This is a genomic window from Aquimarina mycalae (assembly GCF_029906345.1).
Classification (GTDB): Bacteria; Bacteroidota; Bacteroidia; order Flavobacteriales; family Flavobacteriaceae; genus Aquimarina.
This window is the reverse complement of record NZ_JARYGY010000001.1, coordinates 790,009-847,679: the sequence shown is the minus strand read 5'-3', so window position 1 is coordinate 847,679 and position 57,671 is coordinate 790,009. Positions and strand designations below refer to the sequence as shown.

At 32.0% G+C, this 57,671-nt stretch carries 58 protein-coding genes (2 of these 58 only partly in view); 21 read left to right on the top strand and 37 right to left on the bottom strand.

Translation table 11 applies throughout. The annotated features are described in order from the left end of the window. Together msrA and rho are read right to left on the bottom strand one after the other, a co-directional pair. Positions 1–235, bottom strand: the 5' end (the start) of a protein-coding gene (msrA, locus tag QBK95_RS03740; RefSeq protein ID WP_280930692.1) for a peptide-methionine (S)-S-oxide reductase MsrA. Its footprint begins 437 nt before the window's first position; 235 of the gene's 672 nt are visible here — the first part of the coding sequence; the start codon lies at positions 233–235; the stop codon falls past the left edge of the window. A 174-nt stretch (positions 236–409) separates the two neighbouring features. Further along, complete coding sequence (rho, locus tag QBK95_RS03735; protein WP_280930690.1) at positions 410–2,059, bottom strand: transcription termination factor Rho; 1,650 nt, start codon at positions 2,057–2,059, stop codon at positions 410–412. 200 nt (positions 2,060–2,259) lie between these two features. Here rho and QBK95_RS03730 point away from each other — a divergent pair, with 200 nt between their 5' ends. Continuing rightward, on the top strand, positions 2,260–2,670 hold the full coding sequence (locus QBK95_RS03730) for a DUF4293 domain-containing protein (protein ID WP_280930688.1): 411 nt from the start codon (positions 2,260–2,262) through the stop codon (positions 2,668–2,670). A gap of 57 nt (positions 2,671–2,727) precedes the next feature. Here QBK95_RS03730 and QBK95_RS03725 read toward each other — a convergent pair whose 3' ends face one another. Beyond that, complete coding sequence (locus QBK95_RS03725; protein ID WP_280930686.1) at positions 2,728–3,222, bottom strand: metallophosphoesterase family protein; 495 nt, start codon at positions 3,220–3,222, stop codon at positions 2,728–2,730. Positions 3,223–3,341: 119 nt separating this feature from the next. Here QBK95_RS03725 and truA point away from each other — a divergent pair, with 119 nt between their 5' ends. Together truA and QBK95_RS03715 are read left to right on the top strand one after the other, a co-directional pair. Then, a complete protein-coding gene (gene truA, locus QBK95_RS03720) occupies positions 3,342–4,088 on the top strand; it encodes a tRNA pseudouridine(38-40) synthase TruA (RefSeq protein ID WP_280930684.1) in 747 nt (248 codons plus the stop codon). A gap of 2 nt (positions 4,089–4,090) precedes the next feature. After that, entirely contained in the window at positions 4,091–5,857 is a 1,767-nt protein-coding gene (locus QBK95_RS03715; protein WP_280930682.1) for an ABC transporter ATP-binding protein, read from the top strand. On the opposite strand, the gene QBK95_RS03710 is transcribed toward QBK95_RS03715, so the two are convergent. From QBK95_RS03710 to folP, 4 genes are all read right to left on the bottom strand, one after another. Beyond that, entirely contained in the window at positions 5,854–6,633 is a 780-nt protein-coding gene (locus QBK95_RS03710; protein ID WP_280930680.1) for a DUF3667 domain-containing protein, read from the bottom strand. The two genes, QBK95_RS03715 and QBK95_RS03710, sit on opposite strands and share 4 nt — an antisense overlap. Before the next feature lie 72 nt (positions 6,634–6,705). Continuing rightward, positions 6,706–7,485: a DUF3667 domain-containing protein gene (locus QBK95_RS03705; RefSeq protein WP_280930677.1), complete on the bottom strand. Its 780-nt coding sequence runs from the start codon at positions 7,483–7,485 to the stop codon at positions 6,706–6,708. Further along, the gene (locus tag QBK95_RS03700; protein WP_280930675.1) at positions 7,485–8,261 is read right to left on the bottom strand and encodes a diadenylate cyclase; all 777 of its coding nucleotides are present in this window, start codon (positions 8,259–8,261) and stop codon (positions 7,485–7,487) included. Before QBK95_RS03700 ends, QBK95_RS03705 begins: the two co-directional genes overlap by 1 nt. Before the next feature lie 128 nt (positions 8,262–8,389). Beyond that, on the bottom strand, positions 8,390–9,217 hold the full coding sequence (gene folP, locus QBK95_RS03695; RefSeq protein WP_280930673.1) for a dihydropteroate synthase: 828 nt from the start codon (positions 9,215–9,217) through the stop codon (positions 8,390–8,392). An 82-nt stretch (positions 9,218–9,299) separates the two neighbouring features. Here folP and QBK95_RS03690 point away from each other — a divergent pair, with 82 nt between their 5' ends. The 11 genes from QBK95_RS03690 to QBK95_RS03640 all read left to right on the top strand — a co-directional run bounded on the left by QBK95_RS03690 (position 9,300) and on the right by QBK95_RS03640 (position 20,607). Next, complete coding sequence (locus tag QBK95_RS03690) at positions 9,300–9,842, top strand: DUF1599 domain-containing protein (RefSeq protein WP_280930671.1); 543 nt, start codon at positions 9,300–9,302, stop codon at positions 9,840–9,842. 91 nt (positions 9,843–9,933) lie between these two features. Further along, on the top strand, positions 9,934–11,670 hold the full coding sequence (locus QBK95_RS03685) for a BT_3928 family protein (RefSeq protein WP_280930669.1): 1,737 nt from the start codon (positions 9,934–9,936) through the stop codon (positions 11,668–11,670). A gap of 2 nt (positions 11,671–11,672) precedes the next feature. Beyond that, positions 11,673–12,746: an ABC transporter permease gene (locus tag QBK95_RS03680; protein WP_280930667.1), complete on the top strand. Its 1,074-nt coding sequence runs from the start codon at positions 11,673–11,675 to the stop codon at positions 12,744–12,746. Between the two features lie 52 nt (positions 12,747–12,798). Continuing rightward, on the top strand, positions 12,799–13,551 hold the full coding sequence (gene tpiA / locus QBK95_RS03675) for a triose-phosphate isomerase (RefSeq protein WP_280930665.1): 753 nt from the start codon (positions 12,799–12,801) through the stop codon (positions 13,549–13,551). Between the two features lie 109 nt (positions 13,552–13,660). Next, the gene (gene prmA, locus QBK95_RS03670) at positions 13,661–14,500 is read left to right on the top strand and encodes a 50S ribosomal protein L11 methyltransferase (RefSeq protein ID WP_280930663.1); all 840 of its coding nucleotides are present in this window, start codon (positions 13,661–13,663) and stop codon (positions 14,498–14,500) included. Positions 14,501–14,557: 57 nt separating this feature from the next. Further along, entirely contained in the window at positions 14,558–14,833 is a 276-nt protein-coding gene (locus QBK95_RS03665; protein WP_027392496.1) for an ATP-dependent Clp protease adaptor ClpS, read from the top strand. 348 nt (positions 14,834–15,181) lie between these two features. After that, on the top strand, positions 15,182–16,030 hold the full coding sequence (locus QBK95_RS03660) for a M57 family metalloprotease (protein ID WP_280930660.1): 849 nt from the start codon (positions 15,182–15,184) through the stop codon (positions 16,028–16,030). A gap of 575 nt (positions 16,031–16,605) precedes the next feature. Then, positions 16,606–17,463, top strand: a complete 858-nt coding sequence (locus QBK95_RS03655) for a M57 family metalloprotease (RefSeq protein ID WP_280930658.1) — start codon at positions 16,606–16,608, stop codon at positions 17,461–17,463. A gap of 361 nt (positions 17,464–17,824) precedes the next feature. Then, positions 17,825–18,682: a M57 family metalloprotease gene (locus tag QBK95_RS03650; protein ID WP_280930656.1), complete on the top strand. Its 858-nt coding sequence runs from the start codon at positions 17,825–17,827 to the stop codon at positions 18,680–18,682. Between the two features lie 785 nt (positions 18,683–19,467). Further along, complete coding sequence (locus QBK95_RS03645; RefSeq protein WP_280930654.1) at positions 19,468–19,914, top strand: helix-turn-helix domain-containing protein; 447 nt, start codon at positions 19,468–19,470, stop codon at positions 19,912–19,914. 93 nt (positions 19,915–20,007) lie between these two features. Next, positions 20,008–20,607 (top strand): YceI family protein, encoded by a 600-nt coding sequence (locus QBK95_RS03640; protein ID WP_280930652.1) that lies wholly within the window; start codon positions 20,008–20,010, stop codon positions 20,605–20,607. Positions 20,608–20,621: 14 nt separating this feature from the next. Here the strand turns inward: QBK95_RS03640 and QBK95_RS03635 are convergent, their stop codons facing one another. The 3 genes from QBK95_RS03635 to QBK95_RS03625 all read right to left on the bottom strand — a co-directional run bounded on the left by QBK95_RS03635 (position 20,622) and on the right by QBK95_RS03625 (position 24,715). Then, on the bottom strand, positions 20,622–23,228 hold the full coding sequence (locus tag QBK95_RS03635) for a TonB-dependent receptor domain-containing protein (protein WP_280930651.1): 2,607 nt from the start codon (positions 23,226–23,228) through the stop codon (positions 20,622–20,624). After that, on the bottom strand, positions 23,229–24,137 hold the full coding sequence (locus QBK95_RS03630) for a FecR family protein (RefSeq protein WP_280930649.1): 909 nt from the start codon (positions 24,135–24,137) through the stop codon (positions 23,229–23,231). Between the two features lie 68 nt (positions 24,138–24,205). Next, the gene (locus QBK95_RS03625) at positions 24,206–24,715 is read right to left on the bottom strand and encodes an RNA polymerase sigma factor (RefSeq protein WP_280930647.1); all 510 of its coding nucleotides are present in this window, start codon (positions 24,713–24,715) and stop codon (positions 24,206–24,208) included. A 329-nt stretch (positions 24,716–25,044) separates the two neighbouring features. On the opposite strand from QBK95_RS03625, the gene QBK95_RS03620 reads away from it, so the two are divergent. After that, positions 25,045–28,410, top strand: coding sequence for a T9SS type A sorting domain-containing protein (locus tag QBK95_RS03620; RefSeq protein WP_280930644.1), 3,366 nt, complete (start codon positions 25,045–25,047; stop codon positions 28,408–28,410). Between the two features lie 225 nt (positions 28,411–28,635). Here the strand turns inward: QBK95_RS03620 and QBK95_RS03615 are convergent, their stop codons facing one another. The 4 genes from QBK95_RS03615 to QBK95_RS03600 form a co-directional block, all read right to left on the bottom strand. Beyond that, the gene (locus QBK95_RS03615; protein WP_280930642.1) at positions 28,636–29,034 is read right to left on the bottom strand and encodes a hypothetical protein; all 399 of its coding nucleotides are present in this window, start codon (positions 29,032–29,034) and stop codon (positions 28,636–28,638) included. Positions 29,035–29,036: 2 nt separating this feature from the next. Then, positions 29,037–29,540 carry an SGBP N-terminal domain-containing protein gene (locus QBK95_RS03610; RefSeq protein ID WP_280930640.1) on the bottom strand — a complete coding sequence of 168 codons (504 nt, stop codon included), beginning with the start codon at positions 29,538–29,540 and terminating at the stop codon, positions 29,037–29,039. Positions 29,541–29,661: 121 nt separating this feature from the next. Beyond that, on the bottom strand, positions 29,662–31,599 hold the full coding sequence (locus QBK95_RS03605) for a COR domain-containing protein (protein ID WP_280930638.1): 1,938 nt from the start codon (positions 31,597–31,599) through the stop codon (positions 29,662–29,664). A gap of 88 nt (positions 31,600–31,687) precedes the next feature. Then, positions 31,688–31,906, bottom strand: coding sequence for a helix-turn-helix domain-containing protein (locus tag QBK95_RS03600; protein WP_280930636.1), 219 nt, complete (start codon positions 31,904–31,906; stop codon positions 31,688–31,690). Between the two features lie 163 nt (positions 31,907–32,069). Here QBK95_RS03600 and QBK95_RS03595 point away from each other — a divergent pair, with 163 nt between their 5' ends. From QBK95_RS03595 to QBK95_RS03585, 3 genes are all read left to right on the top strand, one after another. Further along, positions 32,070–32,477: a lipocalin-like domain-containing protein gene (locus tag QBK95_RS03595; RefSeq protein WP_280930634.1), complete on the top strand. Its 408-nt coding sequence runs from the start codon at positions 32,070–32,072 to the stop codon at positions 32,475–32,477. A gap of 303 nt (positions 32,478–32,780) precedes the next feature. Next, positions 32,781–33,134 (top strand): Bor/Iss family lipoprotein, encoded by a 354-nt coding sequence (locus QBK95_RS03590; RefSeq protein ID WP_280930632.1) that lies wholly within the window; start codon positions 32,781–32,783, stop codon positions 33,132–33,134. A 12-nt stretch (positions 33,135–33,146) separates the two neighbouring features. After that, positions 33,147–34,727, top strand: coding sequence for an FAD-binding protein (locus QBK95_RS03585; RefSeq protein ID WP_280930629.1), 1,581 nt, complete (start codon positions 33,147–33,149; stop codon positions 34,725–34,727). A 688-nt stretch (positions 34,728–35,415) separates the two neighbouring features. Here QBK95_RS03585 and QBK95_RS03580 read toward each other — a convergent pair. The 22 genes from QBK95_RS03580 to QBK95_RS03475 form a co-directional block, all read right to left on the bottom strand. Further along, positions 35,416–35,772, bottom strand: a complete 357-nt coding sequence (locus tag QBK95_RS03580; RefSeq protein WP_280930627.1) for a hypothetical protein — start codon at positions 35,770–35,772, stop codon at positions 35,416–35,418. Beyond that, the gene (locus QBK95_RS03575; protein ID WP_280930626.1) at positions 35,769–36,194 is read right to left on the bottom strand and encodes a TIGR02594 family protein; all 426 of its coding nucleotides are present in this window, start codon (positions 36,192–36,194) and stop codon (positions 35,769–35,771) included. The genes QBK95_RS03580 and QBK95_RS03575 overlap by 4 nt, the downstream gene beginning before the upstream one ends. Before the next feature lie 159 nt (positions 36,195–36,353). Then, a complete protein-coding gene (locus tag QBK95_RS03570; protein ID WP_280930624.1) occupies positions 36,354–36,608 on the bottom strand; it encodes a hypothetical protein in 255 nt (84 codons plus the stop codon). A 6-nt stretch (positions 36,609–36,614) separates the two neighbouring features. Beyond that, positions 36,615–40,853, bottom strand: a complete 4,239-nt coding sequence (locus tag QBK95_RS03565; RefSeq protein ID WP_280930622.1) for a hypothetical protein — start codon at positions 40,851–40,853, stop codon at positions 36,615–36,617. A 3-nt stretch (positions 40,854–40,856) separates the two neighbouring features. Continuing rightward, positions 40,857–41,132 (bottom strand): hypothetical protein, encoded by a 276-nt coding sequence (locus tag QBK95_RS03560; RefSeq protein ID WP_280930620.1) that lies wholly within the window; start codon positions 41,130–41,132, stop codon positions 40,857–40,859. After that, positions 41,129–41,458, bottom strand: a complete 330-nt coding sequence (locus tag QBK95_RS03555; RefSeq protein WP_280930618.1) for a hypothetical protein — start codon at positions 41,456–41,458, stop codon at positions 41,129–41,131. The genes QBK95_RS03560 and QBK95_RS03555 overlap by 4 nt, the downstream gene beginning before the upstream one ends. A 32-nt stretch (positions 41,459–41,490) precedes the next feature. Then, positions 41,491–42,372, bottom strand: coding sequence for a hypothetical protein (locus tag QBK95_RS03550; RefSeq protein ID WP_280930616.1), 882 nt, complete (start codon positions 42,370–42,372; stop codon positions 41,491–41,493). A gap of 2 nt (positions 42,373–42,374) precedes the next feature. Next, the gene (locus QBK95_RS03545; protein ID WP_280930614.1) at positions 42,375–42,689 is read right to left on the bottom strand and encodes a hypothetical protein; all 315 of its coding nucleotides are present in this window, start codon (positions 42,687–42,689) and stop codon (positions 42,375–42,377) included. A 2-nt stretch (positions 42,690–42,691) separates the two neighbouring features. Then, complete coding sequence (locus QBK95_RS03540; protein ID WP_280930612.1) at positions 42,692–42,850, bottom strand: hypothetical protein; 159 nt, start codon at positions 42,848–42,850, stop codon at positions 42,692–42,694. Between the two features lie 9 nt (positions 42,851–42,859). Continuing rightward, positions 42,860–45,706 (bottom strand): hypothetical protein, encoded by a 2,847-nt coding sequence (locus QBK95_RS03535; protein WP_280930610.1) that lies wholly within the window; start codon positions 45,704–45,706, stop codon positions 42,860–42,862. Next, positions 45,706–47,850 (bottom strand): phage tail length tape measure family protein, encoded by a 2,145-nt coding sequence (locus QBK95_RS03530; protein ID WP_280930608.1) that lies wholly within the window; start codon positions 47,848–47,850, stop codon positions 45,706–45,708. The genes QBK95_RS03535 and QBK95_RS03530 overlap by 1 nt, the downstream gene beginning before the upstream one ends. Next, positions 47,831–48,010: a hypothetical protein gene (locus QBK95_RS03525; RefSeq protein WP_280930607.1), complete on the bottom strand. Its 180-nt coding sequence runs from the start codon at positions 48,008–48,010 to the stop codon at positions 47,831–47,833. Before QBK95_RS03525 ends, QBK95_RS03530 begins: the two co-directional genes overlap by 20 nt. A 173-nt stretch (positions 48,011–48,183) precedes the next feature. Continuing rightward, positions 48,184–48,561, bottom strand: a complete 378-nt coding sequence (locus tag QBK95_RS03520; protein ID WP_280930605.1) for a hypothetical protein — start codon at positions 48,559–48,561, stop codon at positions 48,184–48,186. Positions 48,562–48,572: 11 nt separating this feature from the next. Continuing rightward, positions 48,573–48,995, bottom strand: coding sequence for a phage tail protein (locus tag QBK95_RS03515; RefSeq protein WP_280930603.1), 423 nt, complete (start codon positions 48,993–48,995; stop codon positions 48,573–48,575). An 11-nt stretch (positions 48,996–49,006) separates the two neighbouring features. Next, the gene (locus QBK95_RS03510; protein WP_280930600.1) at positions 49,007–49,366 is read right to left on the bottom strand and encodes a hypothetical protein; all 360 of its coding nucleotides are present in this window, start codon (positions 49,364–49,366) and stop codon (positions 49,007–49,009) included. Continuing rightward, positions 49,363–49,878, bottom strand: a complete 516-nt coding sequence (locus QBK95_RS03505; protein WP_280930598.1) for an HK97 gp10 family phage protein — start codon at positions 49,876–49,878, stop codon at positions 49,363–49,365. Before QBK95_RS03505 ends, QBK95_RS03510 begins: the two co-directional genes overlap by 4 nt. Continuing rightward, the gene (locus tag QBK95_RS03500) at positions 49,871–50,206 is read right to left on the bottom strand and encodes a phage head completion protein (protein ID WP_280930596.1); all 336 of its coding nucleotides are present in this window, start codon (positions 50,204–50,206) and stop codon (positions 49,871–49,873) included. Before QBK95_RS03500 ends, QBK95_RS03505 begins: the two co-directional genes overlap by 8 nt. Next, on the bottom strand, positions 50,206–50,766 hold the full coding sequence (locus tag QBK95_RS03495) for a head-tail connector protein (RefSeq protein WP_280930594.1): 561 nt from the start codon (positions 50,764–50,766) through the stop codon (positions 50,206–50,208). The genes QBK95_RS03500 and QBK95_RS03495 overlap by 1 nt, the downstream gene beginning before the upstream one ends. After that, the gene (locus tag QBK95_RS03490) at positions 50,767–50,973 is read right to left on the bottom strand and encodes a hypothetical protein (protein WP_280930592.1); all 207 of its coding nucleotides are present in this window, start codon (positions 50,971–50,973) and stop codon (positions 50,767–50,769) included. Between the two features lie 61 nt (positions 50,974–51,034). Continuing rightward, on the bottom strand, positions 51,035–52,339 hold the full coding sequence (locus QBK95_RS03485; protein WP_280930590.1) for a phage major capsid protein: 1,305 nt from the start codon (positions 52,337–52,339) through the stop codon (positions 51,035–51,037). Beyond that, positions 52,326–52,985, bottom strand: coding sequence for an HK97 family phage prohead protease (locus tag QBK95_RS03480; RefSeq protein WP_280930588.1), 660 nt, complete (start codon positions 52,983–52,985; stop codon positions 52,326–52,328). Before QBK95_RS03480 ends, QBK95_RS03485 begins: the two co-directional genes overlap by 14 nt. Then, a complete protein-coding gene (locus tag QBK95_RS03475; protein WP_280930586.1) occupies positions 52,975–54,204 on the bottom strand; it encodes a phage portal protein in 1,230 nt (409 codons plus the stop codon). The genes QBK95_RS03480 and QBK95_RS03475 overlap by 11 nt, the downstream gene beginning before the upstream one ends. Positions 54,205–54,325: 121 nt before the next feature. On the opposite strand from QBK95_RS03475, the gene QBK95_RS03470 reads away from it, so the two are divergent. After that, a complete protein-coding gene (locus QBK95_RS03470) occupies positions 54,326–54,799 on the top strand; it encodes a hypothetical protein (RefSeq protein WP_280930583.1) in 474 nt (157 codons plus the stop codon). Between the two features lie 109 nt (positions 54,800–54,908). Here the strand turns inward: QBK95_RS03470 and QBK95_RS03465 are convergent, their stop codons facing one another. Further along, positions 54,909–55,679: an SOS response-associated peptidase gene (locus QBK95_RS03465; protein ID WP_280930581.1), complete on the bottom strand. Its 771-nt coding sequence runs from the start codon at positions 55,677–55,679 to the stop codon at positions 54,909–54,911. 92 nt (positions 55,680–55,771) lie between these two features. Between QBK95_RS03465 and QBK95_RS03460 the strand changes: the two genes are divergently transcribed. Together QBK95_RS03460 and QBK95_RS03455 are read left to right on the top strand one after the other, a co-directional pair. Then, positions 55,772–56,059: a hypothetical protein gene (locus QBK95_RS03460; protein WP_280930579.1), complete on the top strand. Its 288-nt coding sequence runs from the start codon at positions 55,772–55,774 to the stop codon at positions 56,057–56,059. 254 nt (positions 56,060–56,313) lie between these two features. Beyond that, positions 56,314–57,671 carry the 5' portion of a hypothetical protein gene (locus QBK95_RS03455; protein ID WP_280930577.1) on the top strand. The gene runs 49 nt beyond the window's last position, so only the first 1,358 of its 1,407 coding nucleotides appear in the window; the start codon lies at positions 56,314–56,316; the stop codon falls past the right edge of the window.

Below are 57,671 nucleotides of genomic sequence, written 5' to 3'. Positions count from 1 at the left end.
AATATCCTGAGGTTACTTCTTTTACTCCTTTTACACTTTCATATATGGCTTCAACACACCAAAAACAGCCACTAGCAAAATATGCTCGGTCTAATCCATTAATTGATTCAGTTTGAACTGGTTTTATGTTTTTTTGCTGTGATGTGGAATTCTCTTTAGTATGAGTTTGACTATTGCCTTGGCAACTAGTTAATAAAAATGAAATACTAAATATGCAATATAATATGGTCTTCATAATGAATTGTTTTTTTGTAGATCAATAGTCTTGATTTGGGTACAAACCTTTCAACTTAAAAAGTTTTTTGAATCTAAAATTACTAATATATAGGTGTTAGATCTGTGTTAATTGGTAAAAAAAAACGGCTACCAAAATATGGCAGCCGTTACCTATATATTATATGGTATGTATTTATCCGTTCATTGAAATAAGAAACTCGTCATTATTTCTTGTTTGTTTAAAACGATCGTTAATGAATTCCATAGCTTCTACAGGGTTCATGTCTGCAAGATATTTACGCATTACCCACATTCTTTGAATAGTGGTTTCATCTAGCAAAATATCATCACGTCTTGTACTTGAAGATGTAAGGTCAATGGCAGGGAATATTCTACGATTAGAAATTTTACGATCTAATTGTAATTCCATATTACCTGTTCCTTTGAATTCCTCAAAAATAACTTCATCCATTTTAGAGCCTGTTTCTGTTAATGCAGTTGCAATAATAGTTAACGAACCTCCATTTTCAATATTACGTGCGGCACCAAAGAAACGTTTCGGTTTGTGTAGTGCGTTAGCATCTACACCACCACTAAGAATCTTACCAGAAGCAGGTTGTACGGTATTGTATGCTCTTGCTAAACGTGTAATAGAATCTAATAGAATCACTACATCATGACCACACTCTACCAATCGCTTTGCTTTTTCTAATACAATATTTGCTATTTTAACGTGCTCATGAGCTTCTTTGTCAAAAGTTGATGCTATAACTTCTCCACGCACATTACGTTGCATATCTGTAACCTCTTCTGGGCGTTCATCAATAAGTAAAATCATTTGATAAACTTCTGGATGGTTCGCGGCGATAGCATTTGCTACGTCTTTAAGTAGCATAGTTTTACCAGTCTTAGGTTGTGATACAATCATACCACGTTGTCCTTTACCTATTGGAGAAAACAAGTCCATTATTCTTGTAGAGATGGTGCTTTGTCTCTCTGCTAATTTGAATTTTTCCTGAGGGAAAAGTGGAGTAAGATGCTCAAAAGAAACTCTATCTCTCACTACTTGTGGGTCAAGTCCGTTAATTTTATTTACCTTAATTAATGGGAAATACTTTTCACCTTCTTTAGGAGGTCTTACTTGTCCAAGTACTGTGTCACCCGTCTTAAGTCCAAAAAGTCTAATTTGCGATTGAGATACATATATGTCATCTGGTGAAGAAAGATAGTTATAGTCACTAGATCTTAAAAAACCATATCCATCTTGCATAATGTCTAATACTCCTTCACTTTGGATAATAGCATCGAATTCGTAATCAGGTTCTTTATATCTATTTCTGTTGTCTCTATTTCCGTTATCCCTATTTCCGTTATTTTCTTTTTTATTGTTACGGTTTTTGTTTTGGGATTTATCGTTATTCCTGTTACGATTGTCTTTTCTTTCTTCCTTTTTTTCCTCTTGTTTTTTCTGAGGCTTTTTGTTTTCGTTAGTTCCTTCAGTTTTAGCTGGTTTAGCTTCTCTGGGTTCTTGTTTGGAAGGGGTGTTTTTTTCTACAGGTGCTTTTGCCTCGTTTTTATGAGTGGGGTTTGACGGGTTTTGTGTTTTTTTCGTTCGAGGTCTCTTTTGACGAGGGTTTGGTTTTTGCGGAGCAGTTTCGGCTTTCGCAGATGATTCCTCGGTAATAACCTCTTTTACTTTACTAGGGTTTGCTGCTTGGTAATCAAGTATTTGATAGACCAAGTCTAATTTTTTCATGGTGCGAAATTTAGGTACATTTAAATTTTTCGCAATTTCCTGTAGCTCAGGAAGCTTTTTCGCTTTTAATTCAGAAATCTCTAACATTTAAATTTGTTATATAATTTAAGTTCTGGTATTAAATTTTCTAAAGAAGAATTCTAGGAAAATTTTATTTTGAAGGTAAGTAACCTAAATAGAATGGGTTACATCATTTGTGATGCAAGTATACGACTTTATTTTTGATTTTTTACACATAATTATAAAAAGAAACTCTTATTTTTGCTTTTCCAAAAGAAGTAGGGGCAATGATACAAAGAATCCAAACAATTTATCTGTTTTTAGTAATGGCACTTTCGGGTGGCGTTTCTACCATATTACCATATGGACTTGATCAAAATGGAGAAACTTTGTTACCCCAAAACAATTTTTTGGTATTAGGAATGTTTGCTGGGTCTGCTGTATTGGCTTTGGCAAGTATTTTTTTGTTTAAAAATAGAAAGCTTCAATTTGTATTGGGGCGTATCAATATCTTATTAAACTTTATTTTACTAGGAGTATTTGTTTATTGGTCACTAACATTATCTGGAGAGACTGAAGTTTCGGAGAAAGGTATTGGGATGTTGATTCCTGTTATTTCTATCGTTTTATTAGTGATGGCCAACAAGGCTATTAGAAAGGATGAAAATCTCGTAAAATCTGTAGATCGATTACGATAAACCTAAAATCTTAGTAGTATTAGTGCGTTAAGACTCGAAGTATGCCAACTTCGAGTCTTATTTTTTTCCTAACTCAATAACTTCTAGGTTTTCAATGTTGCCTTTGTCTAATGTAAATCTTAGCATGGTTCTTACTTTATGAAATCCGTGCTTTCCTGCAGCTCCAGGATTCATATGTAGTAATCCGTTCTTATTGTCTGGTATTACTTTTAAAATATGAGAGTGTCCACAGATAAATAATTTAGGAGGATTTTTTCTGATTTCATCTCTAGTATTTACATTATATTTAGGAGGGTATCCTCCAATATGTGTAATCCATACAGAAACACCTTCACAGGTAAATCTTTGATGTAAAGGAAAACTAACTCTTGCCTTGTCATTATCAATGTTTCCATAAACACAGCGTAGTGGTTTTAATGCTTCTATAGCATCCGTAACTTTTAAGTCTCCTATATCTCCTGCATGCCAAACTTCGTCAGCTTCTTTTACATAATGTAATATTCGATCGTCAATATAGCTATGTGTGTCACTTAGGAGCAGTATTTTTTTCAAAACTGGTAGATAAGAATGATTTATGATATTATAAGCAAACCGAAATTAAACAATACTATACATATATATTATATGAAGTATATTTGCGCTCAGATTTTGAACAAAAATAGGATAAAGCGTTGAGATATTTTTTAGAACTTTCATATAATGGTACTCCATATCATGGATGGCAACGCCAACCCAATGCTATCACGGTGCAAGAGGTTTTAGAAAAATCTTTGTCCATTTTGTTAAGGGTCAAAACAGATGTGGTTGGAGCAGGAAGAACAGATACAGGAGTTCATGCAAAGCAAATTATGGCTCATTTTGATAGTGAGGAAGTTTTGGATGTTGTTCAGTTTAAATATAAACTTAATTCAATTCTTCCTTCAGAAATTGCTATTCAAAAAATTGATAAGGTGCAAGAAGATGCGCATGCTCGTTTTGATGCCATAAGTAGGTCTTATGAATATATAATTACCCTATCCAAGAATCCTTTTAAAATCCATAACGCCTATTTTGTAAAGAAAGAATTGGATGTGGATCTGATGAATGAAGCTGCTAAAATACTGTTAAACTATACCAGTTTTAAATGTTTTAGTAAGTCTAAAACCGATGTAAAAACGTATAATTGTAATATCACAGAAGCTATTTGGGAAATGAATGGTGATGTGTTGGTTTTTAGGATTTCTGCAAATCGCTTTCTTAGAAATATGGTGAGAGCTATTGTTGGCACGCTACTAGAAATCGGCGAGCATAAACTAAATCTTAATGACTTAATAGATATAATTCATAGCGAAGATCGTAGTAAAGCGGGATATTCTGTGCCAGCACATGGTTTATATTTAACAGAAGTCCAGTATCCAAAGACAATTTATCTTACTTAAATATGGCAGAAAAAAGCGGTAAAGCATTTGATTTTAAATTGTTTCGTAGGTTGATTGGTTATACTAATCCTTATCGAATTACCTTTTATTTTGTGAGCTTGTCTGCAATATTATTATCTGCCCTTGCTATATTAAGACCTCTTTTATTACAGCAAGCCATTGATAAAAGCTTTATTCCTAAAGATGGAGAACTGATTGTATATTATATCAGTTTGATGCTTGGAGTACTGGTTTTGGAGGTGATTTTTCAATTCTTATTTATATATTTTGCGAATTGGTTAGGTCAGGAAGTGATTAGGGATCTTAGGGTAGATCTCTTTGATCATATGTTAGGTTTTAAGAAACAATACTATGATAAATCAGCCGTAGGAAGGCTGGTTACACGAGCGGTTAGTGATATAGAAACTATTGCTAGTATTTTTAGTCAGGGACTTTTTGTGATTATAAGTGACTTATTAAAAATGTTCGTTATCCTGTGTTTTATGTTGTATTACAGCTGGCAACTTACTTTGATTGTATTGGCTGTGTTACCCTTTATAATATTTGCAACCAGGGTTTTTCAGAAAAAAATGAAAACGGCCTTCGAAGAGGTTAGAACTCAGGTTTCTAATTTGAATTCTTTTGTACAAGAACGAATTACTGGAATGAAAATCGTTCAGTTGTTTACAAGAGAAGAGGCTGAGTATTCAAGTTTTGAAGAAATCAATGAGAAACATAAAAAGGGTTGGATTAAAACAGTATGGTATAATTCTATATTTTTTCCAATTGCAGAAATGTCTACATCCATAACTATTGGACTTATTGTTTGGTTTGGAGGATTGAGAGCAGCGCAAGGCGATGTTATCACTCTTGGCGAAGTAATTGCATTTATAGAATTATCGCAAATGCTTTTTAGGCCTTTACGTCAGATTGCAGATAAATTTAATACGTTGCAAATGGGTATGGTTGCGGCTAATAGAGTATTTGCTGTTTTGGATACAGATTCAAGGATTGATAATAGTGGTGTTTTAGAACTTACAACTGCCAAGGGTGATATTGATTTTGAGACAGTAAGATTTAGTTATGTAGAGGGAGAAGAAGTCTTAAAAGGAGTTTCGTTTTCTGTAAAGGCGGGAGAAACAATTGCACTAGTTGGAGCTACAGGTGCTGGTAAATCTACAATAATTAACTTATTAAATAGATTTTATGAAATTGATAGCGGTGCTATTCTTATTGATGGCGAAACTATCAACAAAATAAACCTTACTTCATTAAGAAGTCATATAGCAGTGGTGTTGCAAGATGTGTTTTTGTTTGCAGATACGATTCTTAATAATATTACTCTTAATAATGAGAATATTACAGAAGAACAGGTTCATAAAGCTGCTAAAGAAATTGGGATTCACGATTTTATTTCAAGTCTTCCAGATGGGTATCATTACAATGTAAAAGAGCGAGGAGTCATGCTTTCTTCAGGGCAACGTCAATTAATATCTTTTTTGCGAGCTTACGTAACTAATCCAGAAATCTTAGTTTTGGATGAGGCTACCTCTTCAATTGATTCACATAGTGAACAGTTGATACAGGATGCTACCGATAAAATTACAGAAGGAAGAACTTCGATTGTTATCGCCCATAGATTAGCGACCATTAAAAATGCAGATAAGATTATTGTAATGGACAATGGTATGGTCGTAGAACAAGGTAACCATAATGAATTATTAGAAATTCAGGATGGGTTCTATAAAAACTTATATGACGTTCAGTTTAGTGAACTAAAAGGAGTTTAATTTAAGAAACCATTTTCTTTTAAGAATTTTGATGATAAAGCATAAATTATTGCTATTCCGATCATAATCAATATAACTAACATCCATCCGAATATTCCTTTAATTATTACTTTTCTATAACTAATTAAGTATAAATTCTTAAATAAGAAAATCGCATAGATTAGTTGAATTAGTAGGAAAACAATGCTGCTTTCTTCTATATAATCTCCAAAACTAAAACTAATTATATAAGGTATAAAGGTTAATATTGTCAGGTGAGAAGTGAGATAGGAGTTGATGACAATATGTTCTGTAAAATTATATTTTTTGTATTTTCTAAATATAAATCGGGATATGATTGCATAGAAAGGAATTAAAACAAAATACCCCAAAGTGGGGAACTTTTCTGTGACTTCAATAAATAACTGAATAATCTTTGAGGATTCATCATGTTTTTCAGGTTCTGACGCGATATCAAAACCTCTTTCTTTTATAAAAGCCAGTATTGCTGATAATGTAACAGATAGTAAAAAGTAGGATGCTACGTTTAAGTATTTCTTTCTTAAACCATTAATATATCCATCGATTACCGTATGAGGTTTTATCGTTAAATCTTTAACCGTTTTAACAAAGGTGTTATCTACATTAAGATATACTTCGCTTATTTCAGCAATTAGGTTTTTAAAAGTAATACGTTTAGTAATTTTTTTTGCTCCACAATTAGAACAAAAATTCACATCTTTTATATTGTATCCGCAATTTTTACAATTACTAACTACAATTATTTTTTTTATCATATTACCGTATTAGATATTTTTTTTAATCCTGTTTTTAAGAATTATCATTTGGAAGGCGGTATTGCAGAATAATTACTTGTTTGGTATAAGGCCCATTTTTGCCATAATAATGCCAGTAACAATTGAGAAAATAATAAACAAAATACTCATGATTAATAAGAATAATAATGTTTTTAATAAGATTTTTTTTAAACTAATATTATAAAGACTTGAAAGAACGTAAGCGATGTAAATTATAGAAACAGGAAATTGAATCCAAAGAATCAAGAATATATTTTTTACAATCAAAAGTAATGGTAAAGTAATAAAACTTATAACCATAGTGATATGTGAATACGCATATAAATGGATGACAAAATGTTCCGTTAGATTATATTTTTTATAATTTAAGAATACGAGTCTCGATATTAAAGCCAAAAGCGGAATCGTTAAAAATGAGATCAGAGATTGATATTCAAAAGATATATCTGAAGCTATTTTGGAGACTTCAATTTGATTAACATTAGTAAAAACATTTGAGAAAATTACGTCTTTGTATTTCCCTAATACGAAGCTATATAAACTGGCAATTGTCAAAGAGATAGCAAAGTAACTGAATACATTTATGTATCTTTTTCTGAGGCCATTAATAAATCCATCAATCACTTCTTTTGGTTTTGTGAATAAATGGATAAATGTTCTAATGAATGAATTGTCAAGATTAAGAAAGCGATCACTAAATTCTTGAGTCAAGTTTTTGAAAGTTATTCGATTAGTGATTTTTTTTGCGCCACAATCGGGACAAAAACTGTAATAATCAATTTGATAACCACAATTTTTACAAAAATTGGTTTTTGTCAGGTTATTACTCATTATATGAGATCTCTTTTTATCCTTTCTATTAACTCTTCAGGCGTTTTAAATATAACAAACTCTCCATTTTTTATATAAGACATCTGACCAGTTTCTTCACTTACAATAAGCGCCAAAGCATCTGTTTTTTCTGTAATACCAATAGCGGCTCGATGTCGTAAGCCAAAACGCAAAGGAATATCTCGGTCATTGCTTACTGGAAGAATCACACGTGTGGCTACAATTCTATTATCTTCTATAATCATGGCACCATCATGTAATGGACTGTTTTTATAAAAAATACTTTCTATAATTGGGGTTTTGACCAAAATATCAAGCTCATCTCCAGAAGTTTTTACGAAGTCTAAAGAAGTATTTCTTTTGATCACAATTAATGCTCCAGTAAAAGTGTCTCCCATTTTTTCACAGGCCTTAACAATAGCATGGATATCTGTTAGACTGTCTTCTGGAGTATCTCTGATAAACTTTAATTGTCTTAAGAATTTGCGTCTTCTTCCAAAATTAGTGGAACCAATCATTAATAGAAATTTCCGTATTTCTTGTTGGAAAACAACAATTAGCGCAAACATTCCTACTCCTATAAATTCACCCAGTACACTACTAAGCATTTCCATGGCAAGGAATTGTGTTAGTTTCCAAACCAAATAAATCATTACAATACCAATGAAAATATTGATAGCCGCTGTCCCTTTTACTAACTTATAGATATAGTAGAGTAAGAGGGCTACTAATACAATATCCAGTACGTCTAATATTCTGAGGTTGATTAAATCCAAATGCGGTCTTTTTGTAAAAATAGAAAAATTAGTGAAACTCTGATTTGAAAAGCATTAAAAAGCATATTCTAATTACGTAGATTAAACAGTGATATTGTGTTTTAAAACATAATATTTTAGAGATGCTGTCAAGCTTCAGTATACTTTTGTATAAGTGTAATGCACTCTACGGCTTCTTTTACATCATGTACTCTTAGTATAGAAGCTCCTTTTATCAAAGCAATCGTGTTCAGAGCAGTAGTCCCGTTAAGGGATTCAGATGGCGTATTATTAAGAGATTTGTATATCATGGATTTTCTCGAAATTCCTGCCAATATTGGTAAGCCTTGCAATTTTAATGTATCCAGTTTTTTAAGAAGTTCGAAGTTTTGATTTACGTTTTTTGCAAAACCAAAACCAGGATCAATAACAATGTCATTGACACCTTTTTTTCGAGCTTCTGCAATTTTTTCTGAGAAATAAATTTGGATTTCATGAATTAGATTAACATATTGATCCAACGTTTTCATGGTTTGTGGCGTTCCCTTCATGTGCATCATGATATAAGGAACTTTAAGCATTCCAATAGTAGTAATCATATCTTTGTCTAAACTGCCTGCAGATATGTCATTAATTATTGCGGCTCCTGCTTGGATACAGTTTTTGGCAATTTCACTTCTAAAAGTATCTATGGATAATATGGTGTTTGGAAACTTAGAAAGCACTAATTCGATAATGGGTAGAATCCTGTTTTTTTCTTCATCTTCCGAAATATGATTAGCTCCTGGTCTTGAAGAATAAGCTCCAAGATCTATAAAAGTAGCCCCTTCAATAAGCATTTTTTCTACCTGCTCCAAGATTTGTATTTCACTTTTATACTTTCCTCCGTCATAAAACGAATCTGGCGTAAGATTTAGAATTCCCATTACTTTTGGAGAGGATAAATCGATCAAAGAACCTTTGCAATTGATAGTCATATAAGGGATTGTTCTATTTTTTGATGTTTATTTGGTATAATTGCCATATTAAAGCGAAATTTACGCAAAATTCAACAGTTATATGCAAGATACATCTATACAATATGACGCGGTAATTAATAAATGTCGTGATTTGTTTGTCAAAAAGATGAAGGATTATGGAAGTGCATGGAGAATCCTGCGATTACCATCATTAACAGATCAAATTTTTATCAAAGCACAACGTATTCGAGGTTTACAAGAAAACGCAGTAAGAAAAGTAGATGAAGGTGAGGTTTCTGAGTTTATCGGGATTATAAATTATAGCCTTATGGCGTTAATCCAACTAGAAAAAGGAATTGCAGAACAACCAGATTTGTCTACAGAAGTGGCAACTAAGTTATATGATGAGCATATAAATATCACCAAAACTTTAATGATGAATAAAAATCATGATTATGGTGAGGCTTGGCGTGATATGAGAGTTAGTTCATTGACTGATTTAATTATCCAGAAGTTATTACGCGTAAAGCAAATTGAAGATAATAAAGGAAAAACATTGGTTAGTGAGGGAATTGATGCTAATTATCAGGATATGATTAATTATGCAGTTTTTGCTATGATTCATTTAGGGGAAGCTAATTGATGTGAGGATTTTATAAAATACTGTTAAACTAAAAGTAACAAGATGTAAACCTATTATCTTGTTCAAAATAAATTAATATTACCATTTAAAGATGAAAATACTTGTTGGTTTTTCCAGAATATTTGTAGCAGCTCTTTTTTTGTTTTCGGGATTTATAAAGCTTAATGATCCATTGGGATTCTCGTATAAGCTTCAAGAATATTTTAGTGAAGGAGTGCTAAATATGGAGTTCTTAATTCCGTTTGCATTGTTGATTGCTGTTTTTTTAGTGATTTTTGAGATCATTGTAGGAGTAACACTTTTATTAGGGTATTTACCCAAATTTACAGTGTGGTCTTTATTAGGAATGATCGTGTTTTTTACATTCCTCACCTTTTACTCAGCATATTTTAATAAAGTTACGGATTGTGGTTGTTTTGGTGATGCGTTGCCGTTAACACCTTGGGAATCGTTTACAAAAGATGTAATTTTATTAGTTCTGATATTAGTGTTGTTCTTCGGAAGAAAATATATAACACCTATTTTACCTGCAACATCTCATAAATGGATTGTTTTTATTTGCTTTACGGCCTGTTTAGGATTTGCATATCATGTATTAATGCATTTACCGACTTTTGATTTTAGAGCCTATAAAATAGGAACCAATATAGAAGAAGGAATGTCGGTTCCAGAAGGTGCTCCTGAAGCTGAATTTGAATATTTTTGGAAATTCGAAGTAGATGGTCAAGAAGAAATAATCAAAACTAGTGGAGATTATCCAAAGGTTGATGGTAAGTATATTGGTGTAGAAACTAAAATGATTAATGAAGGTTATATTCCACCAATCCATGATTTTGCAATAGAAAAAGACGGTCAGGATTTTACGGCAGAATATTTAGAAAAAGAAAACCTAGTCCTTATCGTTATGTATAATTTGTCCAAAAGTGAAGGAGAAGGGATGAGTGCAATTAAAGGATTAACAGATAAAGCGCTATCACAAGGATATGATGTAATAGGTCTTACAGCTTCTTCTCCCAAAGATATTTCTCAGAAAAAAGAACAATTTAATCTGAATTTTGAATTTTATAGTACAGATGAAACCGCATTAAAAACAATACTGAGATCTAATCCTGGAATTGTAACATTAAATAAAGGTACTATTACCGAAAAACTACACTGGAATGATGCTGATAAGTTGGTTTTAGAAAAAGTAGAAAGATCAGAACCGAAGATTAACGAAAAACTAAAGGCTCAGTTAGATAGTGTTGCTAAATTGGATCAGAAGTTTAGGCGTTTAATGATGGTAAAATCGGAGACAGAACGTGATAGTATTGCGGCATTAGTAGGTGCAACAAAAGAAGAAGCTTCTGGAGATTTATGGAAACAGCAAAGTATTATTGATTCTACTAACACAGTGTTTATAGAGCAAGTGTTCAAGAAATATGGATACCCTGGTAAATCACTCGTAGGAGAACCTACAAATACTGCAGCTTGGTATGTAATACAGCATTCTGATAAAATTGATCAATATCTTCCAATAATTAAAGAAGCAGGAAAAAAAGATGAAATTCCTTTTAGATTAGTGGCTATGATGGAAGATCGATATCTAATGCATAATGGTAAAGAGCAAATTTATGGTACTCAGGGAACCACATTGAATTACAATTCTGATAACCCAATACAGATAATTTGGCCAATAAAAGATGAAGAAACTGTAAATCAACGACGAACAGATGCAGGATATGATGATACCGTTGAAGAGTATGCTAAAAGATTATATGGAGATGATTTTGAATATAAGGCATATACGTTGGAAGAAGTAGAAAAACTGAAGGAAAAATCAAATTAAAGATGATTAAATACTTCTATAAATTTGGGTATGCATTACTTACTTTATTAGGAGTGATTACAGTGATATTTTTATTGTTTACGATACTTCCAGGAGATCCTGCGCAAATGATGATGGGACAGAATGAGAATAAAGAACAATTAGATATCATCAATAAAAAATATGGTTTTGATTTACCACTAAGAACACAATACAGTTATTATCTTAACGACCTTTCTCCAATTTCTTTTCATAGTACAATAGAAGAAGATTTCTCATATTTTGATGCCGAAAAATATACTGGAGTATCATTATTCGTTATTGGTAATACCAAAACGGTACTTAAATACCCTTATTTAAGAGAATCTTTTCAGAAAAATGGTAAAAAAGTAAGTCAGGTAATAAAAGAAACGTTGCCCAATACAGCCGTCCTTGCTGTATCGGCAATACTCATTGCTATATTTTTAGGAATTTCAATGGGTATCATTAGTGCGTTAAACAAGGATCAATGGCCAGACAGATTGATTCAATTCGTTAGTACCATAGGTATGAGTGTACCTTCTTTCTTTAGTGCAATAATTTTTGCCTGGCTGTTTGGATATGTACTTCATGAATATACAAACCTTAATATGACAGGAAGTTTATATGAAGTCGATGATTTTGGAGAAGGAACATACGTTAAATGGAAGAATCTAATATTACCAGCCATTGTTTTAGGAGTAAGACCCTTAGCAGTAGTTACTCAGTTAATGCGTAATTCTTTGTTAGAAGTGATGAGTCAGGATTATATCAGAACTGCGAAGGCAAAAGGGTTATCCTTGTTTCAGGTAATCAGGAGACACGCATTAAAGAATTCTTTGAATCCCGTAGTAACAGCTATTTCTGGATGGTTTGCATCGATGCTAGCAGGAGCTGTATTTGTAGAGTATATTTTTGGATGGAATGGTTTAGGGAAGGAGATTGTGGATGCATTAAACACATCAGATCTACCAATTATTATGGGAGCTGTAATAGTGATTTCTTCGGTATTCATTCTAATCAATATATTTGTAGACATTATCTACCGATGGCTCGATCCTAGAATTAGAGCTTTATAACTTATTTTAAAATTGTAACCAAACTTTTAACCACACACATAAATTTAAATTAATGAGAAAAAAGATTGTAGCAGGAAACTGGAAAATGAATAAAAATCTAGAAGAAACGGGAGTTTTACTTTCTGGATTGAATACGAAGCTTAAGGAATCGTCTACTGCAGAAATTATTGTAGCACCAACGTTTACGAACTTATCTTATGCTTGTAAAGAACTTGAAAAATCTAATATTGCTGTAGCAGCACAGAATATGCACCAAGCTAAAAACGGAGCATTTACAGGAGAGATTTCTGCAGATATGTTAAAAAGTATTGGGATAGAAATAGTGATATTGGGGCATAGTGAGCGTAGAGCTTATTTTGGAGAAACAGACGAATTGTTAGCGCAGAAAGTAAAGACAGCGTTAGAACACGATATGACAATTATCTTTTGTTTTGGAGAAGAATTAGAGGATCGTAAAACCGATAACCATTTCAAAGTGGTAGAAAGTCAACTAAAAAATGCATTATTTGATTTAGATGATAAATCCTGGAAAAGTATTGTGTTGGCTTATGAGCCAGTTTGGGCAATAGGTACTGGTGAGACTGCAAGTCCAGAACAAGCACAAGAAATGCATGCTTTTATTAGAAATACTATAGCAAAAGCTTTTAATAATGATGTTGCTGAAGAAGTTTCAATTCTATATGGAGGAAGCGTAAAACCTGCAAATGCAAAAGAGATATTTGCTAAACCAGATGTAGATGGCGGATTGATCGGAGGAGCTGCATTAGATCCAGAAAGTTTTGCTGCTATTGCAAGTTCATTCTAGGATTTTATAAAAACATAATAATAATAATAATAATAATAAGCATTCGTATCTACGGATGCTTTTTTTGTTGTTCAAAAGAGTAACTTTGCAATCTAATTTTTAAAATAAAATGACAACTCCTATTTATATTGGTTATTACTTTAATATAACACCATTACAACCCGCAACAGAAATTTTAATAGCAGAACTTGGATATGCAGGTTTCGAGAGTTTTGTAGAAACGGAAAGTGGAGTAGAAGCTTTTATTCAAAAAGAGGAGTGGAACAAAAATATATTAGATGATATTCATATCCTTACTTCAGAAGAATTCAAAATCACATATACCTCTAAAGAAATAGAACAAGTAAATTGGAACAGTGAATGGGAGAAAAACTTTAAACCTATTATGGTAGATGATAGTTGTAGTGTAAGAGCTCCTTTTCATGAAAAACCAATAGTGCAATATGATATTGTAATAGAACCTAAAATGTCGTTTGGAACAGGACATCACGAGACAACTCATATGATGATTCAACATTTATTGAAGAATAATTTAGAAGGAAAAAAAACCTTAGATATGGGGTGTGGAACAGGTGTTTTGGCAATTTTGGCAGAAATGAAAGGAGCAAAACCGATTGATGCCATTGATATTGATAATTGGTGTTATCTAAATACTATAGAAAATATAGAAAGAAATAATTGTAGTCATATAACCGCTTATGAAGGAGAGGTATCTTTATTGAAAGATAAGAGATATGATGTGGTGATAGCGAATATAAATAGGAATATACTATTAAACGATATTGCGTCATATACCGAAACACTTAATGCTGGAGGAAATTTATTTCTTAGTGGGTTTTATAGAGAAGATTTAGATTTGATAACAAAAGAGTGTAATGCTAACGGTTTAGATTTTGTGGAGTATATTGAAAGAAATAATTGGATAGCAGCCTGTTACAAGTTAAATTAATGCAATAGAAGATTATTTTTTCTACCCTAAATAGTATATTTGTATAAAATTGATGAGATGAGCACTCAAGAAAAAGTTTTAGAAGAAGTTTTAGAAAAAACTGTAGAACAAAATAATAATGAAATTGTTTTGTATAACGATGATGTTAATACATTTGATCATGTGATCGAAACTTTGATATACACTTGTGAACATACGCCAGTGCAAGCAGAGCAATGCGCAATGCTTGTTCATTATAAAGGTAAATGCACCGTAAAAACAGGGGTTTATGAAGAATTAGTGCCTAGATGTTCTAAATTACTTCAGGCAGGTTTAAGTGCAGAAATTGTTTGAAAAAATAAAAATGTAGGAATAATCGCTCAATAATTTTATTTGTTGAGCGATTTTTTTTACAAAAAACTACAAATTACGGTTTTAACTTAGAAATAGTGTGGGTTTTTATATCCTGCAAATTATGTCATTCATCGAAAAAACACTTTTTTAATAAGGAATATTTAATAAAAATTCAATTTCTTAAAGGATAGTTTAATTAATTAACTTTTTTAATTAAAAAATTATCATACCTTTGAAATGGAAAAATTGTACGCCCCAAAACTTTCTTATTGATTTTAAGCTAGCGCGATTCGTTGGTTTTGAATGTACTTCCCAAAATAATTTATACAAACTCAACACATTTTTACAATGAAAAGATTTATAATCTTAGCACTATGTGCTATCGTAGCAGGTTTTATTACATCTTGCGAAAAGAAAGACGTTTCAACCGAAATCGAAACGGTTACTCAAGAAATTTCTAAAGAAATAAAATTACAACTAGAAGCAATCGGCGTAAATGCAAAAGATGCTAAAATCCAGACAAGAACGTTATTGGATGGTTCCAAAGTTACAGGTGTAAGATCGGGAGATTACTTCTCTACAATTAAAGATTTGATGGATACTCCTGTTTTAGGAGTAGCAGAGGGTAATACGAAACAGTATAGAACTAATAATTTGGTGTCAGGTTCTTATAGAACAATTGATATTATTGGTTATACTGGTGGTGGCGGTTTTGGACTTAATAGTAAAGAAAGAACAGGATTGCAATGGGCGGTTAATAACTATAACAGACTAAATCTTGCTATTTCTTTCAGATTAACTTTTGGAACAGATTATCAATCCAAAGATATGGTGGTATATCATGACCCTAATGAAGAAGCAGCAGGAGAACAAGGTGGAGTAGCAGGGTTTCCAGATGCACAAGGTAGACCTAATTTTGGAATTGCTATTTATGGATTATCTGCATACTCTAATAATGTGAATGAACATGTGATTACCCATGAGATTGGTCACTCCATTGGTTTTCGTCACACAGATTGGTTTAGTCGTCAGAGTTGTGGGCAATCAGGAGAAAGCGCAGGATCTGATGGAGCTATCTTAATTCCTGGAACTCCGTCAGGATATGATGCTACTTCTATTATGTTAGCATGTTTTAGTACAGCTGCAACTGGAGAATTTAATAGTAATGATACTACTGCCTTGAATTACTTATATTAATATAGTTACATTAATTATGTTATAGATAGATCAAAAACCCAACTTAAGTTGGGTTTTTTTATGTCGTTTATTGCACCATTTTTTCTTTTTTCTTTAAAGTTTGTAATCTTATTGATAGAGGCTATTTGATCACTTTTTAATGTTAAAACGTAACGTTAGTATTTTTTTAACGTTTTAGAATCAATATTTTATGATAAGTAGGAAAAAACCTTCATTTGATGTTTTTTCCTACAATCTTAAGAATTCTTTAACATGATTGAATACACTATGTTTTATTGTAAAATGCCTTAAATATTTGAGAATTAGGAATATGCATTTGATCGACTTTATCGTGTAATTTAAGGATGTGATTTTAATAACTTTTATCTTCTTTTTTTGAATTTTATGTAGGTATTGTTCTTAATCACAGAGAATTGCATAAATAATTAACTGATATTTTAAAAAAATTATCATATATTCAACCCGCTTAAATTTTAAAAAGGTTCAAAGCTTTACTAAAATAATCGCAAGCAAAATAAATACTGTAGTGAATTTATTTTGTTTAATAGTAACTACACAAACTCAACTTTTTAAAAATGAAAAAAATCAAAGTATTGGCGCTTTGCGCTATCGTGGCTGGTGTTGTAACATCTTGCCAAAAAGACGAAATCTCTAACGAAACACAACCAGAAGCATTAGAATTAAGTAAAGAATTACAAGATAAACTTCTGGATGCAGGTGTAAATCCACTTAACGCTTACGAAACGACTATCAAACATTTTGATGGTGCATCATATGATGTTGTTAGAGCTGGTGATATAAATTTACGTACAGCTGAACTTTTAGATGGTGTATTCGATTTAGCTCCTGATGGTGATTTAAACAAGCAGTACAGAACTAATAACCTAGTTTCTAGTGGTAATAGAACTATCGATATTCTAGGATATACAGGTTCTTGTTGTGCACTATCTGGTAACATGAGAACAGGTTTACAGTGGGCTGTTAACAATTACAACAGAATTAATACTACTTTAAATTTCAGATTAACTTTTGGAACTAACTTCCAAGCTGCTGATATGGTAGTATATAATAATGGAGGAGCTGGAGCTGGTGGACAGGCTGAATTCCCAAGTGGAGGAAGACCAGGAAAGTTTATCCAGATATTAAACGGTACTGGAAACTCAAACAACAATGTTAATGAGCACGTAATTGGTCACGAAATAGGTCATGCACTTGGTTTCAGACATACTGATTACGCTCGTAGAAGATGTGATGGTAGTAATGAAGGAACTGCTGGTAGTATTGGTGCAATCAATATCCCAGGAACTCCAACAGCTAACAGATGGGGTCAAGCTGGTCTTGATTCTAATTCTTTAATGATCTCTTGTTTCGACGGGAGTGAAGATGGAGAATTTAGTAGCATTGATATTGTTGCTTTAGAATTTTTATACTAAAACTAAGTATATCTAAATTATAATATATAATCTTTGAACTTTTTTATAAACCATCTCGATACATTTCGAGATGGTTTTTTGTTGCAAATAAACTATGCTAAATGGTTTGTTATGAATTGGTTATAAAGAATGATGAAACTGCAATTTCTATATCGTTTTAAGGTGTTTCGTTGAATTAAATGTACGGTTATGCCGTATTTTTAATAAATAATTCAAAGTTTTTGTAATTACATTGAAAAAAAAACATATATTCGTTCGGCAAAATTTTTAAAAAAGTTCAAAGCTTTGATAAAACATTTGCGTACGATACGGATTTAAAAAATCCATATTGTAAAATAAATACACAAACTCAACAATTTAAATGAAAAAATTAAAATTTTTAGCGCTTTGCGCTATGGTGGCTGGTGTTGTAACATCTTGCCAAAAAGACGAAATCTCTAACGAAACACAACCAGAAGCATTAGAATTAAGTAAAGAATTACAAGATAAACTTCTGGATGCAGGTGTAAATCCACTTAACGCTTACGAAACGACTATCAAACATTTTGATGGTGCATCATATGATGTTGTTAGAGCTGGTGACATAAATTTACGTACAGCTGAACTTTTAGAAGGGATATTCGATTTAGCTCCTGATGGTGATTTAAACAAGCAGTACAGAACTAATAACCTAGTTTCTAGTGGTAATAGAACTATCGATATTCTAGGATATACAGGTTCTTGTTGTGCACTATCTGGTAACATGAGAACAGGTTTACAATGGGCTGTTAACAATTACAACAGAATTAACACTACTTTAAATTTCAGATTAACTTTTGGAACTGATTTCCAATCTGCTGATATGGTAGTATATAATAATGGAGGAGCTGGAGCTGGTGGACAGGCTGAATTCCCAAGTGGAGGAAGACCAGGAAAGTTTATCCAGATATTAAACGGTACTGGAAACTCAAACAACAATGTTAATGAGCACGTAATTGGTCACGAAATAGGTCATGCACTTGGTTTCAGACATACTGATTACGCTCGTAGAAGATGTGATAATAGTAATGAAGGAACTGCTGGTAGTATTGGTGCAATCAATATCCCAGGAACTCCAACAGCTAACAGATGGGGTCAAGCCGGTCTTGATTCTAATTCTTTAATGATCTCTTGTTTCGACGGGAGTGAAGATGGAGAATTTAGTAGTATTGATATAGTTGCTTTAGAGTTCCTATATTAATTGCCAACACATAAAAATATAAGCTTTGAACTTTTAAAGCCATTCATCGTAAGGTGAATGGTTTTTTTTATTCTCAATAATTCATAAGTTTATAGGATATGAATTTAGATATTTGGTCTTTACTTATAATCGTAGTGATTTTTCAAGGAATTTTCTTTCTTACGATATTGTTGGCCTCTCCCGTTAAAAAGAACAAAAAAGAGAATCTGTACTTGTTCTGTCTAATGTTAGTATGTATATGGTTCTTGTCAGAATTTCTAGCTATTAGGAACACATATAATATAGGCTTTAGTATATTTTACGGTACACGTTATGGATCTTGGCTTTTATTAGGTCCTTTGACATTTTTTTATTTTAAAGCAATAACTGATTCGAGTTGGAAATTTTCGGTAAAATATTGGCTACATTTTCTGCCATTCATAATTTTTGTTTTGATCATTCCATTCTTAAGTAGTGAGTCGTTAAGTGTGCGACAGGTAACATATGGAATGTTAGCCGTCTTTGATCATAGAAAGAAAGTAGTAACTCCCTTTGAATACCTCTATTCGATACTGTTTTTTATACAATTCTTGCATCTAGGATGTTATCTTGTGTATAACTTAAAAATAATACATAACTACTCAAAGAATCTTAAATCGGAGTATTCTAGCGTTAATAATGTGATTTGGCTTAAAGTCTTCAATGTTCTTTTAATTTTAATATTGATATTGGCTTCGATATACTTATATATTCTTTTTGTTTCTGACGTTTACAGAAGGTATTTGGACTATATCTATGTATTGCCTATGGGCTTTTTTATATATTCTGTAGGGTATTATTTATCAGGAATACAATGGATGTCTATAGATGAAAAAGAAACAAAATATAATAGTTCTTCATTAAGCACAGATGAAATACAAGGATATGCAAAGCAATTAAAGCAAGTAATGCTTCATGATACTCCTCATCTAAAAAATGATTTAAGATTAAAAGATCTTGCCAATATGATGAATGTGAGCACTCATAGTATATCGCAAATAATCAATCAAAGTTTTATGTGCTCGTTTTTTGATTTTATAAATCAATATAGAATAGAAGAGGCAAAGAAATTAATAATTGCTAAACCAGAAATAACACTTCTTCAGGTAGCTTTTGACGCAGGTTTTAATAATAAAACATCCTTTGTAAATGCTTTTAAAAAGTTTGAAAAAAAGACACCTTCTACATTTAGAAAAGAAGTTATCCATCCCTGATGTAATTGGATTATTATGGCAATCTTTATAGTGATTGTCGAAATGAATTGAATTAGTTACTAGTATTGAGAACTAATGCTAAATCTAATATTCATGAATACTAAGTTTTTAATAACAGTTATATCAATAGTAATAGTTTCTGTAATACATATAAGTTTTAAGACGATTACAGATCAATATACATTAGATACGGGTCATACATTTGTCGGTTTTGATGTAGAACGTTTTATGGTGGGTGAAGTTTCTGGAAGATTTAATGAGTTTACTGGAAACGTAACCATGGAAAATGAAGATGTAACTTCTTTAAAGGTTGAGGTGATTATACAAACAAATAGTCTTGATACTAATAATGAGATACGAGATGGACATCTTAAAGGAAAAATTTGGCTTGATGTAGAAAATCATCCAGAAATTAAATTTACATCCTCCAATATTATTAAGAATAATAATGGAAACTATGTTATGGAAGGAAGTTTTACCCTTAAAGAGGTTACAAAAACGATTAAATTTCCAATAGAAATCTTAGGGCCTTTTATGGATCCAACAAAAAAAATGACAGTAGGTATTAAAGCAGATTTTGAGATAGATAGATTTGATTATGGAATAAAGTTTAATAAAAAGATGGATAACGGTTCTTTTTTTATAGATAATAAGGTTAAGATAAAGATTAGAGCGTTAGCCTATAAAAACTAATATACTTGAAGGCTTTAGAAGTCAATTCTAAATGAGATGTTCGGAGTAATACCCGATGAAAAAGTGTTTACCTCTTGTAACAAAAAACTGTTTCCACTAGTATCTGTATTAACTCTTATGTTATAAGTTCGATTCAGGATATTTTCTCTGTCATAAAGGTTAAATAAGGAAAAACCTATTTTGCTCCTCCATTTATTGTTCTTGGATAATGAAAACTTGTATGAAGTAGAAAAATCCAGTCGATGATAATCTCTTAACCTTTTGCTATTTGTAGCTTCGTAATTAATGAAAACGGCGGTGTCAGTTTCAGTAATGCCAGATGCAGGAGTAAAAGGTCTTCCTGTTCTGATATTCCATCCTAAAGAGAATTCGAAATTCTTCCATTGATAGGTGTGTACCCATGATAAATAATGGGTAATATCAAAATTTCCTGGAAAAGGATTGCCGTTATCTACTTCCTGAAATGTAAACTCTTGATCGGTTAAAGAATAACTAATCCAGGTTCTATAGTTATCAAATCTCTTTTTAATTAATAAGTCAACCCCTAAAACTTCAGTATCTCCTTCAGAAAGGCTAAGAACACCGTTAAATCCGTTGGCAAAAGAAGTTAACCCTTCGGTTGTTTTGTAATACCCTTCAAGATCGATATACCAATCATTTTTGTTATAAACTATACCTGTAGAAACCTGGTCGCTTTTAAGCATAGATACAAATTCAGAGTCCGCTAATAACCAAATCTGATTATCTATACTAAAATCACTAGGGAGATAGTTAGAAACTTGACTAATAACTTGGTTTTTACGTTCAAAGGATATTTTAGTATCTATGTTTTTTAACAGATTGAGTTCTAGATTAATTCTAGGTTCCCAAAATACTTTATCAGAAATAGAAAAATAATTGCCTCTTATTCCAGCATTGACATTAATCTTGTTCTTATAGTTAAATCGATACTCACCATAAACTGCATGGGTTATATTATGATTAGTTTCGTTAAAAGAAATATTGTTTCCCGAGTAATTAGCGGTGTATGAAACGTCATTAGTAGAAAATTCATATCCAGATAAAAAACTATGCTTAGCATTAATTTTCCAATCTGTATGAAAAGCTGCTCCTACATCCCTTATTTTGTTTTCTTCAGTGATATCGTTTTCAAAAAAAAAGAATCCATCACTACTGGCTTCGGTTTCCCTTCTACCAGAATAATCAAATTCATAATTAGAAAAATATGCTTGCGCTGAGTGAGAAAAACTATCACTATATTTTTTATCCCAAGTTAAGTTCAATCCTTCATTCACAAACTCTAAATCATCTTTTTGATTTTCATTAAAAAGCTCGCTCGCGCCAGATATGTTATTGATATTAAGCTTATAATCTAGTTTATTATTAGTAAATATTGAACTTGCGGTAAATTTATCTTTATCAGATAGGTTAGCAATTGCTTTTATGGTGAAATCCATAAAGTAGAAAATGTTTTCACTTTCTATTGTTTCTGGTGATAGTTGTTCATCGTCCAGAGAAAATCCAATTCTCTGAAAGGCACGATCAGAATAACTTCTAAAAGTAGTAGTCTCTAATACATCTGTAAACGATCTTCTACCAGAAACTAGAATGCCAAAATCTTTCGATAGAGGTGCTTCAACATATACATCTCCATTGGTCATATTGAAGCCTAATCCTGCTCCAAAATCATTCGGGATTTCATCCTTTGATCTTATATCAATAACGCCAGCGATCCTACTTCCGTATTTTGCTTCTGTATTGCTTCTAAAAAGCTTTACGTTTTCGGTGATATAAGGATTGAATATCGATAATAAATCAAAAAAATGCCCTGTGCTATACATTTTTATCCCATCCCATAAGATTAGATTGTGATCAGGAGTTCCACCTCTAATATGAATCCCAGAAGCGGTTTCTGTGGGGCTCTGGATACCTGGAAGAAACTGTAAAGTTTGTAATACATCAGGCTCTACTAATCGAGGAAGAATACCAAGTTTATCTGGAGCAATATTTATAGCACCTGTAGTTTGTTCTTTAGAAATCCCAGAGGTCACGTATTCGGTGATCAAAACTTCTCCAAGTTGAAAGTCATCAGGAGATAAGAATATTTTTTTACAATCTACGTTTTCTAATTCTTTGGCAATAAATTGTTTGGTTTTGTATCCTAAAAACCTAACTTGAATGGTATCATTAGGCTCTGATAAAAATAATTGGAAATATCCATTATTGTCAGAGATTACAGACTTTGCTTTATTGATGTTGTTTATAAAAGCTTCTGATAAAGGTCTTTTAGAAATGTTGTCGTATAAGAATCCACAAATTGTGATTCTTCCTTTTTTGATTTTTTTTCTTATTACATAATATCGATCATTAACTTTTTCGAATAGTAATGAAGTCTGTGATTGGATTTTTTGAAGAATAGCACTTAAGAGACCAGTATCATTGACTGTTATTTTCTCATCTTTAATAATTTCAGAATTAAAAGAAAACTTTATTTCATACGATTTCTCTAAGTCTTTTAGAATAGAATCTAAAGGCACAGCATTATATTCTGATTGTACTGTTTCCTGAGAAAAAGAACTACAGTAACATAGGATAAAAAAAGATAAAAAAATTAATTTCATTTATTCTTTAACGAGAACAATATTCTTTTCGTTCTCAAAAGTATATGAAATTTCCATAGGAACAAAGATTGTTTTTAAAGCCAGTTGGATATCTTTATGGCTATAACTACCTGTGAAGCGTTGATTTTGATCGATATTTTCCTTACTAAAAGTAATAGCAAATTGATTTTCAAGAGATTTTATAACTTGTTTTAATGGGGTGTTGGAGAATGTGGTTTCACCTGAAGCCCAAGTAGGCTGGGTAGTTTCTATATCCCAATTTTCGATATCACCATTTGCAATTCTAAATGCTTTTCCTTTAGTAAGAATAGCTTCTTCATTGTTGGTTCCAGTAGCTTTTACTTTTCCTTCATGACAAATGACTTCAAAAAAGTCTTTTTGTGTATTTACGTTAAATTCAGTTCCAAGTACTTGTATGTTTCCTGATTCGGTGACTACTATGAAATCCGAACCTTTTTTAACTCTAAAAAAAGCTTCTCCAGTTAATGAAACTGTTCTATTGTTTTTCCAATCCGATTTTTTAAATTTTAGTTCAGATTTAGAATTGAGAATCACTTCGGATCCATCCAGAAGCTCTACTGTAATCTGTTCTCCATAACCTGTGGAATGAACAGTAGTATTATTGAAAAAAAAGAATAACCCTATTATTGCTAGTAGCGTAGCAGCAATACCATAGGTCCATTTAGGGATGAACCTTATCTTTGTGTCTTTTTCTTGGATATCTTCCTGGATAGCATTAAATAATTTTTGTTTGTCGTAAGAAGGAGAACCTAGTGTATCTATCTTATCAATAATAGTTACATATTTTTTGTAATCCTCAGATTTTTCAAACATTATTTTCTCTTCAGCATTTAGATCACCGTTAAGCCATCTTGCTAAAAAAGTATCGTCTGAATATGGATTTTTCATTTTTTCTTCTTCTTAGTTTATTCCTTCTTAATTAATAACAGCCTTATTTTGTTTTACCCTACATCGATTTATAAAATATCTCCTAATTTTTGTCGTAGGCTCAATAATGCATAATGAATCCTTTTTTCAATGGCTTTAACAGAAACATCATTAATTTCTGCAATTTCTTTATATGATTTTTTGTCAATACGTGATAATAAAAAAGTTTCTCTTTGTTTATCAGGAAGTTCATCAATGGCTTTTTTAAGCTTAGACATAAATTCTTTTTCCTCAATAATAAATTGCGGGTCTTGATTATTAAGTTCTGTATGAGGTTTTTGCTCGTATTTGAGTACTACTTTTTTGTGAGCAATATGGTTTAATAGATTGTTGTTAGCAACAGTATATACATATGATTTTGCCTTTACAAAAACTACTTTTGCACAATTTTTCCATAATTTAACAAAAGCATCCTGTATAAGATCTTCTGCAAGGTCAGAATCACCACACTTATAGTACATAATATTTCGTAACGATTCTGAATAATCATTAAAGATTGATTCAAAATTTTTCTCATCACAAACAGACTTTTTCTCCATATATGTTCCGAAGATATTTATTTTATGGAAATATCAAAAAAATACTAAAAATCATTTTCTTCTTTTTTTTAGTAAAGATCAATTCTATAGTATTTTAAAACAACAGGAATGTATGTTTATTATAAATAGGACCGAGAAATTTGGGCGAATATACCTTGTTGGTGTTTTAGGATAAAAAAAGAGTAAAAAGCTTAAGATTGGTTAATATTTTGCCATTCTATTAACAAAAGATGTTATAAGTTAAATCAGAAGGAAAATATAACATAAAAAAAAGTAGGGTTTCTACTTTTTTAACTGTTTATATTAAAATCAAACTTATTATTACACAAATGAAAAAAATTATTACTCTATTACTAACACTAGCTTTTTTTATTTCAGGATATTCACAATTTAATGCTGATGCTCCTTGGATGAAAGAACTTAATGATCGAAAAAAAACTTCTGAATTTAATGAGCCTATAAAATTCCAGGAGATTGTGGATGCATTTAATGCTTACTGGAAAGATAAGGATCATACTAAAAAAGGATCTGGATATAAACCTTTTAAACGATGGGAGAATTATTGGAAACATTTCGTTAAAAAAGATGGAACATTACCAACTCCAAAAGAAATGTTACAAGTCTGGAACCAGAAGGAGGAAATGAAAAATGCCATGGCTGATGTAAGTAATTGGCAATCATTAGGGCCTTATATTCATACCAATACAGGATCATGGTCATCAGGGCAAGGACGTGTTAATGTTATCGCTGTGGATCCTAGCAACCCAAATACGTATTATGTAGGAGCTCCTGCAGGAGGAATATGGAAGTCTACCGATTCAGGAACAACTTGGACTCCTTTATCAGATAATTTATTACAAATAGGAGTTTCTGCTATTGCCATAGATCCTAGAGATTCTGATATTATTTATATCGGTACAGGAGATGATGATGCTGGGGATTCTTATAGTTTAGGTGTATTGAAATCAACAAATGGAGGGACAACCTGGAATTCAACAGGATTGTCTTTTTCTGATACTAGCTCTACTATTAATGAGTTGTATATAGATCCAGTTGATAATGATAAAATATTTGTGTCTTCTAATAGAGGATTCTACAAATCAACAGATAACGGTGCTACTTTTACAAGAACCTTATCACAAGACTTGGATGATGTAAAGTTAAAACCTGGGGATTCTAATGTAATTTATGCTGCTACTGAAAATCAAGTGTTTAAGTCTATAGATAATGGAGATACATTTAGTTTAGCTTCTACTGGACTACCAGCTGCTGGAGGTAGAATAGCATTAGCTGTTACTTCAGATGCGGTTAATAATGTATATGTATTAAGTGCAGCAAATAATTTTACGTTTCAAGGAATTTATAGGTCAGAGGATTCTGCAGATACTTTTACGAGGTTGGATGATGCTAGTCAAGATTTATTTGGTGGATCTGGTCAGGCCTGGTATGATTTAGGTTTCGAAGTTTCGGACAATAACAAGAATGACATTTATGTAGGCGTTTTAGATGTATATAAATCTACCAATGAGGGTACTTCTTTTGTTCAATGGAATAGTTGGAGTGCGCCAAGTGGATCTACATATACGCATGCAGATATCCATATGATTAGAGATATTAATGGCGCAATCTTCTTTGGAACAGATGGAGGTTTATATAGATCTGCTGATGGAAACTCGACTGTAGATTTAACAGAAGGTTTGGCAATTGGACAGTTCTATCGTATAGCAGTTTCTACAAAAACTTCGGCAAATATGGTTGGAGGATTACAAGATAATGGTGGATATGCTTATAGTAATAGTAATTGGAAAAATTATTATGGAGCTGATGGAATGGACACTGCAATCGATCCTAATAATCCAGATAAATATTATGGGTTTATTCAGAATGGAGGAGGATTGTATATTTCTAATGATGCGGGTGCTTCATTAGCAGGATCTATTAGTGCTCCCGAAGGTGGTAATTGGATTACGCCACTAAAAATGAGTAAAGAAGGAGAATTATATGCAGGATACAGTAGCCTATATAGATTAGATAATGGTAGCTTCACTAAGATCTCTCAAGCATTTTCGTCAAGGCTAAATGGTGTAGAAATCGATCCATTAGAGACCAATTATATTTATGTGTTTTTTGGAAGTGAATTACATAAAAGTGAAGACCGTGGAAGTACTTTTAGTAATATAGAAACATTTACAGGAGAAACTATTACTAGTGTTGCGGTTAACAGTACCGATAATTCTATAGTATATGTCACTACAGCTAATGCTGTATACAAGTCTATAAATGGTGGTACTGATTTTAGTAACATATCGTTTAATTTACCAAGTGATGTTAAACTAGTTGTGAAACATCAATCTTTACATACAGACAACCCTATTTTTGTAGGAACTAGTTTAGGGGTGTATCGATTGGATGACACAGCCAATACTTGGGAACCATTTTTAAATAATCTTCCTAACGTAGCGGTAAGAGACATAGAAATTAATATAAATGATGGAAATATTACCGCAGCTACTTATGGACGTGGAGTATGGCGATCTGATATCCCAGTGATCGCGGTAGCTAATGATTTACAATTAGCATCAGTATCTATTGATAATAATAGTCAAATTATTTGTAACAGTATTTCTCCAAAAGTTACAATAAAAAATAATGGGACCAATACAGTGACTGCTTTCAATGTTCAGTATAAGGTAGATGGAGGTAATGCTATTAATCAATCTTGGACTGGTAATTTAACAACAGGAAGTACGGCAGATATAGATTTTCCTGAAACAAATGTGACAGAGTTAGGAAATCATTCATTAAACTTTACTGTCCTTATGCTTAGCGATGCATTTTCTGTAAATAACACGGGTTCTTTATCTTTTAATAAGAATAATAGTACTACTGTAGGTATAAATGAATTTGAAAGTAGTAATGATAATTTGTTAACGATAGGAGGAGAATGGGAGCGAGGAGTACCTTCGGGAGCACTTCTTAATACTGCAGAATCTGGGCAAAATGTATACGGAACCAATTTAGACGGGAACTATGCAAATGGAGTTGTTAGTCATTTGATTTCTAATTGTTATGACTTGACGACAATTGAAGATCCTGTTTTAAAATTTAATATGGCATTTGATATAGAGTTAGATTGGGATTTTATGAATGTAGAATATTCTCTTAATGGAGGAGAAAGCTGGAATATCCTTGGATCTGCAAATGATTTAAATTGGTATAACAGTAATACGCTACCTAATAATGCTAACTGTTTTAATTGTCCTGGTGCGCAATGGACAGGAACAGATTCAACTATGAAAGAATATAGCTATGATCTTGCTGCTTTAACAAATGAGCAAAGCTTTATTTTTAGATTTAATTTTGTGACGGATGGAGCAGTTAATCAAGAAGGAGTTGTTATTGATAATCTATCTATAGAAGGTAACCTACTTAGTGTAGTAGATTTTGAGAATAAACCTGCTTTGAGCTTATTTCCAAATCCATCAAGAGATATATTTAATATTCAATGGAGAAATGCAACAGAGGTTTCTTATAGAGTTTTTGATGTAGCGGGTAAAATGATAGCGTCTAAGAATTCATTAGATACTTCAGAAACTACTGCTCAGATTGATTTATCAAATTACTCTAGAGGTATGTACTTCTTAGAAGTTTCTATGGATAATGTGAAAGAAACAATGAAACTAATTAGAAATTAATAGTGTTTAATTTCTTCTTAAAAAGAAAGAATTATTAATAAATGTGTGTTTTACTTCAGAACCTCTATACAATAAAGTATAGGGGTTTTGTTTTATATATGTTCCACTACACTATTTGAGGATGATCAAATAGAAATACTCATAATAAAACCCCTAACATCATAATGTTAGGGGTTTGTTAGTCTATATTTATATTTTTTTGATGTTTTGATTATTAGGTTAAATCTATTCTACTAACTCAAACTCAGCTGGAGCGGTAATGTATGTAATTTTAGCAATAAATCCTGTATCCACTAATTGTGCAATATTTTCTCCTTCTGCAAGCGTTATTTGGTTTAATTGACTTTCGATTTTGTTAAATGTCATACTGTATATTATTCCATTTATAGTATATTCTACAGTTGTAGTTCGTACTTCACCTTCACCTTCTCCATCTACACGTATCATTATAGCGTAGTTTTCATTAGGGTTAATACAATCAAATAATGAGATAGCGGTACCATCTTGTTTTACAAAAGCAATACTCTTAGGAACTATAGTTGTAACAGGTACGGTTTCATCATTAGAACAATTACTAAATAAGATACAGATGATTATTACGAAAATGTATGATTTTATTTTCATGATTATTCTTTTAAATTAATTATGATTTCTTTGATGATACTGCCTATTTTAACTTCGTAAGTAGCAATTTCCAGATTGTTAAATATAGTTTCACCATTTACTATCGTTTGTTTAGAAAAAGTGATACCGTCTTTAATGAGTTCTACCTCCTCGTTATTTTGGGTAGAGACTATTTTTATAGCACCACCTTCATAACAAACAGCATCTTTTTTATAATAGGTTACATTGCCAGAACTTAACTTAACCGTAACTGTCCATTCTTCAATAATAGATTGATCTTCGGATAATACATTAAACAATACTGGATTGCTAAAATCTATACTATTCTCTACTGACGTTTGCTCAATGGTTCCGATATATAATTTTGCACCAGAACTAAGCTCAAAAGTAGGACTGAGTGTTGTGATATCTTCACTACTATCAATCAAAAGTGTAATCTGATTATTATTAAAAATTTTATCTTTTGTGGTAACATTTGCAAACTCAAAATCAATGATATCTGCCATAGTGTTTAGTGCTGGACTAGCAATACTATATGCTTGAAATACATCTCCATAATGTTTGTCAATTTCAAAATTTTGAGTTTTATCAATAGTAATGATTCTGTCGTTAGTAGCATCATAAATTTCAAAATTTATGGATTCGTTTTATTTCTTGTGTTATTAATGAGTACAATGTAGATTTTACATTACCTGTTACATACAGTTTTATTGTTTTTTTTGGCTTATTTAAAATTACTAAAGCTTCACTTAGCTCATTTTTAAAAACAGCTCCATATTTCCAAAAATGATTACCTTTAAGAAAGTCCTTCAATCGACAAATTAGTCTTTCAATAAGACCAGAAGGCATAAACTCATAATATATTTCGTATTTTAAAGATTCAGGTATCTCAAATTGAGATTTATTTATAGAATCTGGGGGCATTGCTTGCAATAATGTGGGAATGATATATAGATTATTAGAGCCTATTACTTTAAAGCATATCTCAAATTTTTCCATCAATAATAAAATTTTGTGATAATTTACTGATGGGTATTTTGTTTCATCAAGAAGTTTTGATAAATCGTCGGCATTAAATAATCCATCATTTTTTTGAATTTCTAAAGAATGGATTAACTCATAGATAGCTTTTGTCAACCAATCAGGGTTGGTAATGACTAAATCTTTCAATGCAAAATCATCTTTGAAATGAACAATATCTCCTAAATCATTTAGGTAGGAACTTAAAAAAGTAGTGTACCACTTATTGTTCAAATTACAAATTGTTTCAAACTCCTGATATGTGATAAAATCCTTATTTAATTCTTTGAGTTTTTTTCTAATATCATCCCATGATTTAGGTACTTCATCAGCTATATGGGGCAGCTCTACGATTGTGTTGGTAATCTTATCTATCAAATCTTTTATCCCTTCTTTGCTGACACAAGAAACTCTATAAAAACCTATTATATTTTTAAATCGTTCTTTATAGCTTACTTCATCAATGTTTTTAATCCCGTTATCTAATTTATTCATTACTATGATAATAGGACTATCATTACTTAAGCGTTGAATTACATTTAACCAGTAATCAAAACTTTCCTCTTCATTATCAGGACGCGAATCCCATACAAAAAGATATACAGACCTTTGTGTTAGAAAAAATTGATGAGTTCCATATAATAACTCTTGACCCCCAAAATCCCATAAGTTAATTCTAATGTCTTTCTCAAAAAAAGCACTATTATCAATATGGTAGGGTTCTTCTGAAACTCTTAATTCAATTAGATGGTCATCGAAATCACCGGATTTCAGATATTCTGAAATATGTGTATGAGTCTCAACCATAATAGTTTTTTCCATTGGTTCACCATTTTGATAAAATTCTACATCAATATCTTCTTCATAGCCAATGAAATAAATATTTTCATAATCTTCTAGAGAATAATAAGGCAACTTAGCAGGAAAATACATAGGGTGATTCATGGTTTCTATATTAATACCATGAGTAGGTTTTTCATTTCCAATTTTGATTTCATTCGATGGGTTTTTAAGAGTTTTCATTAATGTAGTTTTGCCAACATTTCCTTTTCCTACTAGCAATAACTTAGTTTCAAATAATCGTTTTCTATTATTTGTTTTTTTTAAAGCATCTACGTAATAATTTATATATAGTAGATTATCTTGAGATTCTAATTCAGGAGGTAGACCTTTTAGAAAGGGGTTGTCATCAAAAATTATTTTAGTGTCATCATTAAGAAAAAATAATTCTTTGGGTATAAAGTTGAAATCATTACTTGATATATTAATTTCTTTTAAAGAGTAATATTTCCCTAATTTAAAATGGACATCTTTAATACTATTGTTACTAATATCTAAAAATTGAAGGTTGTCTAATTCTGTTATCGAGTCTGGAAAATTGAGAAGTTGGTTATGACTTAAGTCGATATCAAGTAAATAAAACATGTCCGAAATGTCTATTGGTATTTCGGTCAAACTTAATCCACTTAAATTCAAGTATCGTAGTCTATTTTCCTTTACTTGATTTATTCTTTCTATTGCAATTTTTATATTACTAGTAGTCATTTTAAGGCTTAAGATATTGTTCTATTATAAAGACATAGAAACTAGTGAGTATTTTAAAGCTTCTATTAATAATGAGCTAATCAATTTTCTAAAACAATTTGCATATATCTACATCCAAAGCTTTAGCGATCTTATGCAGTGTGAGTATGGTTGTATTGATCTCATATCTTTCTATACGACCTATTTGATTTTTTGGTATATCAGCTTCGATGGCTAATCTATCTTGAGATAGCCCCTTCTTTTCTCTAAGTTCTCGGATACGATCACCTGTGTTTTTTATAACTGATATTTCTTCTTTGTTAAACATTCACGTAAAAATGATAGTCTTAGTTTGTTTTTTCGGACACATATATGTGTCTTTTTAAAAAGAATTGCTTTTATTTGAACTCAGAAATACGAGTTTTGTGGAATTCCACTATGAATATCATAACCTCTGTAATTATTTTACTAATATTAAAACCAAATTAAAGATGAAGAGACCTAGACTAATTTTTATGATTTTATCAATGACTTTGATTGCTTGCTCAAGTGATGATGACAACAATTTAGAGAATAATCAAGGAGTAGAGCTCACTGGGATATGGATCAAGCAATCTAGTTTGCTAAACGGAAATCAGGTCACATCTCAGGATATAGTAGAATTTACCTCTGATAATAAAACAATTTTTACTTATAAAAGCTCTGGGGCTAATGGAGCAGATGTTCTGGAGACTGGTAAATGGAGTAAAAACAATAATGACCTTACTGTTACTTGGGATGATGCTGATCCGGGATCAGAAGTATATGAATTAGAAATTACAGAACTTACTGAAACTACTCTTAAATGGAGTACAGTTATAAGTGGAGAAGGAACGTTAGTAGAAACATTTACCAAATAACCTCTAAGATCTATTAATAAAGAGCCTCTAAGAAATTAGAGGTTTTTTTTGGATCAAGACCTAAAGTTATGTTTATTAAAAAATACTGTTAATCTATACAGAAAGAATTCTACACTTATAATATCTGCAAACAATTGATTTGCATTTTGTTATGTAATAATTAGTTTTGTACTTTTATTACCTCCTATATTATTTTGCAGTGATGCTACTTAGTTAACATTAGTGGTTCTTTGGTCTGCAATACTACTTATTTAGTTGCTTTTTATTATTACTTAATTCGAATTGGATATGAAAACAATTTCTATGAAAAGAAAGTTAAAACAGTATATGCTAGTTCTATTTGTATTGATAGGTATGTCATCCTGTATGTCAACTAAGGTTATTGGCAGTTATCATAGTAATACTTTAGATAATGAAGAGTGTCAAACGGTCTCGCATTGGAAGTATTGGTGGGGTATTGGTGGAACTGACGAAATTCTTGTTCAAACAGAATCAAAAGATACTGAATGTTATTGTGAGAATAATGCGTTGGCTTCAGTAGAAGTTAGAAGCTCTTTCGGAGATTTTTTACTTACTCTTGTAACGCTAGGAATGGTGAATCATAGAACAATCAAATACGAATGTGCTGAAACCGATGAAGGAGAACAACAATCTTAAAAAAGAAACACTATGATTCCAGAAGGTATTAGTTTACGACCGAAATCGCAATGGACAAATTCTCACGAAAATTTTACTCAAAAACTAATTAGGGATGCTTCGTTTAAATTAAGGAATCCTAAAGGGGGAACAGGGTGGAATAGATACCGTGCTACAACTAGAAATTTTCAATGGTTAATAAATCATGCTATCGATAGAAACATAAGATTAAGAGCTTTAGGTAGAGGTTGGTCGTTTTCAAAAGTAGGTGTAACCGATGGAGGTATTATTGACACCCTTTCTTTAACGTTTTCATTTAGAGTAATCAATCAAGATATAAACGCAGGATATGCTAAAAGCTCTGAAGATTTGTATTTTTTACAATGTGGAACTAAAATTCATCAAATTAACACGAGACTTTCTCAAAAAAAACCACAACGCTCTATTAAAGCTTCTGGAGGCAGTAATGGGCAAACCATTGCGGGAGCACTTTCAACAGGAACCCATGGAGCAGCCTTTAAAGTAGGTGCTATTCAAGATTTTGTAGTAGGACTTCATATTGTTTCAGGGGCTGATAAACATGTCTGGATTGAACGTGCATCCTACCCTGTAGCTTCTAATACATGGACAGAACGATTAGAAGTAGATGAGGTAATCAAGGATGATGAAATATTCAATGCAGCTTTAGTTAGTTTTGGAAGTTTTGGATTCATACATGGGGTTATGATTGAAACAGAATCTCAATTTTTATTAGAAGAACGACGTATAGGTAATATCCCCTTTAGTGCTCCTTTAAAAAAGGCGATGACACAATTGGATTTTAGTGATTTGGTTTTAGAGGGCGAGGAACCAAACAAGGAGCTATATCATTTTGAAGTACTTTTTAATTTGCATAATTTCAAACCAAACAACACAAAAAAAGGAGCTTTCCTAAAGTATATGTTTAAAATGCCTTATGATCCAAATGTAATAAACTTACTTCCGTCTAGCAACTTTAAATATGGAGAAGATTTATTAGGAATTATTTCTAGCCTTTTAGATCGTCTTTCTTTTATTTCGGATGTAATGATACCTCCATTAGTAAATGTAATGTTTAAAGACGCATTTAAGCCTAGAGACCCTCAAACAGGGACTATAGGGCAGATATTTAATTTTACAAAATTTAGAGGGCAAGTAGCTAGTGCTGCTATAGGAATAACCGCAGAAGATTCTGCTAGAGCAGTAGAATTAATAATGGAAGTAAATAAACAAAAGCCCTTTCCTGGTGGTTTTTCACTTCGTTATGTTAAAGGGACGAAAGCAACTTTAGGGTTTACTAAATTTTCTAAAACCTGCGTTTTAGAAATGGATGGATTAGATGGAAAAGCTTCAAGAGAATTTTTAAATGCTGTATGGAGTATCTTTGAAGAAGAACAAATACCATATACATTGCATTGGGGTAAGATCAATTTTAATCTCAATGAAAAAAGAGTAAAAAGAATGTATGGTACTGCCTCTGTAGCATCGTGGATTGATGCTCGAAATCATTTGATGACAATCCCTTCCATGTCGGTCTTTACAAATGAATTTATGGAAGTGTGTGGTTTAGATAAAACTCAGGGTGAAATTGTTTAATATTTGATATCAGTACTTTATATTAGTGTGGCTATTGAGAATACCCCTTTATATCGAACAATAAAATTTTTGACAAAGATCGGGGCATTAGAGTATATAGATAAAATAACCCTCTAGGTTCAAAAAAGAAAATCGAATATATAGAAGGGTAGTGGGGTCTTGGGTTTTGTTTTTTGCTCAAAACTTTTTGACTTTTTGTTTAAGAGAGAAGAGTGTCGATTAGCTTACCTATGTCACCCTTTTAACCTTCTATATGTTTTTGTCGTTTATTCTTTTAAATAGAAAGTTGTTAATATATTCGAGTACCTTGGTTTTAGAGAGTTGAGGTGTGTTAGTCACCATACATTTTCATTACTCTTGTGCGTATGTTTTAAGGTCTCTTTGAATTGTATCCCTATAGTAATTTATAAATAAGATAGAATAGTATCTATGTTGAGCCATTTACAGATCATGGTAAATAAAATATTTACGTTACAAAAGCTGTTACAAATTAGAGTTTTACACAATAAAAAAAACCACAACTACTTTGTTATTAAGTGATTGTGGTTTTTGCTTGTGACCTCGGCAGGATTCAAACCTGCAACCTCTTGAGCCGTAATCAAGATATATGTTATTGTAAAACATTGTATAACAATAATTAAGGAAATTATTATTAATGTATCGTAAACTTTTCGTAAACTATTATATTCTATTTGCTATCTTTATTCGACCCAAATATTCTTTTAAAAAGCCCCTTTTTCTTTTTTTTGATAGAATCTTTAGATTTAATAATATTGGTTTCTGCTGTATTTTCTAAGGTTGGATCAACGGAAAAATCAACATTACTACCCTTTTTTGCTTTTAATTTTTTTATCTCAGTGTTAAATTCGTTAGTAATACTGGTGGTCTCTTTTTTTATAGCGGCCTCAATTAGTGATTTTTGATTATTTAACATTCTTTCTGCTGCTGTAAGCGAAAAATAATAACCACCTGTCATTCCTACTATTAACATAATAACGATTATAATTAAATTCTCTGCTAAGTTTTTGAAGTTTATACCAATCATAATTTCTTAAGCCTTTTATATTGTATTAATTTTTTCTTTGGATACGCCCTAACAGAAACTTGATTATTTTGATTACCTCCCAAAATATACACAAACCCATTTGTTTCTCTAACAAAAAAACCAACATGACCTTTCCAACTTTTAGGATTTTCACGCCATAAAATAACTATATCTCCTTGCGCTGGTAATTCAACATTTATCCCAACATTCAGCCAGCTTCTCGCGTTAAGTTTTCCTGTAAATTCATATCCTGTTACCTTACAACACCAATTAACGAATGCTGAACACCAAGCCGTCTCATCTTTCATTTTTTTACCATCGAAACCGATTTCATCAAAGTATTTTAACACTTCAGGATTATCGTTGATACCTTTTATTTCTTTGATTCCATATTGAGAAATCGCTTTAAGGAAGTGATCCATTTATCTAATTTTTTGGTTAACAAAATTCTTTTCCAATAGAAGGCTAGGGTAGTAGCTATAATAAGGGGTCCTGCTGATAAAATAGTTTTTAAGAAGAATTGTTCAACAAAGCTTCCAGTAAAAAGAGCAATAACTAACATACAAATCTCAAATAATGGTTTATTCATTTGGGTTTCCATTTTTACTAAACTTATTGATTAAAGAATCGGAGATTTTTATGAATTTAGCACCACCCCAACAGAACACAAAGGCTATTGATAGAATTGCACCATCCTTTCCAAATAACTCGAATTTCTTAGGAACTCTATCCGTCAAATAAAAGTAATCAAGTAAGTGAGGGTAGAAAACCATAAATGTTAATAACATACCCATACTCCAAAAGAATATTTTCCCAATAATGTTTCGTGTTTTCATATTATTTTAATTTAAATTAATAATTAACCATTCATCTGTAGATACATGAATTATATATGCAGCTTTACCAGTATTTAAAACTGCATTTCCTCCTACTAGCGATACGCCAGACCCTGGAGTAATTGTAACAGATGTAGATCCTTCGTTATTCAAAAGAATTTTACTTCCTTCAGAAATAGGAATTGTAGCATTATTTTGAATCGTATAGGTCAAATTAGCTCCTGCAGTAAAATTAATTACGCCATTTGCTTCTGATAACGCTGCCGTTCTATTAACCGAAAACTGGGAGATTGTAGGTGCTGATAAATAGGAGTTTGTATCTACACTTCCATTGTCTTTTAGAAATCCCGATCCTGTTCCTCCAGTGCTTAAACCAGAAGCGAAGACCGTACCAGTTAAATACGCATTTCTAAATCTTCTACCAGAGAATCCAAAATCAGTAACTCCAGTGGTTGCTGGATTCAATTGTGATACATCAAAATTTATGGAGGTCAATGTACCTGCAGTTGTATTCCTTGCACGTATGTATGTTGATGCGTTCAATGCATAAAAATCCAGTTCATATATATTCGTACTAAATACGTTTCTAACGGCTATTCTTGGGGAGGTATTTGTACCATTATCCAACGTTAGATTCTGAGAAGTATCCAAACCACTTGCACTACTTTGCCAACCATTACCTCCTAGTTCAGAATCAATAGCTGAGACTATTTCTGTTCCTGTTTGATCTGCCGTCGCATTCGATTCTATTCCATCTAACTTACTTTTGTCTAAACCAGATTGCAATCCAGATTCTCCACCAGCAATTACTTCTGGTAGAATTACGTTATTACCCGAGCTACTGCCAATTTCTCTGGTTGTAGAATCATATGATAAATCTGTGGAACCGCCTGAACCGTCACTAGTTATAATTTGATCTTGTGGTCTTAGTATAAAACTAATCCCTTCTGTAATAGGGTCAATTATAGTGATGGGACCTAATGAAGCTGGATAAATCAACGTATTTGTAAAATCAATAGTTTTCGCAGTAGTACTTCTAAATGTACAATTATCAAATATCGTTGTGCCTAGATGCCTTAGTCGCATGAAACGGTTTGAACTACCTATTACACTACTTGCTACGTTTAGGTTAAACTCACTATCAGTAAATCTGAAATTCACATTCTTTGAAGGAGTATCTAGAATATAGGAATTGGTATTGGTCCAATTAAATACACCTTCAGGAATCGTTGCAATTAATTTGCTAAAATTCAATGTCGGTGTTTGAGATACAATACTGTTTTCAAATTGTGTTAATTGAAAATATATGAACCCATCAACGGTAAAATTCTGTACAATAATATCTTTCGGAAATCCCGTTACAAAAGATACAGATTCTTCACTATAAACATTGGATATATTGGTAATAGGAAAATTTGCTGCTCCGATGAAATCTCGTGAGGTTAATGGAGTTCTTGCACCACTTACTTTAAGACCTTCAATTACACCTCCAAAATCGTTAACAGGAACAGGAATATTAGCGAATAAGGTAAAACCAGTAAAATCTAGAGGTTTATAAGCACTAGGATCCGTGATTTCACTAGAAACTCTGGAAATATCGTTAAGTCTTACATCAGTATCGATGATGTCATATGTAAGATCCGTATTACCGAAGATATAAGAACTTCTTATTTTATCAAATGTCATAGGATTATCCTTTACCAAAGACTTAACCCGATTATTTGAACTAGTATTCTTAAGTTCATTAAAAAATACATTATGTAATTCGTTGTCTTTTACAGTTACAGAGTTTCCTTCTATTGTTATCCTTCCATTAATAACAGTATTGTTGGTAAACACATTATTCCGCCCCAATGATATGCTTGAATGATTAAATACACTGTTTGTTATAATTGTATTTCGTCCTCTATCAAATCCATTATCTACGAAATCTGCGTGCAACAATCGATTAGGATCAGTACTAGCTTCAACTGTTACCCTATCAACTTTTACATCAACGGTTCCAACAAAATTTATAGCTCCAGCATGCATGTTTTCAAACCTTAAATTAATTAGGTTTACATTTCTTGCTGCCCTTCTTTGATCTTCTATATTGATTCCATACGCTGGTAACGTATTTCCTATATTCTTTATGGTACTGTTTTGCCAAGTTGTAAAAGAGGCAAGATTAGCACCTCCATGTCTACCACAGTTTGAAATATTTACATTGTTATAGGTTACATTCTCAGGGTTTAAAGGAGCACGAACCTGAGCATCAATAACAGTTAAATCTAGCGGCATTTCTATTACCAACCTAACAGATTTGACATTATCATCAAACTCATATGTTTTATAGAATTCTTGTTCTTTTGAAGCAAATAGAAATATATCAGAATCATCATAATAATATGCCTTATATCTAGGAGTAATTAATCCAGCCCAACCAGCAAAACTAGGGCCTGAAAATTGATAGATCCTTCTGCCTATTCTAGACAAATTTTTAACTCTAGTATTTTCAAATTGAAAACCACTAATGTCTATTAAACTATTAGTATATGCGTAATTACTATCGGATGCGTCTATAACTCCAGAGTCACTAATATTACCTTGGATAAATTCACTTACTCCTGGATATGAAGGTGCATTAGATCCTTTAATGTAATTGGTGAATTGCAAATCTCCTGATGTATATACTCCATCACCTGTAAACCATTCTATATTTAGGTTTTCGAAATAACTATCATACGTTGCGGTTCCCAATATATGACCATGAAATCCCTCATCGGGTAATGTTCCACCTGCTGGATTACCTGTATAATTATGATAATCAAATTCACCTCTTAATATACCTCCTTTCCAAGTAGATCTATGAGTATCTTGGAACTTGATAAAATGACTTATCAATACACTAGTTAATTCAGTATGTTTAGTAGGTATTGCCCGAATGGTCGAGCCAAAAGCCTCTACACTTATATCATCGGTACCATTTCCGAATGCCCAAGTAGTAGGAAGAGTCCCGTAAGGATTTGGCACTGGAACTTGTGTCATACTCCTTAAATAAACTCCTTGATTAAAAATGAATTTACCTGATTTTTGATTTCTTACGTAAATCGCATTTTTTCCTGCATTGAAATTATCCTTTCCATAGAAAAATTTAGTATTGGCAACTGTTTGAGTAGCATTATCTTGAATTACTATTGTATTAGAATTAGTTACACTAACAATTGTCGAAACTAACGTAGGAACACTACTAAAATCATTCGTTTGAGTACTCAAGGCACCATATATAGAAATAACATCACCTACATCAGCGTTTGTGAAACTAGCTGAAGAAGAAGTTAATATATTTGTTCCTGTGGTGATATTACCATCAAAATGCTCTTTTCCATCGCCTATTAACCCAAAATTACTAGCTGAAATTCGATCATTTGTATTCCACGTACCCGCTATAGTTCCGTCAAAAGAATCTATAATTAGTTCGTCAGATATAGGATTAATATTACCATTTACGGCAGTATATGTATAAGTATCCAAATCTAAATACCCTCCACAATTCTGCAATGTGATGCCGTCTGCGGCAGTAATATCTTCCGTTAAAGTTATTACACTTTGTATACACGCAATTTTACCCGCATTGGCAGGATTTGTAAAATCACTAATAGTATTTGCTATAAACTCATTTAAATTATTATCTCCACTTCCACCGCCAGTACTTGGAATAACAATTGTATTACCATCACTAATACTTAAATTGTTACCCGATATTGATAATGTTTGATTATCCGTATCAATAGGTAAATTTTGGATCGCTGAAGCATCTAATCTTGAAGTTCCAGACAAAGATTCTAGTTTAGCGACTATTTGTGCTGCAGTATCTGAAGAACCACCTCCAGCTAATGATGACAAATCTAATGTTAAAGTTAAATTTCCATCTAAGGTAATAGACAATTCATTTGTTCCCGAATTAAAAGAAAAATCAGTTATAATCTGATCTGCATATTCAGATAAATCAACACTACCACCATTTTCTAAATTTAACAGATCTCCTAATTTTGTGAGTTGTTGATTATCAGATCCACTACCAGAAATGTAAGAACTAAGTAAGCTTGCTAAATACTGAATACTAGCTTCAGTATACTTTCCCGTAACACTATCTCTCAGCATTGGTTTTCCCTGCTCCGTTGCTTGCGGAAATGGTTTTGTAGATCTTTGTGCATTCCCCAATACACAAACTAGCATTCCAATTACAATGATTACTTTTTTCATAACTTATTTATCATGTATAGATTTATAATTATCCCAACTACTAATTAATCTTATCATTCCAGAATTATATTCACCGAAAGCAGCATAAGATGAGGATGGAGATATAGGATTTGATGTATCGTCGTCCATCCAACCACTAAGTAAAATATCTCCTGATTGAACACTTTGAAGTTCATTACCTTCTTTTTTAGCAATTTCTAATCCTTCTAAAAAAATAGTTCTTCTAGTTGTTACAGATTGAGCGCCATCATTCACGATTACTATTGTTTCTATACTCATAATGTATTTTTGATTTTTATTTTATAAATCAACTGTCTGTTACCAAAACCATAACCATCCAAAACAAAACAAACATTGCCAACACCAAAATCCTCACAATCAAATTCGATCTGTTTATAATCATCAATATCTACAACAATATCGTCCTCTTCTGATGAACCATATGTTTTAATAAGCGAGTTCTTTATCAAGTTTCTATATACCTTTATAGAAAAATTATCATTAAAAGGCATTTCTGGTCTTCTAATCTTTAGCTTTACTTTATCCAGAGTAGAAAACTGTAATTTCACAATCGAAGGACTATCTATTTTTACGATTTCATTCATCAGTTTTTCTTTGTTATTAAATATTAGATAGATTACATCACAAAAAATATAGTTGTATCAATGTCGGAATTAAGCCCAGAATAAGGGAATTTATATCTGATATTAATATCACCCGATGGAGAAACTTTTACTCTTATCACATTATTAGTATCATAAACATTAACAACAGTTTGGTACTGGGTTTGTGAAGGTCTATAACCAACAGGAAGAGCTGAAACCCAGTTAAGTAACTGTATTGTGGTTGGGTTGTTAACATCTTCTAAGTTCAGAAAATCTAGTATTAACATACCATTCCTTACTTGTGCTGTTGCAGTAAAAGAAGTTAATGGAGGAGGTAAGGACAGGTTGATTAAAGGTAAATTAATTGGATTATAAGCTTCATTCCATTCAACCGAACCGTCATTACTTACTTTTGTCAAAACATACCCCACTTGACCTGTTGAACTATGATTACTTGGTCTTATTTCCAGATCCATGCTAGATTCGATTCTCAGTAAATCAACACCATTAATAGTCGTAAGTTTTGATTCTAAATTTGCAGATGAACTGGTTAATCCTATTTTTATCAAGTTAAAGGATAAATCTGTATCATCATCACCATCATATATATCTAATCTAGATACTCCTTCCATAAATATTTCGGTTGTTTGACCATCTAAGAATCTCCCACCTAAACTAACATTACCCGAGGTTATATTTAAACCATTACCAAAAGTAAGATCTTGTCCTAAAGGCAACCATTCAGATCCCGTATATCGATATAATTCATTGTCATCCCCATAATATACCCAACCTTTTTCTGGATTTACTAAGTTAATAGACTTCGGTTTAAATCTTAATAGATCAACCGATGGAGCTTGCGAGAAAGCTTTTCCAACTAATAGTATTATTAATACTTTCAATAGATTTTTCATATTCAGCTTATATTAATATCATCTAATATCATTCTTAGATTTTCTTCGTCAGTAATTGGTAATGCATTTACTTTAGCTATAATAAATCGACCTTCGGAAAAATAGCCAGCAATAACATCTCCCACTTCGTGAGATACACTATTCGGATTTCCATTTTTTATAGTGGCAAAGCCATCTATAACAGGTATGAATTTAAGTGAGTCAATCTTATCATTTAAAAATTCAAAGTTTTGATTTATCTTCTGTCCTGAGGTTCTTAATGGATCTCCGTTACCATCATTCGGAGCATTTCCGATATCGATTTCAACTACTGGCATAATTATATATTATCTAAGGTTATTATATCACTATCAAACCTCACTATAGTACTATCCATAGTATGTTTGGTCTTTTCGAAATCAATAAAAATCAGATCATTTCCTCCTTCAGATTCAAATTGATTTGGGTTGCAAAATTCTATTCTATGTTTTTCGGCCATTTTATTTTATTAAACATTTAAGTTGGAATATTTTTCAGAAATCGTTAATGGTAAATTATTTATGTTACCTGAATCATTTTGAAATACTCCACTTGGTATTCTGAAAAAAATCTCAGATAAGTGAAGTCTGCTCACCCCTTGTGGAGAAGCATCGTTATTATCTGCAGCCAATTCAATTTGATAAATTATATTATCACCTGGGATTATACTGATAGAAAAATTATTTGATAATACAACAGCACTATAAACATCTACTCCTGTGGAGGGTCTTAGATGTGTCTTGGAATATATCTCAACATCATTTTTGAATACTTTAATCGAAACAAAATTTGTTACATAAAGCGCTCCAATCATTGTTGCGGAAACATAATGATTAAGTGTCATTATATCTCCTAATAGATCAGGATTAATAATAAGATCATATTTTAATGTTCTTCTAATCCAATTAGAATTGGTAGTGTTTGGGAATGTGTCGAACTCATCATAGAATTTATTTAAGCTCAATGAGAAATCCGTTACTCTAATTATCTCAACCAGATCCGAAGCGATTTGACCATAATTATCTCTAATGGTAACACTTAAAACTGTATTCCTTCCAAAATCATATAGCGTAACAGGAAGCTCATTTGAAGGGCCTAGAAACCCCTCACCACTTACTATTTCCCACTGAACATCAACAAGGAAACTATTTGGTGTAGAAGGTATAGCAGTAAATTGAGCAACAACAATATTAGGGTTTTCAATCCTTCGATCTAATCCAGCATCAACTGAAATAGGAACTAATACCGTATCATCTGCACCATAATATGCTTCTACATACTTAGCAGAAGTATTTCCAGAGGTTAAGTCGATTGAAGTTCGTAAGGAATAGAATGATTTATCACCTCGAAAACCGAAGAGGATTAAAGAGGAAAAGGAATAATACCCCTTTAATCTGATATCTAAAGAAACATGGACTGAACCATACATGCGTCTATAAATATCAGCAACAATCCTACCAAATCGTTTTGAATTATTTTGATATATATCATCTTGCCATTCAATCCATTTACTTCTGTTTCCTGCACTATATGAAAAGTCATAAATATCGACTTTGAGGTCATCGAACCTAGATATTACAAAACCTAAACTTTCAGAATCATAGGTAAAAACATTCTCATCACCATTATTAAAATTATAAGTAACATCAATTTTATTTACCTTCTGCCAATCGGATGAATTATTCTGTCTTGTAAATACATTATCAATATTATCGACAATCAAAAAAATATTAAAATTATCTAATACAACATAATCCAATCCATCATTTATAAAACTACTTCGGATTGGTATTGTTTTTTCATACAATAAGAAGTCTTGGATCTTTTGTCTTGATAAACTTAACAGGTTGCGATTAGACCTAATATCGTCATTAAGCGTTAAATCAACAGTTTTCTCAATAGAGAAATCATCATTAATAATATCTTGATAATTCTGATTTTCTTTGTATTCGATGTCCCTTATTGATATTTGATCAACTCTTATGCTTTTTATTGAAGACTTATCATCTTCACCAACAGGCTTATACAATCTAATATCTAAAAATCCATTATTTAATACAATGAAATCCTCAGAATCTGATGCTGTTTTATCAGCCTTGAAATCATAAGTTCTATCTATCCTTTGAAGATTCCCGTTAAAATCATCAATCACAACGGACACACTAATTAATCCTAACCATTGGCCAGATTGAACCAACTGTTCATCACTTAGACTTTCTTCTTCATTTTTGTTAATAAAAAACTCAACAGATAAATTAATTTTCTGACCTTTAGTTACATATATTTTATTCTTTAAATATAAATATTGCGAATCGTCTAAGGGCTCAAAACCCTTTAATGTTAACTTGCCAGTGTCGTAATCAATAAACACCCAATTTATATTTGGAATTACACTTAAGAACAAATTTCTAGGTAAGTACTCAACTAAAGATTCATTGATTACCAACCAACCATCACGGGATTCTTTGTAAACATTTTCTGGAATCTCTGTCAGAGCTAATGGATGAACTACATTGATGTTTTTTAGTGGAGATATTACAGATATCTGAGGCCTTCCAATAGCTTTCTTTTTTACATCAATAGGTTTTTTTGTAATTAGTTTATCATACAAATAGACACCTAACGAATCAAAAACTTGATAGTTTATTTTGTTAATTGCTTTTTTATTATAACCGACCACAAACCAATTACCATATTCCATAAAAACAGAACATAATAAATCACCGCAAATAGTTTCTAAAATTCTATAGGCATCGTATTTTTTTGAACTATCGGTAAAAGTGTTTCCATCAATAAAAATCTTATCAAAACGAGCATTTGGATTTGTTATAGCTGGACTAAAATATAAATCAGCTGTATTCGAGGTTAAACGTAAACAAGAACTAATAAAATTTATAACGCTATATTCCTCAGAGTAATACGAATCATCTAAATACTTACCTCTTAATCTTCCCAATCCACAAGTAGCTAGGAAACTAACAAAAAATTGTCCGTTTTGAAAAGGTTCATTGTATTGTTCAGGTAACAAAAAACCTTTCCAAAACAGGATATCAATTATCTCATTATTCTGGATTTGTTTTTTGAACACCTCTATTTTGTACCTACTCTCATTGCCAGTATACAATTCGAAGAACCTTCCATCCTCAAACTTTTCATCAAGCATATTAAACGATAAGTTAGAACCAACAATTGGAGTATCCTTTTCATCGCCACCTTGCCAAGATAATACAGCACCGTTTTTAGAGCACTTTTCAATAATAGTTTCTAAATCAGGATTATCGGTATCAAATATTTTTATATTAAAACACTCACCCATTAGCCAATACGATTTATTCTGTTATCAACTTTATCAAGTAAAAACCGAATTTTCTCACCTTCTATATCGAGATTTCCAAATAAATTCACTTTTACTCCAGTATTATCAATTTGATTCGATAAATTCTTTTGTTGGGCCTTATTAAGTATTAATTCACCTGAATTAAGTCTTGCTAATATTTTATCACCATAATAAGAAGAACCACCAACTATACCTCCTGTGGCAAATTGAGGTATAGCTGCAAACGCACTTAACACCACACCAGTAAGTTGCGCAATGAATGCAGGAATCGCACCAACCGCGGCTGGTCCAGTAGCCGCTCCAGCTTGTGTACCTCCAGCAATTGCACCAGCAATGGACTGAGCTAGGAAAGCGGAAATAATTTCTGTAACACCTTGAATTAGAACTTTTAAAAAACCCTCTAATCCATTTTCAGCTAACCCTAAACTATTAGTAAAACTTCTTGCAAATGAATCAAATACATTAGTTAATCCTTCTCCTAAAGTTTCTTGCATTAATTGTCTGAACTGTTCCGCCTTTTCTCTGATATCGGCTAATCTTAATTCTACACCACTTGCAAACTCGTCTAAACTAGTATTCATTCCTTCGAAATTGATACCAGCAATTGATAGATCACTCGAGGTAACATCCAAGGAAGTTAAATCACCTACACTTTCTACTTGCGGAGTTCTATCTTGACCATTACCAAAGCCCGAATTAATTCCTTCCTTGACTGCATTTTGAATAGTATCTTTAAATGGATTTAAATCAACATTGTCTGGGTCCAACTTATACGCTCTTCGATTTAAAGCATTATTAATACCTTCTTTCAAATTTTCATCTATATCGGTTTTCAAAGAATTAAACTCTTCTGAAATAGATTTTGAAAAATCTTTTAAATTATTTAGCCCTTTAGCAAAGGTCTTTGAAAGAACATTGGGAATATCCTCGAAATTACCAGTTAGAACAGCTTTGATTAAATCACCAACCGCAACAAATGCGTTTTTTATGTTACCAGCTACTAAGGAGATTAAATCTCCCAGTGCATTAAATACAAATTTTCCAGTACGGAATACATTTTTAAACGTAGTTATAATTACTTCAACACCAGTTCTAAAAACCACACTTTCATTATATAAATCGATAAAATAGTTAGCGATGTCGACCAACGTTCCTTTGATTGGTTCCCAGTTTTTAGCTATAATAACTCCTATTGCAGTTAATGCGGCAACAACTAATCCAATAGGTCCTGTTAATATTGTAAAACCAGTTAAGATAGCAGGTAATATTGTCCCTGCTAAAGCAAGTAGTGGACCAATAGCTGCCGCAATTCCACCAATAATAACAATGAATTTTTTTGTTTCTGGAGATAAATTTTTAAAACCAGTAGCTATACTTTTGATATTTTCCACAAAGGGTAAAAGCGCTTCGACTATTATTTTACCGAAATCTTCAGATATATCTCCTATTATATTCGATAATTGTTTAAATGGCCCTGTACCTGCTTTTGCCGCTGCCGCCGCACTGCCACCATATTGTTTTTCAAGTTCATTTAAAATAATCGATTGAGCTTCAGCTAATCTGTTTGACTGAACTAAACTATTAATTACTTTTTTCTGATCTTCACTGAATTGAATTCCAGATCGACTTAAAGCCGATAAGTTCGCAATTGGATCATTTAAAGCCTTACCCAATTGAATAGATGCGCTTTTTAGGTCACCATCTAATCTAGTAGCTAAATCCAATGCAGCTTGCTGAGTTCTTCCGAATTGTTCATTTGCGATATTAGTAAAAGTCAATAGTTGAGCCGTTACACTTTTTAATATCTCTTCATCACCAAAAAGTGAATTGCTTTGTAAATCAGAAGCCAATCCTTGCAACTGATCAGAAGTGTAACCAACAGCATTACCCGTGCTCAGCAAACCTTGTTCCACTTGAGCAATGGCTTTTGATTGTTTATCAAAAGCCTTAGCAGATTCAAAACCCAGCGCAACAATCGGAGCGGTTAAACCAACAGACAATCCAACTCCTACTTTTTTAATCTTCCTACCTAGATTATCCATTTTTCGGGATGCATTTTGCATACCTGTAGAAAACTGTTTTAAGTCTGCTAAAAATTTTATATTAACTATCGGTGCTGCCATTGTCTATTTTCTCCCAAACTTTTTTAATATCCTTTAGTTTCTCTTCTGGTGTTCTATCATCTATCAATTCATTAACCGACTGATCATCCCAATCAAATTGGATTAAGTCAGATGGTTTACTTACTTTTTTTAATGTTTGTTTTGTAGACCAAAACGCCAAGTATCTTACTTGTTCCCATTTGAAACGTTGATTCCTTTCGGTTTTATTAAGATATCCTTCACTAATATTTTGAAATTGCCTTGGAGTTAAATCATAGAAATAGTTTAGATCTAAGCCTATTTCACCACAAGCTAATGACTCTAAATCGTCAAAGGTTAGGGAAACAGAATTTTCTATTCCCCTTTCTTTGACTTTCCCCTACCATCAGGAATTTTAGAAGCCTTTTTTAACTCTTGATTTTTGACAAAAAATTGAACTACTTTACTCATTAGAGAAGGATCATTAACAAACTCGTCTAACAAATCGTCAGCATCAAATGGTAATCTTTCATTTGTTTCTGCTTGTATACCCGTTAACAATAAATTACCAAATGTAAAAAGTCCATCCATTGTCACTTCATTATTTTCATCTGGTTGTATTGACTTGACTCTATCATCATATTCTGACAAATACTTTAATCCGAGCGCTTCCATAAACAAACGCCTTGATTTCATTTTGAATGAGTATTTATAATCTTTACCTTTAATTTTAATATTCCCGATGGTATTCATATCTATTTATTTTATACTATTGTTTCAATTGCAATATCACCACTCACCAAGAATGAGAATGATGCAGTACCTACCTGCTGATTTTCTGCTGTGAAATCTGATTGTGTCACGTAACATTGACCAGAAACCTTTTTATCTCCTGCGACACCTGTTGTAAACTCCCAATCTAATAGTGTTTTGTTTAACTGATATTCAGCTAATTCAATTGGGTCTACATAAGTTGCAGGTGCGACTGGTTTATCTGCTAATAGAGCTTCAGTAGATAATGTGCCAGAGTAATTACCCATTGATATTTCAGTTCCTTCTATATCTTTACTAGCTAATTCCTCCGTAGCTGTAGAGATACTTAATCCACATGAAGTGGCATGATAAAGATTGTCACCTTGAAAGCTTAATCTTAAATTTTCTCCTCTGTAAAATTGACCTGCTGCCATCGTTTGTTTTATTAAGAATTTTTAATTATTTGATATGTATTAGTTATAATATGTTCACTTGGTTTATCAGGGTTAATCTCGGATTCCGTTCCTTGATAAATCAATTCTTTGTACTGATCTAAAAATTCGGTAAGCCCATCAGTCAAATCCATTAGTGATTCATAATTCTCACTTATAATTCTGATCTGTACATCATACTCAAACATTCCATTTTTGGAATAAGCTGGTCTACGATCTATTTTAAATACAGCAAAAGGATATTTGGCGTCTTGCCAAGCAACAATAGGAGAAACATCTGTTAATTTAATACCATCATATTCACTATTGAATCCCGTTAAATAGGCGTTTATTAAATCTGATGTTTGTCTCATAATCGATCTATCAACTTTTGAATATATTTCTCTGTGCTTACTAAAGCTTCTCTACTTACTTTTCCCTCAGTCTTATCTTTTGCTCGATTCATAAATTTATTAGCAGGTATTCTACCAGTTGCACCTTTTGAATTGAACCTGCTATTACCCCGACGATTTCTTTTAAACCCGACACGGTATATATTGTGACCGAAAATCACGAATGCACGTGCATAAAAACCATCATAACGACCACTTGATTTGGGCCGTACTACAATCATTGGATTTCTAGCTCTACGAGCAACTTGAATTCCAATAGATTTTCTAGTGTTACCTGGATCAACTTTTTTTCCACCTTTCAGGACATGTGTTTTTTTAGATTTTGGCGCTTGGTTTCTAGCTTCTTTTACTGTTGATCTGGCCGACTTACGTAAAATTTTAAGAACTTCTTTTCTTTTTGCCTTATCTGGTAGTTTTTTAATCTTTGCAGTTAACTCACCAAACCCTTTTATTTCAAAAATTCTTTTATTCACGGCGATCGCAATTCAGCTTTAAAAACTGTTTTCTCCCAACTTTTTCTACACCATAAACATTCAACTCTACATTATTATCAACTACATACAAGTGCTGAATCTTTTCCTTTACTATATCTGGGTGATACCTAATAACAAATTGGTCCGAATTAATCATCACTACTTTGTCATCTACTGACTCATCGCTTTTTAAAGGTTTTTTACTTGCCCAAACCGAAGCTATATTAACGGATGTTAAATAATCTGCCCCTGTACTTCCTTTTGTTGGGATTTTTTTAACGATATCGATGCGACGATCCATTTTACCTATAAACACAAAATCCTTCATTAGATAAATTTTTTAAACGGCCTCATTAATGCTTGAGCTCTTGTAGATACAATTTCGGAGCGATCTGTTCGAAATTCATAAAAATCCGACACCATCAACAAAATTGCCTGATAGATAACTTCTGGTAACGTTTTTTGTGTCATTCCAACCACATAAGAAAAACTAACCGCATCTATTCGATCATAAGTTTCAGGAAATGAACCTGAAGAATCATGAATCAAACAATCCTTTGATGCAGGAGTACCATTATATCTATACTCTTTATATTCCAGCTCAGTATTTGTTTCATCAAAATAGTTTACAGTAAAAACCTTATCTAATACAGGCGTATATTCTAAGACCAAAGAATTAGGAAAACTATTAGCACAAATCTTAACCTGACGCTGATAGATATACAAGCCAGTATATTCTTCTGCCATAGTAATAGCTGAAATGATATATTGTGTAATCAAATCATCTTCGTAATCGTAATCAATCTTTAGATGTGCTTTAGCAACATCTAAAGTGATATACTCTAAGACGGCCAGATCAGGATTAGATATGTTATAGTTTAGGTTCATTTACTCCTCAGTGTTATCTGATTCTCCTGAATTAGTTTTATCTAGTTTTTTAGCATCTGCTTCAGTAATAGCATAACCATGTTCTATTAATTTTTCAGCTAATTTTTTTTCAAGTTCAGGAGAATGTCCTACTGCATACGGTAAATTAAACTTTCCCCAAAGGGATTTTTTTACTCTAATCTGTAATACTTCTTTTTTCTGCGCCATTGTTTTATATTTAAAAAACCCCTCCCTTAGAAGGAGTTTTAATTATACTTTAGAATTTAAGTTATGCGTTTGTCAAGAATGAATTCTTAGCAAAAGCTTTCGGATTTGCAATTGCAATATCTGCGTGTGTATTTACAACAACACGTATACTATTTGTAAGATCTTCAGAATATGGATTCACCATAAATGAAACAGCACCCCATTGACCTATATACATTTGAGAGAAGTCACCATAAATAAGTGGATAAACTGCAGTACCCGCATCGTCACCAACAGGAACTAATGACGTTGATTGGAATGGGAATCCATCAAGCTCATTTCCTTCGATAATGAAACGACCTGAACCTTCATCCTTAGATTTAGTTTTTAATGCAGCCTTTAATTTAGGATGTAATAAATATCCTAAACTATTTTCGGTTGCATCATCCTCTTCAATTAATCCTTGTAACTCAACAATTCTAGCATAATTTGCTTCCTGAGCATTTACTGCATCAGCTACATTAACACCTACGTAATTTAACAAACCAGTAGGAGCAGGAGCAATGCCGTTAATAGCTGCGGAGTTGATCGTGTTTTCCCAACCTTTACTTAAATTTCTTCTCACCAATGCTTCTACATCTACCGAAGATTGCATAATCAAACGATTGTTTATAGAAACTGCTGCACCTGATCTTTTAGGATCTAATGTCGGTCCAGTAAATTCATTTTTTTGCTTGGTGATTGCTCCATCCTCTGTTAACCATTCAAAGTTATACGAGTTAGAAACTGGCATTGGAATTGATCCACCAGAAAGCCCAGTTAAGAGGGTTGCTCCCATTTTTTGAATCCAAAGTTTTGGTTCTAGTGCTTGAATCACACGAGGAGCTTGATCTTGAACCAATTTACCACCAAAATCACCTGAATCTTGCGTAACTGTTTGTTGATCTGCTCTTATAAAAGAAAGCGGTACCATTACCCGTACACCTTTTTGAGGTGTATCAAAATCTACTTTTGCATCTCTGTTTTCTTGCACTGCAATTTCCTGTGCTTCTTTTTCCGCTCCTTCTTGTGCTGCACCTTTTAAAGCAGTTCTAAGCATTTTAGTAATTGAAAAACGCTCTTTAACTTGATTCTTTTCTTGCTCTGCACCATCCGTTAGAGAAGTACCTGTAACTGTTTCTGCTATTTCCTTCTGACGCTTTTCGAAATCTTCAGCTTCCTCAATCTTTTTATCAAAATCATCAATATCTGATCTAATTTGATCAATTTCTTTTTGTTCTTCTTCAGAAAAATCCGCTCTTTCCTCATTTTCCGCATTTTTTACAATAGCATCCCATTTTCTTATTAAGGAAGCTCGCTTTTGTTTTAACGCATCACTTTTTTTCATTGTACTTACTTTTTGATTTATAAATTGCTAAGCGAGCTTTCGAAACAGAAAGCCCATTTTTCTTATTATCTTCCTGATCTTCCGCACTTTTATAATCAGCGGATAATTCAGATCGTATTTCCTGAAATATTTCAACTGCTCGTTTTACATTTGCACCTGTATTAGATCCAATATTAACTACGCTCCACTCAAAGAGATCCTGACGAGTGAAATACACATCATTTTCATCTTCACCTTGATCTTTTTTACCCATCCGATAATCATGTACATCGGCACCTATGGAAGCCATTCGAAGCGAACCTGCAATTATTTTTTTTCGAATTTTTTCCGCTTTTGGGTTAACATCTTCATCTTCTAATCGTACGCGTGCCACCCAAGCCTGAGAACCATCCGATAAAGTTTCTTTCCAAGGTCCTTTTACAGTTCTACCGATTAAATTATCAGGATCATCACCACTAGATCTATGTTGATAGAAAACCACAGGATTATCCTTGTATCTTTCGAATCCCCATCCATCATTTGTGAAAACAGTACCGTAACTATCTCGCTTATCTGTAGTAATCACAAAATCAAACTCTTTTTGATCTTGCTCAAAACCAGACTCACTTCTTACATACGTAGGGATATAAACTCTTTTAGTTTTCATCTTTAAACTGTTTTTCGATTTGTTCTAGTGTTAATGTATTAGCAGGTGTTAAGGGCTCATCTAAACCATCAAGACTGTTATAATCTTCTAGGTTTCTTATCTCATTTCTAGTATGCCAACCATAGTTAATAGATCTACCGTAGTATTCACCTTTGGTTTTAATATCGGTTCGAATCAAAGCATTCGTATTAATCTTAACATAGTGATTGATTCTTTCTTCTTCAGTAAAAAGCTTGTAATCATACTCTTCTTCTACACGTTTTGCCCAAGGTGCAATAGTATCTGATCCGTGTTCTAAAGACTGTTGCTCAATATTACTGTAAGTAGCATTTTCTAAGTGTTTAATTTTATGAGGAGCGATGTTAAACCATCTTGCAACATCGGTTGTAGAAATCTTTTTCCAGTCAATCAATGAAGCTTCCTGAGCATTCGCTGTAATAGGCATAAAATCCATTCCTTCATCTAAAACACCGATGTTATGAGTACCGCCTTTGGATAATCTATGCTCCATTGCATCCGCTATCATCGTTTTAGGATTAGGCTTTAAAGCTTTATCTGACTTAATAATTCCAGCTAATAACCCTTTACTTTTGAAATTTTCATCTGCAAATGTTTCGGAAGAAAGTGCTGCACCTAAGTTTTGGGTCGCATATTTAAAAACCGAAATGCCGTAAACTCCATTAAAAGAGAATCCAGGAATATGTATAACATCTTCTGAGGATAGAAGGTTTCTATATCCTTTTATGTCATAATATAGTTTGCCGTCCTTTTTACGGATATCATTAAGATTATCAGGCTCTATAAAATCAAATGATTCTTGAAAACCAGTATAGGAATTTCTTTTTATAACCGCGATTCCGTTACCACGAAGCAAAGCAGAAACCATCAATGCTTTATGAAAACTAAATTGAGTCATCATAGCATTGGGTCGTTTACTAATTAAATAATCAACAGGATGTTCAGGTTTACGGAATCGGTTTTTACCAACTTTCTCAAAAACTCCTTTTGGAAGCTTTGCGATATCATTGGAAATTTGATCAACTGCATTATAAACAGCGGATAAAGATAAAGCGGTCTGATAATTTACTACCTGACCGCTTTTACTCAAATTAGCGAACATAGAAAAGATTCCCCCTGTTAAATCCTTATTATCACCATTTGTCGCAGAACGCGAAAATGAATGAAATGGTGATTGCAATGCTCTTAAAACTAAACTCAAAATAAACTAACTAAATTTATGAGTGATAAAATTAGAGCAGGAGGAGAGATTAAAAGGGCATAATTTATGCCTTTATATAATTAAGGGAAAAATCTCCTATATTTGGGTAAACTAATTAACTATGTGGGAAATATTAAATCATCCAGTATATGGAAAATACATAATTGGGATTTTGAGTGCGTTTACGTTTTATATGTTATTAAAACTTATTGGGATTACTAATAAAAAATATAAAAGTCTATGGTTATATTATAAGGATGGTAGAGAAAAATTGATCACTAAGATGGTAATAAAAAGAGGTTTTTTGGAAATGTATAAAATACAATTTCTAATGAGAGGTTTTTATGCATTGTTTTTTTTAGGCTTTCTAATAATTTATACAGGAATTTCAGAAGCCTCGATACCTCTAGGGTTCCGTGCTTTTACTACTATTTTCTCTTTAACTTCTTTTTTGATTAGTATAATTGATTTATTGCTCCATTATCGTATATTAAGAAAAGTATACATTATTATTATTGCATTAGAAGGAGATACTTATGAAAAAAATAAAGAGAAGCATCAGATGATTAAAGAAATATTAGATAATAAAGAATGAAGATTACTTCTTATATTTGTTATTTCTGAGATAATGATTAAACCACCCACCAAGAAGCCATATTATTATTCCTAGTGGTATGAACCACCATTCAAAATCGTCCATTCTATTAAATTAAACCAATTAAATCCATATTAAAGGCTAACTCTGGGTAATCTGCTTTTTGGATAATATATTCTGAGTTGCTTTCTATTTTAGGTGAATATAGATTTCTACTTACTGGATAATATTCTAATGTTGAATCATCATAAGCAAGATTAATAAGTTCTGTTATATGTTCTTTATTTAAATCACATCGTAACCATTCCTTTTGTAAATCCTTATTGAGTAACACTACCTGTCGATGTCCTCTTGGATCCTTATTATGAATAGTACTGAATAAATTCGAAGCTTTTTTAGTTAACATGGTAAAAGTTCTGACCATTCCATCCGCTGATTCCGTATAAATACCAGCAATGGATAATATTCCATCTACCTTATCCGTAAAATAAAAAGGATAAGTAGTATTCATAAAACTATGAGGCTCGAAAAAGCCAGTTACAGGAATAATACACCTTTTTATTAGAATAGAATCTTTGTAGGTATCGTAAGTAAATATTTTTTCACTTTGTGCATTAAGACTATACACATTGTTCTTTCCCTGTTGATAGTAATCATTAAGTTGGAATCCATTCTTATAACTTGGCATAATACCCCAAATCATAGGATGTAGCTCTTCTTTACTTTCTTGAGGTATCACTAACATCTCAGGATGATCTAGACCTCTTAAGTGATATGCAATAAAATCAGTATCTGAAATTTCAAATTTCTCAGACCTTCTAACACCATAATGTTCTTCCAATCTCTTAACTTTTCTTGCTTGTGATGCTTCGTAACACATATAAACTTGATTTCCATTTCAAATATACAAACTCTTTTATTTTATAATATTGGAAAATTTCCTAGTTTTATGGAATATTTCCAAATTTAACAATGAAACAACAAGAGATCCATATCGATGAGAAATTTATAGAACTAAAAATCAACAGAGCATATGCTGGAATGTCGAATTTAAAAGTTACCAATTCTGGTAATTCTTATGCAATGCTCTGTAATAAAATTTACAGTTATCATAGTAATATTAAAAGTTATTCGGGTCGAAGAAGCCTAGCTGCTTCACAAAAGATTTTTACTCAACTTATTTACAAGTACAAGAATTTTGAATATGATGGGTTGCGATATACTTTTAATAACGGAAAATGGTATTGGTCACCAGTATAAGACTTAATTTATAATTATCACATATAAGATTATTATATTCTTTTAGGAATCTTATATTCAAATCAAAAGTTCTAATTTAATTAGTACATTATTTATTCCTAAATAATTCATTTTTCTTAGCAGTTATTCTTATTAAAGTATTGAAATAAATATATTTACATGGGAAATTTCTACTTTATTATGTTAATTTGTTACTACCTTCGGAGTGAGTTGTTGTAATATGATAGGTAAAGATTAATTGTTAAGAAACCTAAATGAAAAATCAAGAAGAAATCATTAAACAGATTTCAGAAATTGAAACTAAACTACTAGAACAAGAGCACAGGCCTTTAGTAATAATTAAGAATTTTATTAATCGCAATCAATATGAAAAGGGTGACCCAAGAAGAAAGGCAATATATTCTTCCTTTATTTGGAGATTGTTTTTTTCCCCTGGTGTAATGGCTGCTAGTGGAGGCTTAATCGCTTTAATATCTTTAGGAATATTAATTTGGCAATCTAGCATAATGATTAAACAAAATAATCTAGTTCTTGATCAAAATATAAAAATAAACCAACAAAATTATTTGGTTGAAGCGCAAAGACGATCTGCTTTACAATTTGAAATTTCGGAAATATTAAATCGTATTGATGAGGAGTTGCAAGAATCCGATAATCGCGAAAGATTATTATCAAAACAACTTAAAGGACGAATAATTGCAGTAACTGCTGCCATGAAGCCATATCGAAGTTTTCAAGATGATACATTAGGAAAACCATATAGTTACGAAAAGGGGCATTTATTCGCCGCACTTATAAACAGTAATATTAATGAAATTGATTTATCAGATATATTTATTAAGGGAAATTTTTCGAATATGAAATTAGAAAACTTAAGACTAGGGGTAGAAGCGGATCCGTTTATTGCTCTAAACAAGAATTTAGACAGAAATGATTCTGTAATTAATTTAGATAAAATTGTTATAAGTGATTCGTATATAAAAAATGTTGTGTTCGAAAATGTTAATTTCAAAACATTCATCTCCTTCCGTAATTGTACTATAAATGACTTAGGTTCCAATATCCCTTTAAGTACTTCTTTTTTCTTTAATAATACATTAATAAAAGATTCTGAAATTTTAATTGGAGTAAATCTTCGCGAATATTCGGATTTTGATATTCCAGCAACATTAAGAATGGACAATTCTAAAATTGATAATACTCATATTAGATATGTTAATTTTGCGAATAGACCTAATAACAGTAAGGAAGATGAAATTGTAGATCGTCTTATACTTTCAGGCAATAATGAAAATAATGAGATAATAAATTCAACATTTCTTTTTATGAATCTTAGTATCTCTATGTTCGATCATTCAGAATTATCAATTAATGATGTTATGTATTATCCCCCAAAAGACCTGAATTCACTCCATATGAGATTATTTGCTAATTCAGATTTAAGTATTCAAAAATTACAATCAACGAATAAATTGAATATAAATATTGATAAGGAAAACAATAAAAAAAGGATTATAACGGACTCAATAGTATATACTAAAGATTCAAGTGATAAATGGTTCGTATTATCAGCATATTTAAGTCAATCTCGAATTAAATCTTTCCAAGTTAT

What these genes read in the sequence shown, in the direction of transcription:
- QBK95_RS03470 (WP_280930583.1), top strand. Translation starts at nt 54,326, where the DNA reads ATGTGGGAAATATTAAATCATCCAGTATATGGAAAATACATAATTGGG.
- QBK95_RS03550 (WP_280930616.1), bottom strand. Translation starts at nt 42,372, where the DNA reads ATGAAAAATCTATTGAAAGTATTAATAATACTATTAGTTGGAAAAGCT.
- folP (WP_280930673.1), bottom strand. Translation starts at nt 9,217, where the DNA reads ATGACTATCAATTGCAAAGGTTCTTTGATCGATTTATCCTCTCCAAAA.
- QBK95_RS03635 (WP_280930651.1), bottom strand. Translation starts at nt 23,228, where the DNA reads ATGAAATTAATTTTTTTATCTTTTTTTATCCTATGTTACTGTAGTTCT.
- QBK95_RS03485 (WP_280930590.1), bottom strand. Translation starts at nt 52,339, where the DNA reads ATGAAAAAAAGTGATGCGTTAAAACAAAAGCGAGCTTCCTTAATAAGA.
- QBK95_RS03630 (WP_280930649.1), bottom strand. Translation starts at nt 24,137, where the DNA reads ATGAAAAATCCATATTCAGACGATACTTTTTTAGCAAGATGGCTTAAC.
- QBK95_RS03480 (WP_280930588.1), bottom strand. Translation starts at nt 52,985, where the DNA reads ATGAAAACTAAAAGAGTTTATATCCCTACGTATGTAAGAAGTGAGTCT.
- QBK95_RS03545 (WP_280930614.1), bottom strand. Translation starts at nt 42,689, where the DNA reads ATGCCAGTAGTTGAAATCGATATCGGAAATGCTCCGAATGATGGTAAC.
- tpiA (WP_280930665.1), top strand. Translation starts at nt 12,799, where the DNA reads ATGAGAAAAAAGATTGTAGCAGGAAACTGGAAAATGAATAAAAATCTA.
- QBK95_RS03705 (WP_280930677.1), bottom strand. Translation starts at nt 7,485, where the DNA reads ATGAGTAATAACCTGACAAAAACCAATTTTTGTAAAAATTGTGGTTAT.
- QBK95_RS03600 (WP_280930636.1), bottom strand. Translation starts at nt 31,906, where the DNA reads ATGTTTAACAAAGAAGAAATATCAGTTATAAAAAACACAGGTGATCGT.
- QBK95_RS03585 (WP_280930629.1), top strand. Translation starts at nt 33,147, where the DNA reads ATGATTCCAGAAGGTATTAGTTTACGACCGAAATCGCAATGGACAAAT.
- QBK95_RS03595 (WP_280930634.1), top strand. Translation starts at nt 32,070, where the DNA reads ATGAAGAGACCTAGACTAATTTTTATGATTTTATCAATGACTTTGATT.
- QBK95_RS03645 (WP_280930654.1), top strand. Translation starts at nt 19,468, where the DNA reads ATGGGCTTTTTTATATATTCTGTAGGGTATTATTTATCAGGAATACAA.
- QBK95_RS03590 (WP_280930632.1), top strand. Translation starts at nt 32,781, where the DNA reads ATGAAAAGAAAGTTAAAACAGTATATGCTAGTTCTATTTGTATTGATA.
- QBK95_RS03580 (WP_280930627.1), bottom strand. Translation starts at nt 35,772, where the DNA reads ATGATTGGTATAAACTTCAAAAACTTAGCAGAGAATTTAATTATAATC.
- QBK95_RS03710 (WP_280930680.1), bottom strand. Translation starts at nt 6,633, where the DNA reads ATGATAAAAAAAATAATTGTAGTTAGTAATTGTAAAAATTGCGGATAC.
- QBK95_RS03715 (WP_280930682.1), top strand. Translation starts at nt 4,091, where the DNA reads ATGGCAGAAAAAAGCGGTAAAGCATTTGATTTTAAATTGTTTCGTAGG.
- QBK95_RS03680 (WP_280930667.1), top strand. Translation starts at nt 11,673, where the DNA reads ATGATTAAATACTTCTATAAATTTGGGTATGCATTACTTACTTTATTA.
- QBK95_RS03520 (WP_280930605.1), bottom strand. Translation starts at nt 48,561, where the DNA reads ATGAATACCATCGGGAATATTAAAATTAAAGGTAAAGATTATAAATAC.
- QBK95_RS03685 (WP_280930669.1), top strand. Translation starts at nt 9,934, where the DNA reads ATGAAAATACTTGTTGGTTTTTCCAGAATATTTGTAGCAGCTCTTTTT.
- QBK95_RS03560 (WP_280930620.1), bottom strand. Translation starts at nt 41,132, where the DNA reads ATGAGTATAGAAACAATAGTAATCGTGAATGATGGCGCTCAATCTGTA.
- QBK95_RS03500 (WP_280930596.1), bottom strand. Translation starts at nt 50,206, where the DNA reads ATGAAGGATTTTGTGTTTATAGGTAAAATGGATCGTCGCATCGATATC.
- QBK95_RS03625 (WP_280930647.1), bottom strand. Translation starts at nt 24,715, where the DNA reads ATGGAGAAAAAGTCTGTTTGTGATGAGAAAAATTTTGAATCAATCTTT.
- QBK95_RS03615 (WP_280930642.1), bottom strand. Translation starts at nt 29,034, where the DNA reads ATGAAAATAAAATCATACATTTTCGTAATAATCATCTGTATCTTATTT.
- QBK95_RS03495 (WP_280930594.1), bottom strand. Translation starts at nt 50,766, where the DNA reads ATGAACCTAAACTATAACATATCTAATCCTGATCTGGCCGTCTTAGAG.
- QBK95_RS03650 (WP_280930656.1), top strand. Translation starts at nt 17,825, where the DNA reads ATGAAAAAATTAAAATTTTTAGCGCTTTGCGCTATGGTGGCTGGTGTT.
- prmA (WP_280930663.1), top strand. Translation starts at nt 13,661, where the DNA reads ATGACAACTCCTATTTATATTGGTTATTACTTTAATATAACACCATTA.
- QBK95_RS03575 (WP_280930626.1), bottom strand. Translation starts at nt 36,194, where the DNA reads ATGGATCACTTCCTTAAAGCGATTTCTCAATATGGAATCAAAGAAATA.
- QBK95_RS03460 (WP_280930579.1), top strand. Translation starts at nt 55,772, where the DNA reads ATGAAACAACAAGAGATCCATATCGATGAGAAATTTATAGAACTAAAA.
- QBK95_RS03610 (WP_280930640.1), bottom strand. Translation starts at nt 29,540, where the DNA reads ATGGCAGATATCATTGATTTTGAGTTTGCAAATGTTACCACAAAAGAT.
- QBK95_RS03555 (WP_280930618.1), bottom strand. Translation starts at nt 41,458, where the DNA reads ATGAATGAAATCGTAAAAATAGATAGTCCTTCGATTGTGAAATTACAG.
- QBK95_RS03515 (WP_280930603.1), bottom strand. Translation starts at nt 48,995, where the DNA reads ATGGCAGCAGGTCAATTTTACAGAGGAGAAAATTTAAGATTAAGCTTT.
- QBK95_RS03655 (WP_280930658.1), top strand. Translation starts at nt 16,606, where the DNA reads ATGAAAAAAATCAAAGTATTGGCGCTTTGCGCTATCGTGGCTGGTGTT.
- QBK95_RS03665 (WP_027392496.1), top strand. Translation starts at nt 14,558, where the DNA reads ATGAGCACTCAAGAAAAAGTTTTAGAAGAAGTTTTAGAAAAAACTGTA.
- QBK95_RS03540 (WP_280930612.1), bottom strand. Translation starts at nt 42,850, where the DNA reads ATGGCCGAAAAACATAGAATAGAATTTTGCAACCCAAATCAATTTGAA.
- QBK95_RS03490 (WP_280930592.1), bottom strand. Translation starts at nt 50,973, where the DNA reads ATGGCGCAGAAAAAAGAAGTATTACAGATTAGAGTAAAAAAATCCCTT.
- QBK95_RS03570 (WP_280930624.1), bottom strand. Translation starts at nt 36,608, where the DNA reads ATGAAAACACGAAACATTATTGGGAAAATATTCTTTTGGAGTATGGGT.
- QBK95_RS03640 (WP_280930652.1), top strand. Translation starts at nt 20,008, where the DNA reads ATGAATACTAAGTTTTTAATAACAGTTATATCAATAGTAATAGTTTCT.
- QBK95_RS03620 (WP_280930644.1), top strand. Translation starts at nt 25,045, where the DNA reads ATGAAAAAAATTATTACTCTATTACTAACACTAGCTTTTTTTATTTCA.
- QBK95_RS03565 (WP_280930622.1), bottom strand. Translation starts at nt 40,853, where the DNA reads ATGAAAAAAGTAATCATTGTAATTGGAATGCTAGTTTGTGTATTGGGG.
- QBK95_RS03465 (WP_280930581.1), bottom strand. Translation starts at nt 55,679, where the DNA reads ATGTGTTACGAAGCATCACAAGCAAGAAAAGTTAAGAGATTGGAAGAA.
- QBK95_RS03660 (WP_280930660.1), top strand. Translation starts at nt 15,182, where the DNA reads ATGAAAAGATTTATAATCTTAGCACTATGTGCTATCGTAGCAGGTTTT.
- QBK95_RS03530 (WP_280930608.1), bottom strand. Translation starts at nt 47,850, where the DNA reads ATGGCAGCACCGATAGTTAATATAAAATTTTTAGCAGACTTAAAACAG.
- QBK95_RS03690 (WP_280930671.1), top strand. Translation starts at nt 9,300, where the DNA reads ATGCAAGATACATCTATACAATATGACGCGGTAATTAATAAATGTCGT.
- rho (WP_280930690.1), bottom strand. Translation starts at nt 2,059, where the DNA reads ATGTTAGAGATTTCTGAATTAAAAGCGAAAAAGCTTCCTGAGCTACAG.
- QBK95_RS03535 (WP_280930610.1), bottom strand. Translation starts at nt 45,706, where the DNA reads ATGGGTGAGTGTTTTAATATAAAAATATTTGATACCGATAATCCTGAT.
- QBK95_RS03730 (WP_280930688.1), top strand. Translation starts at nt 2,260, where the DNA reads ATGATACAAAGAATCCAAACAATTTATCTGTTTTTAGTAATGGCACTT.
- QBK95_RS03605 (WP_280930638.1), bottom strand. Translation starts at nt 31,599, where the DNA reads ATGACTACTAGTAATATAAAAATTGCAATAGAAAGAATAAATCAAGTA.
- QBK95_RS03510 (WP_280930600.1), bottom strand. Translation starts at nt 49,366, where the DNA reads ATGAGACAAACATCAGATTTAATAAACGCCTATTTAACGGGATTCAAT.